This window comes from Actinoplanes sp. NPDC048988, assembly GCF_043197815.1.
GTDB lineage: Bacteria > Actinomycetota > Actinomycetes > Mycobacteriales > Micromonosporaceae > Actinoplanes.
The window spans coordinates 75,590-131,985 of record NZ_JBICTW010000016.1; the positions used below are offsets into that span (position 1 = coordinate 75,590).

At 70.9% G+C, this 56,396-nt stretch carries 51 protein-coding genes; 22 read left to right on the forward strand and 29 right to left on the reverse strand.

The features are described 5' to 3' along the window. Positions 1–195: 195 nt before the first annotated feature. On the reverse strand, positions 196–801 hold the full coding sequence (locus tag ACGFJ7_RS36150) for a hypothetical protein (protein WP_360253830.1): 606 nt from the start codon (positions 799–801) through the stop codon (positions 196–198). 185 nt (positions 802–986) lie between these two features. Here ACGFJ7_RS36150 and ACGFJ7_RS36155 point away from each other — a divergent pair, with 185 nt between their 5' ends. The 3 genes from ACGFJ7_RS36155 to ACGFJ7_RS36165 all read left to right on the forward strand — a co-directional run bounded on the left by ACGFJ7_RS36155 (position 987) and on the right by ACGFJ7_RS36165 (position 7,085). Next, on the forward strand, positions 987–2,756 hold the full coding sequence (locus ACGFJ7_RS36155; protein WP_360253832.1) for a glycoside hydrolase family 6 protein: 1,770 nt from the start codon (positions 987–989) through the stop codon (positions 2,754–2,756). A 101-nt stretch (positions 2,757–2,857) separates the two neighbouring features. Next, positions 2,858–3,610 carry a protein phosphatase 2C domain-containing protein gene (locus ACGFJ7_RS36160; RefSeq protein WP_360253834.1) on the forward strand — a complete coding sequence of 251 codons (753 nt, stop codon included), beginning with the start codon at positions 2,858–2,860 and terminating at the stop codon, positions 3,608–3,610. Between the two features lie 184 nt (positions 3,611–3,794). Next, positions 3,795–7,085 (forward strand): NACHT domain-containing protein, encoded by a 3,291-nt coding sequence (locus ACGFJ7_RS36165; protein ID WP_392646429.1) that lies wholly within the window; start codon positions 3,795–3,797, stop codon positions 7,083–7,085. A 20-nt stretch (positions 7,086–7,105) separates the two neighbouring features. Here ACGFJ7_RS36165 and ACGFJ7_RS36170 read toward each other — a convergent pair whose 3' ends face one another. Beyond that, a complete protein-coding gene (locus ACGFJ7_RS36170; RefSeq protein WP_392646431.1) occupies positions 7,106–8,074 on the reverse strand; it encodes an endonuclease/exonuclease/phosphatase family protein in 969 nt (322 codons plus the stop codon). An 89-nt stretch (positions 8,075–8,163) separates the two neighbouring features. Next, positions 8,164–10,653: a LamG-like jellyroll fold domain-containing protein gene (locus ACGFJ7_RS36175; protein WP_392646432.1), complete on the reverse strand. Its 2,490-nt coding sequence runs from the start codon at positions 10,651–10,653 to the stop codon at positions 8,164–8,166. Positions 10,654–10,838: 185 nt separating this feature from the next. Here ACGFJ7_RS36175 and ACGFJ7_RS36180 point away from each other — a divergent pair, with 185 nt between their 5' ends. After that, positions 10,839–12,350, forward strand: a complete 1,512-nt coding sequence (locus ACGFJ7_RS36180) for a diguanylate cyclase domain-containing protein (RefSeq protein ID WP_392646434.1) — start codon at positions 10,839–10,841, stop codon at positions 12,348–12,350. 124 nt (positions 12,351–12,474) lie between these two features. Here the strand turns inward: ACGFJ7_RS36180 and ACGFJ7_RS36185 are convergent, their stop codons facing one another. From ACGFJ7_RS36185 to ACGFJ7_RS36195, 3 genes are all read right to left on the reverse strand, one after another. Continuing rightward, on the reverse strand, positions 12,475–13,098 hold the full coding sequence (locus ACGFJ7_RS36185; protein ID WP_360253844.1) for a hypothetical protein: 624 nt from the start codon (positions 13,096–13,098) through the stop codon (positions 12,475–12,477). A 63-nt stretch (positions 13,099–13,161) separates the two neighbouring features. Next, on the reverse strand, positions 13,162–15,300 hold the full coding sequence (locus ACGFJ7_RS36190) for an FUSC family protein (RefSeq protein WP_392646436.1): 2,139 nt from the start codon (positions 15,298–15,300) through the stop codon (positions 13,162–13,164). 10 nt (positions 15,301–15,310) lie between these two features. Then, on the reverse strand, positions 15,311–16,453 hold the full coding sequence (locus tag ACGFJ7_RS36195; protein WP_360253848.1) for an acyl-CoA dehydrogenase family protein: 1,143 nt from the start codon (positions 16,451–16,453) through the stop codon (positions 15,311–15,313). Between the two features lie 45 nt (positions 16,454–16,498). Between ACGFJ7_RS36195 and ACGFJ7_RS36200 the strand changes: the two genes are divergently transcribed. The 3 genes from ACGFJ7_RS36200 (at position 16,499) to ACGFJ7_RS36210 (ending at position 21,489) form a co-directional block, all read left to right on the forward strand. Beyond that, positions 16,499–19,438, forward strand: a complete 2,940-nt coding sequence (locus tag ACGFJ7_RS36200; protein ID WP_360253850.1) for a glycine--tRNA ligase — start codon at positions 16,499–16,501, stop codon at positions 19,436–19,438. Positions 19,439–19,609: 171 nt separating this feature from the next. Next, positions 19,610–20,578: a GNAT family N-acetyltransferase gene (locus ACGFJ7_RS36205; RefSeq protein WP_392646438.1), complete on the forward strand. Its 969-nt coding sequence runs from the start codon at positions 19,610–19,612 to the stop codon at positions 20,576–20,578. A gap of 68 nt (positions 20,579–20,646) precedes the next feature. Further along, positions 20,647–21,489: a helix-turn-helix domain-containing protein gene (locus ACGFJ7_RS36210; protein WP_392646440.1), complete on the forward strand. Its 843-nt coding sequence runs from the start codon at positions 20,647–20,649 to the stop codon at positions 21,487–21,489. On the opposite strand, the gene ACGFJ7_RS36215 is transcribed toward ACGFJ7_RS36210, so the two are convergent. The 3 genes from ACGFJ7_RS36215 to ACGFJ7_RS36225 all read right to left on the reverse strand — a co-directional run bounded on the left by ACGFJ7_RS36215 (position 21,480) and on the right by ACGFJ7_RS36225 (position 22,317). After that, positions 21,480–21,620: a hypothetical protein gene (locus tag ACGFJ7_RS36215; protein ID WP_360253857.1), complete on the reverse strand. Its 141-nt coding sequence runs from the start codon at positions 21,618–21,620 to the stop codon at positions 21,480–21,482. The genes ACGFJ7_RS36210 and ACGFJ7_RS36215 overlap by 10 nt on opposite strands. A gap of 112 nt (positions 21,621–21,732) precedes the next feature. Continuing rightward, a complete protein-coding gene (locus tag ACGFJ7_RS36220) occupies positions 21,733–21,906 on the reverse strand; it encodes a hypothetical protein (RefSeq protein ID WP_392646442.1) in 174 nt (57 codons plus the stop codon). A gap of 78 nt (positions 21,907–21,984) precedes the next feature. Further along, the gene (locus ACGFJ7_RS36225) at positions 21,985–22,317 is read right to left on the reverse strand and encodes an FAD-binding protein (protein ID WP_360253861.1); all 333 of its coding nucleotides are present in this window, start codon (positions 22,315–22,317) and stop codon (positions 21,985–21,987) included. A 187-nt stretch (positions 22,318–22,504) separates the two neighbouring features. On the opposite strand from ACGFJ7_RS36225, the gene ACGFJ7_RS36230 reads away from it, so the two are divergent. From ACGFJ7_RS36230 to ACGFJ7_RS36240, 3 genes are all read left to right on the forward strand, one after another. After that, positions 22,505–23,083 carry a TetR family transcriptional regulator gene (locus ACGFJ7_RS36230; protein WP_360253863.1) on the forward strand — a complete coding sequence of 193 codons (579 nt, stop codon included), beginning with the start codon at positions 22,505–22,507 and terminating at the stop codon, positions 23,081–23,083. 239 nt (positions 23,084–23,322) lie between these two features. Next, positions 23,323–23,523, forward strand: a complete 201-nt coding sequence (locus ACGFJ7_RS36235) for a hypothetical protein (RefSeq protein WP_360253865.1) — start codon at positions 23,323–23,325, stop codon at positions 23,521–23,523. A gap of 22 nt (positions 23,524–23,545) precedes the next feature. Continuing rightward, positions 23,546–24,256 (forward strand): helix-turn-helix domain-containing protein, encoded by a 711-nt coding sequence (locus ACGFJ7_RS36240; protein ID WP_360253867.1) that lies wholly within the window; start codon positions 23,546–23,548, stop codon positions 24,254–24,256. Here the strand turns inward: ACGFJ7_RS36240 and ACGFJ7_RS36245 are convergent. Next, the gene (locus tag ACGFJ7_RS36245; RefSeq protein WP_392646445.1) at positions 24,238–24,813 is read right to left on the reverse strand and encodes a dihydrofolate reductase family protein; all 576 of its coding nucleotides are present in this window, start codon (positions 24,811–24,813) and stop codon (positions 24,238–24,240) included. The two genes, ACGFJ7_RS36240 and ACGFJ7_RS36245, sit on opposite strands and share 19 nt — an antisense overlap. Positions 24,814–24,919: 106 nt before the next feature. On the opposite strand from ACGFJ7_RS36245, the gene ACGFJ7_RS36250 reads away from it, so the two are divergent. Continuing rightward, entirely contained in the window at positions 24,920–25,513 is a 594-nt protein-coding gene (locus tag ACGFJ7_RS36250; RefSeq protein ID WP_392646447.1) for a dihydrofolate reductase family protein, read from the forward strand. On the opposite strand, the gene ACGFJ7_RS36255 is transcribed toward ACGFJ7_RS36250, so the two are convergent. Continuing rightward, positions 25,503–25,799, reverse strand: coding sequence for a hypothetical protein (locus ACGFJ7_RS36255; protein WP_360253873.1), 297 nt, complete (start codon positions 25,797–25,799; stop codon positions 25,503–25,505). The genes ACGFJ7_RS36250 and ACGFJ7_RS36255 overlap by 11 nt on opposite strands. Beyond that, a complete protein-coding gene (locus ACGFJ7_RS36260) occupies positions 25,799–26,485 on the reverse strand; it encodes a class I SAM-dependent methyltransferase (RefSeq protein ID WP_360253875.1) in 687 nt (228 codons plus the stop codon). The genes ACGFJ7_RS36255 and ACGFJ7_RS36260 overlap by 1 nt, the downstream gene beginning before the upstream one ends. A gap of 270 nt (positions 26,486–26,755) precedes the next feature. On the opposite strand from ACGFJ7_RS36260, the gene ACGFJ7_RS36265 reads away from it, so the two are divergent. Then, positions 26,756–27,829, forward strand: a complete 1,074-nt coding sequence (locus ACGFJ7_RS36265; protein WP_392646565.1) for a glycerophosphodiester phosphodiesterase — start codon at positions 26,756–26,758, stop codon at positions 27,827–27,829. A 287-nt stretch (positions 27,830–28,116) separates the two neighbouring features. On the opposite strand, the gene ACGFJ7_RS36270 is transcribed toward ACGFJ7_RS36265, so the two are convergent. From ACGFJ7_RS36270 to ACGFJ7_RS36305, 8 genes are all read right to left on the reverse strand, one after another. Further along, positions 28,117–28,335: a hypothetical protein gene (locus ACGFJ7_RS36270; RefSeq protein WP_360253879.1), complete on the reverse strand. Its 219-nt coding sequence runs from the start codon at positions 28,333–28,335 to the stop codon at positions 28,117–28,119. Positions 28,336–28,415: 80 nt separating this feature from the next. After that, positions 28,416–28,727, reverse strand: coding sequence for a DUF3349 domain-containing protein (locus ACGFJ7_RS36275; protein WP_360253881.1), 312 nt, complete (start codon positions 28,725–28,727; stop codon positions 28,416–28,418). Next, complete coding sequence (locus ACGFJ7_RS36280) at positions 28,727–29,023, reverse strand: hypothetical protein (protein ID WP_360253883.1); 297 nt, start codon at positions 29,021–29,023, stop codon at positions 28,727–28,729. The genes ACGFJ7_RS36275 and ACGFJ7_RS36280 overlap by 1 nt, the downstream gene beginning before the upstream one ends. Before the next feature lie 3 nt (positions 29,024–29,026). Continuing rightward, positions 29,027–30,250: an inorganic phosphate transporter gene (locus tag ACGFJ7_RS36285; protein WP_360253885.1), complete on the reverse strand. Its 1,224-nt coding sequence runs from the start codon at positions 30,248–30,250 to the stop codon at positions 29,027–29,029. 157 nt (positions 30,251–30,407) lie between these two features. Then, the gene (locus ACGFJ7_RS36290) at positions 30,408–32,486 is read right to left on the reverse strand and encodes a PQQ-dependent sugar dehydrogenase (protein WP_360253887.1); all 2,079 of its coding nucleotides are present in this window, start codon (positions 32,484–32,486) and stop codon (positions 30,408–30,410) included. Next, the gene (locus ACGFJ7_RS36295) at positions 32,486–33,397 is read right to left on the reverse strand and encodes a sugar phosphate isomerase/epimerase (protein WP_360253889.1); all 912 of its coding nucleotides are present in this window, start codon (positions 33,395–33,397) and stop codon (positions 32,486–32,488) included. Before ACGFJ7_RS36295 ends, ACGFJ7_RS36290 begins: the two co-directional genes overlap by 1 nt. A gap of 115 nt (positions 33,398–33,512) precedes the next feature. Next, positions 33,513–34,811, reverse strand: coding sequence for an aminotransferase class III-fold pyridoxal phosphate-dependent enzyme (locus ACGFJ7_RS36300; protein ID WP_360253891.1), 1,299 nt, complete (start codon positions 34,809–34,811; stop codon positions 33,513–33,515). 67 nt (positions 34,812–34,878) lie between these two features. Beyond that, positions 34,879–36,216: an aminotransferase class I/II-fold pyridoxal phosphate-dependent enzyme gene (locus tag ACGFJ7_RS36305; RefSeq protein WP_360253893.1), complete on the reverse strand. Its 1,338-nt coding sequence runs from the start codon at positions 36,214–36,216 to the stop codon at positions 34,879–34,881. Positions 36,217–36,557: 341 nt separating this feature from the next. Between ACGFJ7_RS36305 and ACGFJ7_RS36310 the strand changes: the two genes are divergently transcribed. The 7 genes from ACGFJ7_RS36310 to ACGFJ7_RS36340 all read left to right on the forward strand — a co-directional run bounded on the left by ACGFJ7_RS36310 (position 36,558) and on the right by ACGFJ7_RS36340 (position 43,472). After that, positions 36,558–37,397: a nitrilase-related carbon-nitrogen hydrolase gene (locus ACGFJ7_RS36310; protein ID WP_360253895.1), complete on the forward strand. Its 840-nt coding sequence runs from the start codon at positions 36,558–36,560 to the stop codon at positions 37,395–37,397. Further along, complete coding sequence (hydA, locus tag ACGFJ7_RS36315; protein WP_360253897.1) at positions 37,394–38,794, forward strand: dihydropyrimidinase; 1,401 nt, start codon at positions 37,394–37,396, stop codon at positions 38,792–38,794. The genes ACGFJ7_RS36310 and hydA overlap by 4 nt, the downstream gene beginning before the upstream one ends. Positions 38,795–38,805: 11 nt before the next feature. Continuing rightward, positions 38,806–39,801 (forward strand): TIGR03842 family LLM class F420-dependent oxidoreductase, encoded by a 996-nt coding sequence (locus tag ACGFJ7_RS36320; RefSeq protein ID WP_360253899.1) that lies wholly within the window; start codon positions 38,806–38,808, stop codon positions 39,799–39,801. Further along, the gene (locus ACGFJ7_RS36325) at positions 39,798–40,640 is read left to right on the forward strand and encodes an ABC transporter permease subunit (RefSeq protein ID WP_360253901.1); all 843 of its coding nucleotides are present in this window, start codon (positions 39,798–39,800) and stop codon (positions 40,638–40,640) included. Before ACGFJ7_RS36320 ends, ACGFJ7_RS36325 begins: the two co-directional genes overlap by 4 nt. A gap of 8 nt (positions 40,641–40,648) precedes the next feature. Continuing rightward, positions 40,649–41,416, forward strand: a complete 768-nt coding sequence (locus tag ACGFJ7_RS36330) for an ABC transporter ATP-binding protein (protein ID WP_360253902.1) — start codon at positions 40,649–40,651, stop codon at positions 41,414–41,416. Then, on the forward strand, positions 41,413–42,177 hold the full coding sequence (locus ACGFJ7_RS36335; protein WP_360253904.1) for an ABC transporter permease: 765 nt from the start codon (positions 41,413–41,415) through the stop codon (positions 42,175–42,177). The genes ACGFJ7_RS36330 and ACGFJ7_RS36335 overlap by 4 nt, the downstream gene beginning before the upstream one ends. 152 nt (positions 42,178–42,329) lie before the next feature. Further along, positions 42,330–43,472, forward strand: coding sequence for an ABC transporter substrate-binding protein (locus ACGFJ7_RS36340; RefSeq protein ID WP_360253906.1), 1,143 nt, complete (start codon positions 42,330–42,332; stop codon positions 43,470–43,472). Between the two features lie 5 nt (positions 43,473–43,477). On the opposite strand, the gene ACGFJ7_RS36345 is transcribed toward ACGFJ7_RS36340, so the two are convergent. From ACGFJ7_RS36345 to ACGFJ7_RS36360, 4 genes are read right to left on the reverse strand one after another with little or no spacing between them, the layout of a single operon-like run. Next, positions 43,478–44,260, reverse strand: a complete 783-nt coding sequence (locus ACGFJ7_RS36345; protein ID WP_360253908.1) for a hypothetical protein — start codon at positions 44,258–44,260, stop codon at positions 43,478–43,480. After that, a complete protein-coding gene (locus ACGFJ7_RS36350) occupies positions 44,257–45,120 on the reverse strand; it encodes a hypothetical protein (protein WP_392646454.1) in 864 nt (287 codons plus the stop codon). Before ACGFJ7_RS36350 ends, ACGFJ7_RS36345 begins: the two co-directional genes overlap by 4 nt. After that, complete coding sequence (locus ACGFJ7_RS36355) at positions 45,117–45,608, reverse strand: hypothetical protein (RefSeq protein WP_392646456.1); 492 nt, start codon at positions 45,606–45,608, stop codon at positions 45,117–45,119. Before ACGFJ7_RS36355 ends, ACGFJ7_RS36350 begins: the two co-directional genes overlap by 4 nt. 22 nt (positions 45,609–45,630) lie before the next feature. Continuing rightward, the gene (locus ACGFJ7_RS36360) at positions 45,631–47,901 is read right to left on the reverse strand and encodes a putative bifunctional diguanylate cyclase/phosphodiesterase (RefSeq protein ID WP_392646458.1); all 2,271 of its coding nucleotides are present in this window, start codon (positions 47,899–47,901) and stop codon (positions 45,631–45,633) included. Positions 47,902–47,989: 88 nt separating this feature from the next. Here ACGFJ7_RS36360 and ACGFJ7_RS36365 point away from each other — a divergent pair, with 88 nt between their 5' ends. Then, a complete protein-coding gene (locus ACGFJ7_RS36365; protein WP_392646460.1) occupies positions 47,990–48,367 on the forward strand; it encodes an Hpt domain-containing protein in 378 nt (125 codons plus the stop codon). Here ACGFJ7_RS36365 and ACGFJ7_RS36370 read toward each other — a convergent pair. From ACGFJ7_RS36370 to ACGFJ7_RS36385, 4 genes are read right to left on the reverse strand one after another with little or no spacing between them, the layout of a single operon-like run. Beyond that, entirely contained in the window at positions 48,364–49,542 is a 1,179-nt protein-coding gene (locus tag ACGFJ7_RS36370) for a response regulator (RefSeq protein ID WP_360253918.1), read from the reverse strand. The two genes, ACGFJ7_RS36365 and ACGFJ7_RS36370, sit on opposite strands and share 4 nt — an antisense overlap. Before the next feature lie 32 nt (positions 49,543–49,574). Continuing rightward, positions 49,575–51,173, reverse strand: a complete 1,599-nt coding sequence (locus tag ACGFJ7_RS36375; RefSeq protein WP_392646462.1) for an ATP-binding protein — start codon at positions 51,171–51,173, stop codon at positions 49,575–49,577. Next, positions 51,174–51,596 (reverse strand): response regulator, encoded by a 423-nt coding sequence (locus ACGFJ7_RS36380; protein WP_360253922.1) that lies wholly within the window; start codon positions 51,594–51,596, stop codon positions 51,174–51,176. Positions 51,597–51,622: 26 nt separating this feature from the next. After that, the gene (locus tag ACGFJ7_RS36385; protein WP_392646464.1) at positions 51,623–52,432 is read right to left on the reverse strand and encodes an SAM-dependent methyltransferase; all 810 of its coding nucleotides are present in this window, start codon (positions 52,430–52,432) and stop codon (positions 51,623–51,625) included. A 39-nt stretch (positions 52,433–52,471) separates the two neighbouring features. On the opposite strand from ACGFJ7_RS36385, the gene ACGFJ7_RS36390 reads away from it, so the two are divergent. Continuing rightward, entirely contained in the window at positions 52,472–54,430 is a 1,959-nt protein-coding gene (locus tag ACGFJ7_RS36390; RefSeq protein WP_360253926.1) for a PAS domain S-box protein, read from the forward strand. On the opposite strand, the gene ACGFJ7_RS36395 is transcribed toward ACGFJ7_RS36390, so the two are convergent. Beyond that, a complete protein-coding gene (locus tag ACGFJ7_RS36395) occupies positions 54,427–54,930 on the reverse strand; it encodes a GNAT family N-acetyltransferase (protein WP_360253928.1) in 504 nt (167 codons plus the stop codon). The genes ACGFJ7_RS36390 and ACGFJ7_RS36395 overlap by 4 nt on opposite strands. A 117-nt stretch (positions 54,931–55,047) precedes the next feature. Between ACGFJ7_RS36395 and ACGFJ7_RS36400 the strand changes: the two genes are divergently transcribed. After that, positions 55,048–56,058 (forward strand): LacI family DNA-binding transcriptional regulator, encoded by a 1,011-nt coding sequence (locus tag ACGFJ7_RS36400; RefSeq protein WP_360253930.1) that lies wholly within the window; start codon positions 55,048–55,050, stop codon positions 56,056–56,058. The last annotated feature ends 338 nt before the right edge of the window (positions 56,059–56,396 follow it).

The window sequence follows — 56,396 nt, forward strand, 5'->3', positions numbered from 1 at the left end:
CGGCGCTGGCCTCTCCGCCGGCGCTGGCCTCTCCGCCGGCGCTGGCCTCTCCGCCGGCGCTGGCCTCTCCGCCGGCGCTGGCCTCTCCGCCGGCGCTGGCCTCTCCGCCGGCGCTGCGCCTCTCCGCCGGCGGCTGGCGCTGCCCTCTCCGCCGGCGGCTGGCGCTCCACGACCTCCGTCCGGCGGCCGGCGCTTCTAGAACTGCTGGACCACGGTCTGGCGGCGGGCTTCCTGGACATCGGCCATCAGCTCGTCCCAGACCGGGTCGGCGCGCAGCGGAGCCACGCCGGCCGGCCCACCCACGCGGGCGTGCGAGTACTCCCACCACGCCGCGACCCGTACCGGCCAGAGACCCACCTCGACCGCCCCCGCGATGAAGCAGCGGTGGGCCAGCAGCGTCGCGGCCAGCGTCTCGGGGTCGAGGTCGAGCGTCCGGTCGTCGACGGCTTTGCCGAGGGCCCGCACGTCGCGGTGCATCTCCGAGTACGCGATCAGCCCCGGCATCGCGGGCAGGCGCCGGTGGGCGCCCGGCTCGACCAGGTCGTCGGCGTAGGCCGGGTTGAACACCATGTCGTCCACCGTCACGATCAGCGGCAGCGACTTGCGCCCCCGGCGCACGTCGAGCTGAACCGCCGGAGCCCGGGTGGGCACGAACACCGACTGCGCGTCGAGGACCTCGTCGGGATCGAGCTGGGCCGTGTCCCCGATAGCCGGAATGTGCACGGTGAGCAGACCGCGACGCACTGCTACTTCGGCGTTCGGGACCTCGCCCAGCGCCTCGACGATCTCGAAAACCTGCACGCACCCGTTATACGCCATGGGGGCCACGACCAGCCGCACCGGCCGCTGTTAACACATCATTTCCGATCTATAACTTGGACATTGCGGTGGGAGCGCTCCCATGCCATGCTGTCGGAACAGCCGGGAGCGATGCCCCTCGATGCCTGACCCGGCTCATCCCCGCCACCGTCTCGAGGAGCCACCACATGAGACCTGTCCTTATCCGCGGCCTGACCGCGGCCGCCGCGGCAACGCTCGTCTCCGGTCTCGGCGTCGCCGTCGCGTCCAGCGCGAGCGCGGCCGCCGGTTGCCGGGTCGACTACACCGCCAACAGTTGGAGCACGGGCTTCACCGGCGCGGTGACCGTGACCAACCTCGGCGACCCGATCTCCGGCGGCTGGCGCGTCACCTGGGCTTTCCCGGGCAACCAGCAGATCACCCAGGGCTGGAGCGCGACCATCTCGCAGTCCGGGCAGAACGTCACGGCGGCCAATCCTTCCTGGTCGACCACGATCGGCACCAACGCGAGCGTCAACTTCGGCTTCAACGCCAACTACTCGGGTACGAACGCCAACCCGGCCAGCTTCTCGCTCAACGGCACGGTCTGCACGGGCGTGACCGGCCCGACGTCCCCGCCGCCCACGACCACCCCGCCGACCACCCCGCCCCCGACCACGCCGCCCCCGACGACTCCGCCGCCGACCACCCCGCCGCCGGACGGCACCAAGGTCGACAACCCGTACGCCGGGGTCAAGGGCTACGTGAACCCGGAGTGGCGGGCCAAGGCCGAGGCCGAGCCCGGCGGCACCCGCGTCTCGAACAACCCGACAGCGGTCTGGCTCGACCGGATCGCCGCGATCGAGGGCACCGACGACAGCAGCTCCAACGGCTCGATGGGCGTTCGTGACCACCTCGACGCCGCTCTCGCCCAGGGCGCCGGCTACATCCAGTTCGTCATCTACAACCTCCCCGGTCGCGACTGCGCCGCTCTCGCCTCCAACGGCGAGCTCGCCCCGAACGAGCTGCCGCGCTACAAGGCCGAGTACATCGACCCGATCGCCGCGATCGAGGCCGACGCCAAGTACAAGAACCTCCGCATCATCAACATCGTCGAGATCGACTCCCTGCCGAACCTGGTCACCAACACCTCCGGTCAGGCCGGCGGCACGGCGACCTGCGACACCATGAAGGCCAACGGCGGCTACGTGCAGGGCGTCGGTTACGCCCTGAACAAGCTCGGCGCGCTGAGCAACACCTACAACTACGTCGACGCCGCCCACCACGGCTGGATCGGCTGGGACTCCAACTTCGGCCCCACCGCCGACATCATGCTCGAGGCCGCCCGCGCCTCCGGCAGCGTCAACAACGTCACCGGCTTCATCACCAACACGGCCAACTACTCGGCCCTGCGTGAGCCGTTCGTGCAGCCCACCACCACGGTCAACGGCCAGAACGTCCGCCAGTCCAAGTGGATCGACTGGAACCAGTACACCGACGAGCTGACCTTCGCCCAGGCCTTCCGCACCAAGCTGGTCTCGATCGGCTTCAACTCCAACATCGGCATGCTGATCGACACCTCCCGCAACGGCTGGGGCGGCTCGCAGCGTCCCACGGCGGCCAGCACCTCGACCGACGTGAACACCTTCGTCAACCAGTCGCGCATCGACCGCCGGATCCACCTCGGCAACTGGTGCAACCAGTCCGGCGCCGGCCTGGGCGAGCGCCCGACCGCGGCCCCGGCCACCGGTATCGACGCCTACGTCTGGGTCAAGCCGCCGGGCGAGTCGGACGGCTCCAGCACCCTCATCCCGAACGACGAGGGCAAGGGCTTCGACCGGATGTGCGACCCGACCTACACGGGTAACGCCCGCAACGGCAACAACCCGAGCGGCGCCCTGCCCAACGCCCCCATCTCCGGCGCGTGGTTCTCCGCGCAGTTCCGCGAGCTGATGGCGAACGCCTACCCGGCGCTGTGAGTGACGGGTAACTGAGACCGCCGGGCCCCGCTCTAACCCACGAGGAGCGGGGCCCGGTGTTTTCCGCACGCTTGGGCGGCGGAGTCCGATAAGAAAGAACGGTGGAAATCACCAAGGTCGCCTGGACCGTCACCGGCCGCCGCCTCACCGCGGCGGCCGGCTCCGTTGTCGGCAACCGATACACCGAGAACTACGACGTCCTGCACCTGGACCCCGGCGACCCGCTGGCGGTCGTCGCGGACGGCATGGGCGACGGCCCCGGCAGCACGGTAGCCGGCAACACCGCCGTCGAGGTCTTCGTTCGCTCGCTGCGCGAGCCGGCCCTCTCCCCCGAGCCGACCGCCCTGCGGGACGCGGTCTCCCAGGCCTCCGAGGCCGTACGGCGGGCCGGCAGCAACCTGCCACAGTTGACCGGCACCACGTTGACCGCCTTCGCGGCGGTGGACGCCGACGGCTGGATCGTGCAGCTCGGCGACTCCCGCGCCTACCGCCTGCGCGACGGCCTGCTCGACCTGCTCACCACCGACCACACGATCGCCTGGGTCGGGGTGCTGCACGGCTGGTTCGCGGCCGACTCGGAGGAGGCCGCGGCCGCCCGATACCGGCTGACCCGCTACGCCGGTCACCCCGACGCCCCCGAGCCCGACCTGCTCAACGTGACTCTGCGCCCCGGCGACGTCTACCTGCTCTGCACCGACGGCGTCTCCGACCAGCTCACCTACGAGCGCCTGACCCGCGTCCTGGCCACCGACGACCCGGCCGCCGCCGTGGCCACCATCCTCGACGACACCCTTACCGCGGGCGGCGCCGACAACGCCACAGCCGCCGTGATCCGCGTGGAACGGACGGTCTAGGTTCCGCATCGTCTTCTCCTTCGGCCGGTGTTCGTTTTCCTCGCCGCGTCTTCGGCTCGCCGAGCTTCCCACCGTCGGCCGTGCCCGTCGTCAGCCCTGGGTTGGTCAGACCTCGGGTGGACGCGCGCCTGACCCGCGTCGACCATGATGGACGCCTCGGATACCTCAGCGAGGGAGTTCACGAATGGCCAGGACGCTCAGCTACGCCGACGCCGCGCGGCTGCTCGGCGGTGGTGACAGCAAGCTGGTCACGGCCCTCGACAATGTCGCCGGCGGCCTGCTGCTGGCCGCGGTGCCCGCCTTCCCCGCGGTGCTCGGCCTGTTCGACGCCAAGGCCGAGTTCGCGCGCCTCGGAAAGGAACTGGTGCGCGACGCCGCCGAGAAACGCAGCGGCCTGTCCCGTCACAGCCGCACCCGGCGGATCGAGGCCGCCCACTCGGTTCTCGTGGTGACCGCCTTCTTCGAGGAGATGGCCGGCGCCGACCTTCCCTTCCGCTTCGCCGACCTCGAGCTGACCCGCGCCGAGCAGGAGTCGCTGGCCGCCGGCGGCTCCGGCGCGGCCGCGCAGGTGCTGGCCGGTGACGGCCTGGCCTACCCGGTGCCGCTGCCCTCGCCCCACGAGCCCGACGAGGATTTTCATCGACGGCTCAAGACGTATTACCGCGAGCTCGCGGTGTCGACGCTGAGCTTCGTCCAGGGCCTCGCGGCCGTCGACCGCCTGCCCACCCATGCCCAGGAGCGCGCGGCCGAGGTGCTCGAGGAGCTGCCGGAAAAGGCCGTCGAGCGCTACGACGGCCTCCTCCGGCAGTTGGCGGCCGACTTCCCCGAGGTCGCGCTCTGGTCGGCCCGGCGTCATCACGCCGTGGTGGGGCAGCTCGCCTCCGCCATGTCCGGCATGCAGCGCCTGCTCACCGACATCTCGACCGGCCGTCTGCCCGACGACCGCCGCGCCGCGGTGGCGAACGCCTACCGCGCGGCTCTCGACCGTCCGATCGTCGAGTCGTCCGATGCCCCGCCCGGGTTGCGCATCCCGACGCTGGCCGAGGCCTACGTGCAGCCCCGGTTCCGGGTGGCCCGGGTCCGACCCGGTGTCCCGCCCAGCGACGAGCGGTGGTGGTCCTCCCAGGCCGTCCGCGCCGACCTGGACGAGTTCCTGTCGGGCCACCTGACCTCCCCCGAGGCCGTCGTCGCCCCGCTGCTGGTCCTGGGACAGCCCGGCTCCGGCAAGTCGGTGCTGACCAAGGTCATGGCCGCCCGGCTGCCGGCCGCCGACTTCCTGCCGATCCGCGTCGTGCTGCGCGAGGTGCCGGCCGACGCCGATTTGCAGGACCAGATCGAGTACGCCATCCGGGCCGCCACCGGTGAGCGCGTCGAGTGGCCCGCCCTGGTCCGCTCCGGCCCCGACACCCTGCCGGTGGTGATCCTGGACGGTTTCGACGAACTGCTGCAGGCCACCGGCGTCAGCCAGACCGACTACCTGGTCCGGATCGCTCGCTTCCAACAGCGGGAGGCCGACCAGGGCCGGCCCCTGGCGGTGCTGGTCACGAGCCGCACCAGCGTGGCCGACCGCGCCCGCGCCCCCGAGGACACTGTCGCGCTGCGCCTCGAACCCTTCGACGAGGACCGCGTACGGGCCTGGCTTGACGTCTGGAACGCCGCCAACGCCGGCTGGCTGCACACCCGCGACCTGGCGCCCCTGCCCGCGCCCACGGTCCTGCGCCACGAGGGCTTGGCCGGTCAGCCTCTGCTGTTGCTGATGCTCGCCCTCTACGACGCGGACGGCAACGCTCTTCAGCGCCTGACCGGCGACCTGGGCCAGGGCGAGCTGTACAGCCGTCTGCTCCGCAACTTCGCCACCCGCGAGATCACGAAGCACCACCCCGACCTGGACGACCGCGGCCTGGCCCGGGCCGTCGACGAGGAACTGCACCGGCTGGCGATCGTCGGCTTGGCCATGTTCAACCGGGGCACCCAGTGGATCAGCGAGCCCGAGCTGGAGTCCGACCTGGCCGCCCTGCTCGTCTCGTCCTCCCCGGCGAGCCGCTCCGACATGCGCGCTCCCCTGACCTCCGCCGAGAAGGCCCTGGGCCGCTTCTTCTTCATCCACCACTCCAAGGCGTCCCGGGACGGCGCCGACCTCAGAACCTACGAGTTCCTGCACGCCACCTTCGGCGAATACCTGGTCGCCTGGATCGTCTGGCGCGCCCTGCGGGAGATCGCGGCCCGCGAGGCCGTATCCGAGTTCTCGCTGAGCGCCGCCCCCGCCGACGACGACCGGCTGCACGCCCTGCTGTCCTTCGCGCCCCTGTCCAACCGTCTGCCGGTCCTCACGTTCCTCGTCGAGAACACCGTCGCGGTCTCGCCGGACGAACGGGCCCGCCTCGCCGAACTCACGATCCGGCTCTTCCGGGCGGCGCACCTTCCCCGCGTCGGCCGGACCTACGAGGCTTACCAGCCACGCCACCAAACGGTGCCGGCCCGGCATGCCGCCTACAGCGCCAACCTGGTCCTGCTGACCGCCTGCCTGGTCGACGATCTCAGCGCCCGCGATCTGCTCGGCTCGAGCGCCGACCCGGTCGGCGCCTGGCATCAGGAAGCGCTGCTGTGGCGTTCCCAGCTCAGCAGCGACGAGTGGTCAGGCATCGCTGACGTCCTCTTGCTGCACAGGACGTGGGAGGGGGAGCAGCGGAGTTTCCGGCTCTCAGTGACGGGCGATCCGTCTCCTCGGCCGGTCGACCCGGCGTGGACGTATGGCCTGCCGTACACCGACGGCCGGCGGGATACCTACGCGCAGCACGGCGCCGGTCAGCTCATCCGCAAGGCCAACCTCCAGTGCGGAAACCTGGACGACGTGCTGATGCACACTGTGCAGCCGTTGCTCGGGCGGCTGGGCCAGTCGGTGAACGCCTTCCTGGGGTCGCCGGACCTGGGATACGTCTCCGCCGCCCATCTGCTGCTCACCGCCTGGTTGCTGCCGTTGGGCGAGGCGACGGAAGACGACCGGCTCAAGGTCTACCCAGCTTGCGTCGAGGCGATAAGAGCCCTCGGATCGGATGAGGAGCAGGACGCGGCCCGGCTCATCTTCGATCGTCTCGCGACTGATTCCGGCGCGACCCTGGCTGTCGTCGCCGAGGTTCTGCGCCGGTGCATCAAGATGCAGCTTTTCCTGTCAGTCCCGACTGTCGAGGCGCTCGCTCGCTGCGTCCTCCCCTATCTCGAATCGACCACCCGATATGAGGCGGATGATCTGGCGAACCTCGCCAAAGACGTGAACCTCATGCTGGATTTCCCCGCCAGCGATGACTCGGAACTGATCGCTCGCGTGTGGGTCACGGTCGCCGAGTTGGGGATCGCCACTGCCTACAAGGCAGCTCATGCCGGCTGGGACGCGTATCCGGAATTGACGCGACGGTGGCGGAACGCAGCCCCGTGGGCGGATCAGCCGGAACCGCTCGAGGATGCCGGGGCTGCGTGAAAGGAAGGCATGAGGAGGGCCTAGAACTCGAAGGTCGCAACCACCGGGGCGTGGTCGGACTCCGGGAACTTGATGTCGGTGGCGAAGGACTGGGACTCGTCGTGGAGGAGTTCGTTGTGGATTTCCGAGCCTCGGTAGTGGGCGAGCATGGTGCGGGTGACCAGCATGTGGTCGAGCATGTCGCCGCGGCCCTGGTGGAAGAGGGTGTAGCGGGAGGACTCGGGGACCGTGGCCTCGATGGGTACCAGCACGCGGCCGGCCAGGGCGCCGTTGCCGGTGTCCTCCACCTGGCCGCGGATGGCCAGGACCGGTACCTCGTCGGGGGTGGCGTTGAAGTCGCCGGCCACGACGATGCGGGCCTCGGGGTCGGCGTCCAGGAGCTGGTCGACCAGGCGGCGGACCTCCAGGGCCTGGGCCATGCGCTTCATCGACGAGATGAAGCTGCCCTCGGCCCAGCTGTCGGCGCTGCGCCAGGTGTAGGCGTCGATGGTCTGGCCGGGGATGTCGGAGGGGATCTTGCTTTTGAGGTGGACGTTGATGACGTGCAGGGGGGTGCCGCCGACGTTGAGCTCCACGTGCAGGATGGGGCGCTCGACGTTGATCTCGATGGGGTACTGGTCGGGCGGGTTGGCCGTCAGGCGGCGGTAGGTGGGTGCTTTGACCAGTTCGTTGCGGAGCTGGTGGCGGGCCAGGACCGGGAGGTGGGTGGCTACGACGAGGTTGCGCTCGTTGTAGACGCCGTCGTCCTTGGGTTTCGTGCTCACCAGTTCGGCGCCCTCGAGGTTCGTGCCGGCCAGCAGCTCGCGCAGGGCGTGCAGGTCGCGGGGCTGGCCGGGGCGTTCCTGGCCGTGGACCTCTTGGAAGCAGGCTATGTCGGCGCGCAGCCGCTTGATCTGCGGGCGCATGAGGGCGATGCGGTCGGCGAGCGACGGGCGGACGCCGGCCGGGGTCTCGTCGAAGTTCTCCAGGTTGAACGTCGCGATGCGCATGTGCCGAATGTAGGACTTGAGCTGGGAAAACACTGTCCTAGATCCAGCAGCATGGAGGCGGGTCGATGGACCCGCCCCCATGCGCCGGGTCAGTTGCCGGAGGCGTACAGGTCGGCGATCTCGGCGGGTGACAGAGCGCGGTCGTACAGATGGACCTGATCGACCGTGCCGTCCAGGTTATCGACCGGGTTGCCGCCGTACTTGCCGCGGCCTATCACGGTGTTGCCGGTCGGCGCGGCCTGCGGCAGGCAGGCGCTGACCGAGCCGGCGAGCGTGCCGTCGACGTACAACCGCAATTCGCCCTTGACCGTGTCCCGGACGCCGACCAGGTGGTACCACTGGCCGACGGTGGGCTTGACCGGGGCCAGCGCGCGGACGCCGGCGAAACTCATCGCGAAGCGCTGGTCGGCGCCGGAGTACTGAAGGAAGAAGTCGCTGTTCTGCGGGCCGTCCTGGCTGACCACCGTCTGGAAGCCGCCGTCCGCCTTGTCGAGCTTCACCCAGGCGGCGGCCGAATAGTCCGAGGCGGTGTTCAGGAGCGGCGAGCCGGCGTCAAGGAACTCCGACGAACCGTTGAGAGCCACACCCTGCCCGTTGTGTCCGTCGACGAAAGAACCGGCGGGTGTCAGACCGCCGTAGGAGCCGTCGAGCGGCCAGAAGGCGATCCCGGTCAGGCCGGGCGTGCCGGCCGGCGGTTGCGGCACCGCGGCGCCGGAGCCGTCGGCCGATTTGATGATCTTCTGATTGATGGCCCTGACCTGGCGCAGGTCCATCTTCGTGACCTGACGGTCGTACGTGAAGAAGCCGTTGAGCTCGCCCTCCACGTCCGAGAGCTGGGTGTAGATGGCCGCGCTGATCCCGCAGTACTGCGCCGAGGTCAGCACGTCCTGCTGGTTGGCCACGTACTTCGCGGTCAGGGTGGCCGAGTCGGGCGTCATCTCGTACGCCTGGCCGTCGCCGAACCACATGTGGTTGGAGGTCTTCAAGCCGTAGCCGCCGTGCTCACCGTCGATCGACACGCGGGTCGCCGACGGCGCCGGGGACGCCGGACCCAGGTACTGATGGAAGTCGATCACGTCGCCGCGGCCGGAGTCGCCCTTGGAGTTGCAGCAGTTGACGCCGCTGTGCGCGTTGACCAGTCGGGACGGGTCCTGCGCCTTGACCGCGTCGGCGATCCGGCCGGTGGCCGCCCGGTCCCACTCGCCCCAGCCCTCGTTGAACGGCACCCAGGCGATGATCGACGTCCAGGACGCGTGTTCGCGGACCATCTCGTGCAGCTCGGCCTCGAACTGGTCGCGCCACTCGGGCGGGATCGGGCCGGTGTTCGCCGCCGGCATGTCCTGCCAGATCAGCAGGCCCAGCTTGTCCGCCCAGTAGTACCAGCGGTCCGGCTCGACCTTGATGTGCTTGCGGACCGCGTTGAAGCCCATCGCCTTGTCCTGCTGAAGATCCCACTTGAGGGCGGCGTCGGTGGGCGCGGTGTGCAGGCCGTCGGGCCAGAAGCCCTGATCGAGGTTCGCCATGTTGAACACGATCTTGCCGTTGACGGTGATGCGGAGCTTGCCGTCGGCGCCCTTGGCGGTGCCGACCGTGCGCAGCCCGAAGTACGAACCCACCGTGTCGACCGTCTTGCCCGCGCTCTGCAGGGTGACCGTCAAGTCGTACAGGAAAGGATTGTCGGGGGTCCACAGCTTGGGTTTGGTGATCGGCAGGGTCAGCTCGGTGCCGGCGGCGCCCGTCGCCGTGCCGACGACGCGGGAGCCGTCGCGCGCCACCGCCTTGACGGTCAGGCCGCTCCCGGTCGCGTTGACCTTGAGGCGCAACGCCGACAAAGACGGCGTCGACACCAGCTCGGTGATGCTCGCGCTCGGGACCGGCTCTATCCAGACCGTGCGCCAGATGCCGGAGCTGCCCTGATAGAAGATGCCGCGGTCGCTCGTACGGCGCTGCTTGCCGATCGGCTGGCCGGTGGCGTCGGTGAGATCCTCGGCCCAGACGATCAGCTCCTGAGGGCCGGTGCCGGTCAGCGCGTCGGTGACATCGGCGTCGAAGCCGTCGTAGCCGCCCCGGTGCGTGGCGACCTGCGTGCCGTTGACGTAGACCTTCGCGTCGTAGTCGACGGCACCGAAGTTGAGGCGCAGGCGGTTGCCCGAGCCGACCTTCCAGTTCGCCGGAACGGTGAAGGTCCGGCGGTACCACATGCGGTCTTCGTGCCGTTGGATGCCGCTGAGGGCGGATTCGATGGGGTACGGCACCAGGACGCGCTCGCCGAGGCTCTGCCCGGTGGGTACGGCCTGATTGACCTCGGCCTTGGCGAACTCCCAGACGCCGTTGAGGTTCTGCCACTTGTCGCGGGTGAGCTGCGGCCGCGGATATTCGGGGAGGGCGTTGGCGGGGCCGACCTGGCTGGTCCATGGGGTGGCCAGCGGCGGAATGCCGGGGTGCCAGGTGGGCGGGGCGCTGGCGGCGCCGGCGCCGGCGGGGGCGGCGCCGGCGGGGGCGGGGGCGGCGCCGGCGGGGGCGGCCAGGCCGAGAGAGGCGGTGATCAGGAGGGCGGCTAGCAGGGCATGTCTCTTCACGCGCGATGGTCCCTTCGGTCGCTCGTGTTACGCCATGAGCCAACACATTTCAACAATGTTTCACAGGTAGCGTCAAGGACTCATGGACGTCGATGTTTGCCCGAAGGGGCAGGGAACCGACGTGCACCCGGCTCGCACTCGACCGGCCCGTCAAGCTCCGGCGCCCGCTGCCGACTCATAAGGGCATGAGCGTGAGCAGTGAAATCCGGCCGTCAGGCCCGGAGACCGTCGACGAGCCGCAGGATGCGCTGCTCTCTGACCTCGTCACGTTCATGACCAAGGACACGCCGTCGGTCCAGCACGTCCTCGAGCTGACCGGGGCCCATCTCGTGCGGGCGGGTGGCCTCACCGCCGCGACGGTGTTCGAGCTCGACTCCGAGACCGGCCTGCTCTACCCGACCGCCCAGCTCGGTGAGCCCGGCAAGCGCGACAACTTCACCGCCGGCAAGGTGTTCCGGCTGGCCGCGGGCGCCGCCCCGAAAGTCACTGGCGAGCAGATGCCGATCCGGCTGCGCATCGGCGGGCAGACCGTCGGCGTGCTCCTGCTCACCGGCGGCAACCTGGAGGCGCTGCGCACCGACGTGCTCGCCGCGCTGGCGCTGCACTTCGCCACCACCCTGCAGGGCCTCGCCGCCGAGAAGCAGCGGCAGTGGGTCTCGCACAACACCACGATCATTCGGCGCCTCTTCGAAGAGGGCATGACCGCGACGAGCGTCGAGGCGGCCGGCCGCATCCTCACCAGCGCGGCCGCCGACGGCTTCCGGACCGAGCACGCCGCGGTCTGCCTCATCGACGCCACCGGCAAGATCAGCTACGTGCACGGGGTCAGCTCGCCGGACGACGAGGCCTTCGCCACCGCCCTCGGCGAGGCCATCGACCAGACGCCGATGTGGCGGGCGATCAAGGACGGGAAGGTGGCGCTCGTCAACGACGCCTCGACGGCCCAGGTCCTGCCGAGCGGGCCGGTACGCCGGATGGAGCTCAAGTCGTACATCGCCATGCCGTTGATGTCGGCCGAAGGGCCGGTCGGCATGATCCTGTGCGGGGACTCGTCGACGCCGCGTGAATGGACGTTCCGGGACCGGATCTTCGCCGAGCAGCTCTCGGTCGAGGGTACCCTGATCGTCGACAGCGCCGGCATGCGCCAGGCCGCCCAGGCCCACGTCGCGCAGCTCAGCCACCAGGCGTTCCACGACTCGCTCACCGGCCTGCCGAACCGGTCGTACCTGATCGACCGGGCCGAGCGGGCGGTCAGCGACGCGGCCTCGCACGGTGGCCAGGTGGCGCTGATGGTGCTCGACCTCAACGGCTTCAAGCAGGTCAACGACACCGAGGGCCACCAGGCCGGCGACGCCCTGCTCCAGCAGGTGGCGAAGCGGCTGCTGGGCGCCGTCCGCGACGACGACGTGGTCTCCCGGCTCGGCGGCGACGAGTTCGCCATCCTGCTCACCCGCGACCCCGACGACGCGGTGGCGTCGGCGGTGGCCGAGCGCATCTGCGACCGGCTGCGCCAGCCGTTCACCATCGACGGCAAGCAGGTGACGGTGGGCGGCAGCGTGGGGATCGCCCTCTACCCGGAGGACGCGACGGACTACGAGGCGCTGATGAAGGGCGCGGACGCGGCGATGTACGAGGCCAAGCGCGACACCAAGCAGTACGGCGGTGGCCAGCGCCGCGCACGCCCGCAGCTCGGCTGAAAAAGGAGCCGCAACGCTCAGCCGACGAGGGCGGCGGCTCTCGGCGGGAAAGGCGGCGCTCAGCCGACGAGGGCGGCGGCTCTGGGCGGGAAAGGCGGCGCTCAGCCGACGAGGGCGGCGGCTCTCAGCTGAAGAGGGCGGCGACCGAGATTCCGACGACGGCGCCGGCGGCCAGGAAACCGGCGCCGAACTTGCGGGTCTCGGGGAACCAGGCGGAGCCGGCCCCGACCAGCAAGTAGAGGGGTACCCAGGCCCAGAACGGGGCGGAGAAGCCGGCCAGCGATGGAAAAGCCGTCATGGAGCCGAGCGAGAACAGGCACGGGCCGGCGCAGCCGAGGGCGATGCCGGCGAGAAGGCCGGCCAGAAGACCACGGTCGATCATTTCGGCGGGTACGCGGGGTGAGGCGACCGTGAGGGTCGGATCGGCGTCGCCGGGCAGGTGGACCAGGGTGATGACGTAGCCGGCGGGGTCGTGGATGACGAGGACGCGGCCGTCGGGGCCGGGGCCGTCCTCGACGCGGCAGCCGGATTCCTCCCAGAAGTGGCGGATCTCGTCGGCGATGGTGCCGGTGGTGTCGCCCAGGTCGGGCAGGTGGCCGCCGCGGAGAATGCGAGGGCCGGGGCCGGGCGGCGGGCGCAGCAGAGCAGCCGGGACCGGGACCAGGCGCAGGCCGGCGTGCGCGTGCAAGGTGGCTTCGAGGCGCTGTTCGACGCCGCGGGTGGCCTCCGCTCGGCTGGGTCCCTTCACCCCGCCGACGATGCCAGCCTTTCGCCCGAGATTTCGTGAAACGGGAGGAGCGGGCCGAGGGGGTCAGGCGGCGCCGTCGGCTACTCGGGAGGCTCGGGCTCGTAGGGTTTCGCCTGGTTCGGGGTGGGGGGCCAAGTCGTCTCGGAGGCCCAGGAGCCAGACTCGCAGGTCGGCTATGACGTAGAGGTCCTGGCCCAGGTCGTTGGGCCAGGGCACGGGGACCGGTGGGGGTACCGGCGGCAGGGCCGCGCCCCGGCGCAGGCTGGACTCGGCCCGGGTGTAGCAGGCGGCCACGTCCTCGGCCGAGGTGGTCAGCTGGGCTTCGCACGGCAGGAGGCCGCCGGCCGGGCAGGAGCGGATCAGGGCCTCCGCGCCCCGGACGGCGTGGTGGCCGGCCAGCAACGTGGCCTGCCAGTCGACCGGGGAGTCCGGGTGGTGTTCGCTCTGGTAGAGCGCGAACGACGCCTCGGCCAGCAGGCTCGCGCCCCGGGCGGCCGGCAGGGCCGAGGCCTGCGGGGAGCCCTGGGCCATCACCGCGACAGTCTCGCGGACGACGTCGGCCGACGCCGCCATGAAGTTCGCCGCCGCCCGGCGCAGTTCGCCCGCGCCGCCGCGGGGCCAGGCGAACAGGCCGATCAGCACTCCGACCACCGCCCCGACCACCACGTCCAGCACCCGTACCTCGGCCAGGCGCCAGTCGACCGGCGTGACCTGGGCGAAGACCAGCGTGATGACCAGCGTGAACAGCGCCTGCGCCCAGCCCAGGCCGAGCAGCGGGCCCGAGGCGAAGCCGGCGATCATCACCAGGGGGAGAGCCACCACGTACACCGTCGGGTCCAGGCCCAGCAGCAGCAGGCCGGCCGCCACCACCGAGCCCCCGATCGTGCCGATCAGGGCCGGCTTCAGCGTCGAACGGGTCTCGGCGGCCGACGCCCGCAGCACCGTCAGGATGGTCAGCAGCACCCAGAAGCCGTGCGACAGGTCGAGACCGCCCGCGACCAGCCGGGCCACCGCCAGCGCGGCGGCCAGGCGCAGCGCGCCCTGGAAGGCCACCGACCGGGGCGTCAGGTTCTCCCTCAGGCGGTGCCACCAGAGGTACGGGGTGCTGCGTCCCGCGTACCAGAACGAGCCCGGCACCAGCGTCGCCGGTTTCTCCCCGGCCGCGATGCGCACCGCGAAGACCAGCGACTTGGTCCACTCCCCCAGGGTCAGTGCCAGGGCGCCCAGCTCGAGCCGTTCCGGGGGCAGGCCGCTCGGGTCGGTCTCGGTGCGGGCCCGGCGGAAGTCGGCCAGCGCCGCGGCCAGCTTGTCCGTGTCGGGCAGCGGTCCCCGGCCGTACAGCCACTCGGCGACCGTGTCCGTGCAGCCGGCCGCCGCCCGCAGCAGCCGGGCCGACGCCGGCAGCGTGACCGCCTGCCGGTCCTCCAGGAAGTAGAGGTCGGCCGCCCGGCCGACCAGCAGGCGGGCGGTGCCGGCGGCCGCGCTGAGCGCCCGGTCCCGCCGCGACGCCGACGCCGGCCGCAGCCCGGGTGGGAGCCGCGAGGGCCGCAGCGCCTCGGCCGCCTCCGTCACCTCAGGCAGCAGCGCCGCCAGCCGCGACCGGCCCGGAGCGCCCGAGGCGGCCGGCGAGCCCGACCATTCGTCGGCCAGGGCGTCGAAGCACGACGAGAGCAGCGCCACCGCGCGGGCCAGCCGCTCCCGGTACGGCGTCGGGGTCGGGTCGGGCCACAGCAGGAGTTCGGCCGCGGCCAGCAGCACCACGGCCATCGTCACGCCGGCCAGCCGCTGCGGGAGCGAGCCGGGATCGTACGGCGGAAAGCACGGCAGGATGTAGAGCAGCTGCATCCCGGCCGCGAGCCCGACCAGGCGGGGCCCGCCGACGCCGACGAAGCTCACCGCGAAGCCCAGCACGAACATGCCGGCCGCGGCCGCCCAGTTGCTCACCGACAGCAGCGTGCCCACGCCGACCAGCGCCCAGGCCACCGGCAGCACGGCGATCAGCGTCGCCGCCCGCTGGCGGGGACTGCCCGGGATCTGCGACAGCGCGCCCAGGGCGACCGTGCCGAACAGCGCGTACGGCGCCATCGCCGGCAGGTCGAGGACGTACCGGCAGAGATAGAACCCGAGGCAGGCGACCAGCGTGACGCGCACCGCGCGCCGGATGGCGAGAAGCCCCGGGTCCCGCCGCCGTAACCATTCCATCCGGGGATTATCAGACGAAGGCGCTCTCCCCCGTGATGGCCCGGCCCACAATCAGCGTGTTGATTTCCCGGGTTCCCTCGTACGAATAGAGGGCTTCGGCGTCGGCGACGAAGCGCCCGATGTCGTAGTCGAGCACGATCCCGTTGCCGGCCAGCAGTTCCCGGGCCCAGCCGACCACCTCGCGCATGCGGGTCGTGCAGTACGCCTTGGCCAGCGCCGAATGCTCGTCGCGGTACTGCCCGGCGTCCTGCAGCTGCGCCAGCCGCACGCACATTCCCAGCGATCCGGTCAAATTGCCCACCATTCGTACGAGCAGGTCTTGCACAAGCTGGAACGAGGCAATCGGCTTGCCGAATTGAGAACGATCTTTGGAATAGGAAAGGGCGATCTCGTACGCCGCCAGCATGACCCCGACCGCCTCCCAGGCGACGCCGCTGCGGGTCTGCCGGAGCACCTTGGCCGTGTCCTTGAAGGAGTTCGCGTTCTCGAGCTTGGACGACGAAGGAACCCGGACGCCTTCCAGGACGATGTCGGCGTTCTGCACCGTACGCAAAGCGATCTTGTTCTCGATCTTCGTGGCGGTGAGGCCGGGCGTCTCCCGTGGCACCACGAAGCCCTTGACCTGGTTGTCCTCCGGATCACGGGCCCACACCACGATCAGGTCGGCGAACGTCGCGTTGCCGATCCAGCGTTTCCGCCCGTCGAGGATCCACGAGTCCCCGTCGCGGCGGGCCGTCGTGCGCAGCCCGGCCGCCACGTCCGAGCCGCCGGTCGGCTCGGTCAGCGCGAACGCCCCGATCTTGTCGAACGACGCCATCGACGGCAGCCAGCGCTCCTGCTGCTCCGGCGAGCCGCACGTGCGGATGCTGCCCATGGCCAGGCCCGCGTGCACGCCGTAGAAGGTGGCCATCGACGCGTCGGCCCGGGCCATCTCCAGGGCGAGCCAGCCGCTGAGCAGGTTCGAGCCCGGCCGGTCGGCGATGTCGAGGTCCGCGTACCTCTTGATCAGATGATGGGGGAACTCCGCGCGGGCCCAATGGTCATTGGCGATCGGCACGACCTCGGCGTCGAGGAAGTCGTGGACGCGCCGCACGACGGCGGCCTCGTCGGTCGAAAGCAGGTCCTGAAAGGCGTAAAGATCACCGTCGAGCATATTTGGCTCACTACCCTCGTGCGGCGCGTCTTAGACTTCCGTCCCATGCTCACCATGCAGGACGCACTGGCCCGGTTGACCGCGTACTGGACCGCTCAGGGATGCCTGACGGTCCAGCCGATGAACACGGAGGTCGGTGCGGGGACGCTGAACCCGGCGACCTTCCTGCGCGTGCTCGGCCCGGAGCCCTGGCGGGTCGTCTACACCGAGCCCTCCGTGCGGCCCGACGACTCGCGGTACGGCGAGAACCCGAACCGCCTGCAGACGCACACCCAGCTCCAGGTGATCCTCAAGCCCGACCCGGGCAACCCGCAGGAGCTCTACCTGGGGAGCCTGGCCGCCATCGGCATCGACGTGAACGCGCACGACGTCCGCTTCGTCGAGGACAACTGGGCCTCCCCCGCGCTCGGCGCCTGGGGCCTGGGCTGGGAGGTCTGGCTCGACGGCCTCGAAATCACCCAGTTCACGTACTTCCAGCAGGCCGGCAACCTCAACCTCGACCCGGTGTCGGTGGAGATCACCTACGGCATCGAGCGCATCATCATGGCGCTTCAGGACAAGACCCACTTCAAGGACATCGAGTACGGCGACGGCATCTCGTACGGCGAGGTCTTCGGCCAGGGCGAGTACGAGATGTCCCGGTACTACCTGGACGACGCCGACGTGGCCGCCAACCGGCAGCTGCTGGAGATCTACGCGGGCGAGGCGCAGCGGCTGATCGACGCCGGTCTTCCGGTGCCCGCTCACACGTACGTGCTGAAGTGCTCGCAGGCTTTCAACGTCCTCGACTCGCGCGGCGCGGTGTCCACCGCCGACCGGGCCGCCGAGTTCGCCCGCATGCGGCGCCTGGCCGGCGAGGTGGCCAAGCTGTGGGTGGCCCGCCGCGACGAGCTGGGTCATCCGCTCGGCCTGGTCGAGGCCCTGCCGCCGGCGGCGCCGTTCTCCACCCCGGCCGAGCGGGCCGAGCCGCGCGCGCTGGTCTTCGAGATCGGCACCGAGGAGCTGCCGCCGTCCGAGGCGCGTGCCGCGCTGGCCTATCTCCAGCGCGCGGTCACCGAGGGCCTGGCCGGCACCCGGCTCGAGCACGACGAGGTCCGGACCTTCGCGACACCGCGGCGGCTGGTCGCGGTGGTCGCCTCGGTCGCGGCCAAAGAGACCGATCATGTACGGACGGTGAAGGGCCCCAAGGTCGGCGCGCCCGAGAAGGCCGTCGAGGGGTTCGCCCGTAGTCAGGGTGTCGCGGTCGGCGCGCTGCTGACGGGCGAGGTCAACGGCGTACAGCACCATGTCGTGGAGAAGCACGAAGCCGGCGGCGCGGCAGCGACCGTGCTGGCCGGCGTGCTCGCGAAGGTCGTCTCCGGCCTGCGCGCGGCCAAGAACATGCGGTGGAACGACCCGCAGCTGTCGTTCAGCCGGCCGATCCGCTGGCTGACCGCGCTGTGGGGCGACGACGTGGTACCGGTGGCGCTCGGCACCCTGGCCGCCGGCCGGCAGACCCGGCTGCTGCGCACCTCGGAGACCCCGGTCGTCGAGATCGCGTCGGCCGAGACCTTCATGGAGACGCTCGCCCTGGCCGGCATCGTGGCCGACCCGGAGGACCGGCACGACCTGATCGTGACCGGCGCCCAGGACCACGTCTACCCGGAGGGCCGCATCGACGTGGCCGGCGAGGCGGCGCTGATCGAGCAGATCAGCTACCTGGTCGAGGCGCCGACGCCGCTGCTGGGCACGTTCGACGAGAGCTACCTGTCGCTGCCCGACGCCGTGCTGACGACCGTGATGCGCAAACACCAGCGGTACCTGCCGGTGCGTGACGCGGAGGGTCAGCTGCTGCCGATGTTCGTGACGGTCGCCAACGGCCCGGTCGACGTGGAGCTGGTGCGGGCCGGCAACGAGGCGGTGCTGCGGGCCCGGTACGAGGACGCGGCGTTCTTCTACCGCGCCGACCGTTCGACCTCCCCGGCCGACATGCGCGAGCGCCTGACCCGGCTCACCTTCACCGACAAGCTCGGCTCGATGGCCGACCGGTCGGGCCGGATCGCGGCGCTGGCCCTGTCCATCGCCGACGGCCTCGGCCTGGGCTCGGCCACCCTGGGCCGCGCGGCCCGCCTGGTCAAGTTCGACCTCGGCTCGCAGCTGGTCACCGAGATGACGTCGCTGGCCGGCGTGATGGCCCAGGACTACGCGCTGCACGCGGGCGAGCCCCGCGACGTGGCGGCCGCCGTCTACGAGGCCGAGCTGCCCCGCAACACCGGCGACGCGCTGCCGGCGTCGATCCCCGGCGCCCTGTTGTCGCTGGCCGACCGCCTCGACCTGGTCACCGGCCTGGCCGCCACGGTGGGCCTGCCGACCGGCAGCAGCGACCCGTTCGCCGTACGCCGGGCGGTCCTGGGCCTGCTCGCCGTGCACCGGGCCCACCCGGCCCTGTCCGGCTTCTCCCTCACGTCGGGCCTGTCGGCCGCGGCCGCGCAGCAGCCGGTGCCGGTGCCGGCCGAGGTGCTGGCGGCGGCCGGCGAGTTCCTGGCCCGCCGCCTGGAGCAGGTGCTGACCGAGGAGGGCGCCCCGGTCGACCGGGTCCGGGCCGCCCTCATCCACTACGACCGCCCGTCGGTGGTGGACGGCCTGCTCACCCAGCTGGACACGCTGGTCGGCAACCCGGACTTCGTGGCGGTGGCCGCGGCCATCCAGCGGGCCCGCCGCATCCTGCCGGCCGACACCGCCGCCGGCTACGACCCGGCGGCCCTGGTCGAGCCGGCCGAGCTGGCCCTGCACGAGGCGGTCTCGGGGGTGAAGACGGACTTCGGCACCGACCTGGCCGCCTTCACGACGGCGGTGGGCCCGCTGGTCGCCCCGCTGGCCCGCTTCTTCGACGAGGTCTTCGTCATGGCCGACGACCCGGCCCTGCGCGCCGCCCGCCTGGGCCTGCTGGCCACGGTCCGCGACCTCGGCGCCGGCCTCCTCGACTGGCCGGAGCTGCGCCTCTGACCGCACCCCCACCCGTGCGCCGCGCGGCCCGTTCACCCTCGCAACCGCGCGCGGCCCGCACTCCTCCGGCCGCGCGCGGCCCGCACCCCTCCGGCCGCGCGGCTCGCGCCCTTCGGCCCCGCGCGGTGAAATGAGGCGACGACTCGGGCGCCAGGGGCTAGCCTCCCCCGAATGCATGAAGCATCGAGCGCACTGACCTGGCGGCCGCTCTCCCCCGGCGACGCGAGGACGTCGGCGGACCTGCTGAACGCCATGGAGGCGGTCGACCGGATCGGCGAGTACTACGACGAGCAGGACACCCTCCAGGAACTGATCGACCCCTACACCGATCTCGAGCGCGGGAGCCTCGCCGCCTTCGACGGCGACGTGATGGCCGGCTTCATGAAGACCCGGTACCAGGCGGCGCCGGAGGGAGTCCACCGGATCGTCATGGACGGCGGGGTGGCCCCGGGCTACCGGCGCCGCGGACTCGGCACCCGGTTCGTGACGGCCGGGGTGGCGGCGGCGAAGGATCTGCACGCGCGGCACCACCCGGCGCTGAAGCTGGCCGTCGACGTTCACAAGCCCGAGAGCATGGCCGGCCTGCCGGAGCTGATGACGGCCCAGGGCTTCACGCCGGTCAGCTACTACCAGCACATGCAGCACCCGCTCGGCGACAACGTCACCGGGACGGCGATCCCGGCCGGGCTGCGCGTCGAGCCCTGGTCGGAGCGGAACGACGAGGACTTCCGGCTGATCCGCAACGAGGCGTTCCAGGACGACCCGCTGCGGGCGCCGATGACCGTGGAGTCCTGGAAGAGCAAGATCACGAACCAGACGTTCCGTCCCACAGTCAGTTTCCTGCTCCGCGACGAGGCGAACGGAACCCCGGCGGGCATGCTGGTGACGATGTCCTGGGACGCCGACACCGCGGCCACCGGCGTCCGCGACGCCCGCTTCATGTTCATCGCGACGCAGCCGGCCTACCGCCGGCGGGGCGTCGCCGCCGCCCTGATCGGGCACGCGCTCCGGGCCGCGGCCGCCGAGGGCTACGACCGGGCGCTCGTCGAGGCGGACTCGGAGAGCCCCGCGCTGAAGGTCTACGAGCGGGCCGGCTTCACCCCGAAGCTGCGCTTCGTGAGCTGGGCCCTCGACGTCTGACCCCACCTGATCGCATCGGGCCGCGCCGGTCGGGCGCGGGCCTTGAGGTCTCCGCCAGAGTTGAACCCGTGATCGCGGCACTGAACCGGCTGGTCTCGCTCGTCGAGGCGGCCGACGAACTCGACGTCGCCGAGACGGCCAAGGAACTCGGGACGACCGAGCACCATCTGCGGCGGATGTTCTCGTCGCTGGCCGGCATGCCGCTCTCGGAGTACGTGCGGCGGCGGCGGATGACCATGGCCGCGGCCGACGTGATCCGGGGCCGGGACGACCTGCTCGGCATCGCCGTGCGCTACGGCTACGGGTCGGCCGAGGCGTTCGGCCGGGCGTTCCGGGCGGTGCACGGCGCCTCGCCCGGTGACGTCCGCCGGAACGGTGGGCCGCTCCGCACGCAGCCGCGACTCACGTTCCGTCTGACCGTCGAAGGAGGCAACCCCATGGAAACTCGCATCGCCGACCGGCCCGCTTTCCGCGTCGCGGGACACGCGGCCCGGGTTCCGCTGATCCACCGTGGCCCGAATCCGCTGATCCAGCAGCACATCGCCGGCCTGCCGGCCGCCGAGCACCAGCGCCTCAAGGAGCTCAGTGACACCGAGCCGGGCGGTCTGCTCCAGGTCTTCGACGACCTGGATTCCGATCGTACGGAGGGCAGCGAGCTCACCTATCTGCACGGAGCCGCCGTCACGGCCGGCACGCCCGTGCCCGCCGATCTGGAGACTCTCGAGGTGGCGGCCGGGGCGTGGGCGGTGTTCCGTACGACCGAAGCGTCTCTGTCTGAGACCTGGGCCGCCACGGCGACCGAGTGGTTCCCGTCGAATCCGTGGCGGTTGCGCCCGGGCCCCGAGATCGTGGTGCTGGTCGATCGGGAGGCCCGGGAGCTGTGGCTACCCGTCGAAGGCGCTCAGGGCTGAGTGGGTGAGAGGTCGGAAAGCACCTCGTTGAGCCCGGCCGACGTCAGGTTGGCGTCCAGCGCCAGGAGCTGGGGCAGGACGCCCCTGGTGTCGTTGGCGTAGAGGCCGGCCAGTTCGGTCGCCAGCGACATCCAGCTCGTGGTGGTGGCGCCGGGCGCCCAGGGCCGTGTGCAGCACGCACACGTCCGTGGTGAGGCCGCCGATCGCCAGGTGCTTTCCCGGGGGTACGGCGCTCGAGAAGGCTCATGACGACGCGTACCTCAAGCCCGGGGTCGGCTCCTCCGGATCCATGTGGATGCGCGAGACCACCCGCGACGGCACCCGGGCGAACGTGTCGATCTCCGGCTTGAGCTCACGCAGCGGGGCCAGAAGCCGCTCGGCCCGCTCGTCGCCGGCCTGGACGGCGCCGTCGATCATCACCCAGTTCCGGCCGCGGAACGGCTCGGGCAGCTCGGGGGCGAAGCCGTGCCCGGCCGCCTGCTCGACGACGGGCGATCAGGTGGTGCCGGCCCGCACGCGGGCCCGGCGGTGGGCCGCGTCGACAGTGACGCCGGTGAGGCGCGAGGTGCGGAGCATGACCGTACGGCCGAGGTCGGGCAGTGGGTGGGCGTTGTGCCCGGTGCCGACCGGCGTGACCCGCAGGCCGGCCCGGCCGGCGGCGCGCAGGACGGCGCTGATCTGGTCGGCGCTCTCCGGGTAGACCACGGCCGCCGGCCGCAGGTCGGCCTCGAGCGACCAGGTGCCGCGCGCCCGGTCGTATCCGTCATCCCCCGGCAGGAAGACCGTTCCGGCGGCGGTCAGCAGAGATGTCGCCCTGTTGTCGTTCACGATTTCTCCCCTTCCATTTATCTGTCCGGTCGAACGCGGCGGATTCGGAAGAGAATTGTTTGCGGGCAACACCGTCGGGGCGGTTCACCGTCGTGTGTATTGGCACAAAAATAGCGGTCACGCCATTTCGGCAGCCGCTCGCCCATCAGGAAAACACCCCCTACTGTCCGGGTGTACAGTAGGGGGTATGTCACACCCCTCACCCCGGCGGACCCGCGATCCGATCCGCAAACAGGCGGCGATCCTCGCGGCGGCCCGGGCCGTGTTCGCCGAGCGCGGCTACGAGAACGCCACCATCCGCGAGATCGCCCGCCGCGCCGGTGTCACCCACGGCCTGGTCGTGCTGCACTTCTCCACCAAGGAGCAGCTGTTCGTCGCCGCCACCACGCCCGACCCGGAGTCCCTGTTCCAGGGTGTCCTCGACGACGACGTCGCCAAGCTGCCGGAACGCATCGCCGCCTCCTTCGTGCACCGGATGGAGACCTCCGAGGGCGCCGACCCGGTCATCGCCCTCATCCGCAGCGCGGCCGGCGACCAGCAGGCGGCCAAGGCCCTGTTGCGGACCCTCCAGCAGACGGCCGTCGACGGCTACGCGCGGGTGCTCGACCGGCCTGATCTGGACGCCCGTGTCAACATGATGGGCGCCCATCTCATCGGCGTCGCCTTCAGCCGTTATGTGCTGGCCGACGGCCCGGTCGCGACCATGTCCGCCGACGACCTCATCACCCGGCTGACCGCGACGATCCGTACCATTCTGTTCGATTAGCCTTTCCGCCGGCGCACCATTTCCGCGATCCAGATCGGCGCGTACGGCGACGTGCAGTCCGGCGAGGTCGGATAGTGCATGAGGATTTTCCGGCGCTCATGGGCCGGCATATCAGCAGGACGACCAGCCGCGCGGCGGTGTCTCCGGTCGCCCCCACGCGGACGACCATCATGCTCTAAGGGGTCATCTTTGCCTTAAACCCCCGGTTGGGGTACGCCGGTTGGGTACCGTCCGTCTTCGTGGACGACCCGGAGGACGACTCGGCCTGGCCCTTCGAGGGCACCGGCGCGGACGCGCCGCGGGAGAGCCGCTTCGCGATCTGGCGCTGGATCCTCGGCATCTTCGTCATCGTCCTGCTGATCTGCGGCGGCACCGTGCTGGCCCTCAACGCCTGGCTCGGCCACCAACTGGACAAGACCCGCGTCTCCCTCGGCGATTAGCGCGGCGGCGTATTCTTCGCGCGTGGGGCTGCGGTTCGCGACACGAGGGTCGGATTCGGCATGGGTCGACGCCGTGTGGACGTGCGGCAGCGAGCGGGTCGACTCCATGACGGCCGTTGCCGGGGTGCGGTGGGGGCTGGTGTTCTGGGAGCGGGACGGGCGGTCGTACGCGAGTGTCACCGGGCCCGAGACGCGGACCAGCACGGCGCCGGTGCCGGAAGGGGCCAGCTTCACCGGCATCGAATTCGCTGTGGGCACGTCGTTGCGGATCGCGCCGGCACCGTCGCTGGTCGACAGCGGCATCGAGCTTCCCGACACCTCGCGCCGGACGTTCCGGCTCGACGGGGCGCGCTGGGAGACGCCCGGGGTGGATGACGCCGAAGCCCTGGTGGCGCGGCTCGTGCGGGGCGGGACCGTGGTGCGCGATCCGCTGGTCGCCGAGGTGCTGCGCGGGGGCCGCCCGGAGGTGTCGGGCCGGACCGTCGAACGGCGGTTCCGGGCCGCGACCGGGCTGACGCGGGGTGCGGTACGGCAGATCGAGCGGGCCCGGACGGCGGCGGAGCTGCTGGCGGCCGGCGGGACGGCCGGGGACGTGGTGGCCAAGCTGGACTACTTCGACGAGCCGCACCTGGCCCGGGCGCTGCGGTCGTACGTCGGGCGCACCGTCAAGCAGCTGCGGGGCGGCGACGGCGGCGCGATCGGGCTCGACCTTCCTCAGCGCTCGACGTCGTAGACGAGTTTCAGAATTCCGTTCTTGTACGCCTCGGACTCGCGCAGGCTGAGCATGTGCTTGTCGCGGTCGGCCCGGCCGAACAGGCTCTTGCCGGCGCCGAGCAGCACCGGGAAGACGAGCAGGTTGTACTGGTCGATCAGGCCCGCGTCGGACAGCCGCCGGGCGAGTTCGGCGCTGCCGTGGATGAAGATGGCGCCGCCCTCGCCCCGCTTGAGCTCGGCCACGTCCTCGGTGGAACGCAGGATCGTGATCGGCCCCCACCCGTCGACGAGAGCGTCGTCGGTCAGGGTGGAGGAGACCACGTACTTGGGAAGGTCTTTGTAGCCGGCGTGGTCCTCCGAGCCCGGCCAGACCGGCGCGAACGCCTCGTAGCTGCGCCGCCCGAACATCAGGGCGGCCGTGTCGGCGAGCTCCTCCCCCTTCAGCGACCAGGCTTCGGGCACGAACTCGATGTCCTTGAACACCCAGCCGCCGCTGCGGTGCCCTTCGGACGGCCCACCGGGCGAGTCCACGACCCCGTCGAGCGACATGAAACCGGTGTAGACCAGACTGCGCATCGTTCTGTCTCCTCCTGCCGAGAGCGGGCTGCCGAAAACGACGCTAGAGCCTGACCGCCCCGCCGTCTTGGACGGAAACGACAGTGTCGGACTACGGTCTGAAGGCATGGCCTACATCACCTGTGACCTGGCGATTTCTGTCGACGGATACAGCTCGGGCGTAAATCAGCGGTTGGCGAGACCGTTCGGCGACGGTCCGGTCGACGAGCTGACCAAGTGGATGTTCGCGACGCCCGGCGAGAACGAGGAGGAGATCGCCGGGATCGTCGCGGCCGACGCGTTCATCATGGGGCGCAACATGTTCAGCCCCGGGCGGGGCGACTGGGACCCGGAGTGGACGGGCTGGTGGGACGACCCGCCGTACCACAAACCGGTCTTCGTCCTGACCCACCACGAGCGGGACGACCTGCCGATGGCGGGGGGCACGACGTTCCACTTCGTCACCGGCGGTGTCGACGAGGCCCTGAAGCGGGCGATCGAGGCGTCCGGGGACGGCACGATCGCCGTCGCCGGCGGCGCCACCACTGTCAACCAGTTCCTCCGGGCCGGGCTGATCGACGAGCTGCGCCTGCACATCGCGCCGGTGACCGTCGGGGCCGGGGCGCGCCTGTTCGACGGCGTGCCGCCGCTGAACCTGGAGCGGATCTCTTCACGCGCGGCGTCGCTGGTCACCCATGTCACGTACACAATCAAGCGCTGACAGCGTGGGCCGATAGCCGAAGCGCGGCCGTGGCGGCGCTGGAGCCGTAGACCCGGTCCAGGGTTCGCGGGAGCGGCCAGCCCCGCTCCGCGAAGGCGGCGGCGACCTCGGGGGCGCGCGCGGCGATCAGGCCCGCGGCGTCGTCGAGCAGGGCGCCGCAGCCGGTGCGGCGGAAGGGGTGGCGGCCGGCGACGACGAAAATGCCGGTCGCCTCGGCCGTCACGGCCGCCCGGGCCACCGCCGCCCCGACGAGCCCGGACGTGCCGGTCACCGCGACGAGAGGCATCAGGGGCCCGGGGTGCGGGCCAGGACGAGGCGGCAGCCGGGGGTGATCAGGTCGGTGGAGACGACGGTGAAGCCGGCGGTGGTCAGGTCGGCGCGCAGGGCCGGGAGTGGTGTGGTGCGGTAGTACATGACGAACGGGGGACGCCACACCGCGTTCCGTACGCGCATGGCCAGGTCGAAGCCGAGCGTGGCCACCCCGGCCACCGAGGCCACGGGTGGGGTGTCGCCGATCGGGAAGGCGAACAGGCCGCCCGGGCGCAGCGCTCGGCGCACACCCGCGAAGACCGCCGGGCGCTCCGACGGGAGGAAGTGGCCCAGCGCGCCGAAGCTGACGGCCAGGTCGAAGTCGCCCGCGAAGGGCAGGGAGCGCACGTCGGCCCGGACCAGGGTGGCCGCCGGGTGGGCGCGATGGGCCTCGGCCAGCATCCCGGCGCTGAAGTCGACGCCGGTGACCCGGGCGCAGCCCACCGATTCCAGGACCGACAGGCCGGCGCCGGTGCCGCAGCAGACGTCGAGGCCCGCCTCGAACGGGCCGGTCAGCGCCGCCGCCGTCGCTTCGAGGACGCCCGACGGCGTACGGAACGGGGTGTGGTCGAATTTCGGCGCGAGGAGGTCGTAGCCGCGCTCGACCGAGGACATCGCCTGGACGAACAGTTCGCGGAGCGACGGTCCCTGTGGCGAGAACATCGCCCGAGCGTACCTACCGGCCGAGCATCAGGCGCGGCAACGTCTCGGCGCCGCGAACCCCTTCGGTGCGAAGAGTCAGCGCGACCGTCTAACTCTGGGTGAACCCGGGATTAACGCGCCGCCCTTTTCGCGCAGTTTCCGTGATCGCTACGTCACTGTTCCCTGTATGTCGATCGCGTCGCTTCGACTCTGCGAGGGACCAGCCGGCGACGGTCGCCGGCGCCGAGTCCCGTGGAGGACCCCGTGCCCGACCGACGTCAGGTGCTGCGCATGAGCGCTGTCGCCGCCGCGGCTCCCGCCCTCACCGGAGCCGCCGCCACCATCGCCACCCCGGCGCAGGCGCACGGCCGTACGAGAACCGAGGTCTTCGGACATCGCGGCGCCTCCGGCTACCGGCCCGAGCACACGCTCGCGTCGTACGAGCTCGCGGCCCGGATGGGCGCCGACTACATCGAGCCCGACCTGGTCTCGACGAAGGACCACGTGCTGGTCTGCCGGCACGAGCCGGAGATCAGCGGCACCACCGACGTGGCGTCACGCCCCGAGTTCGCCGACCGTAAGCGGACCGTGGTCCTCGACGGGGTCAGCGTCACCGGCTGGTGGACCAACGACTTCACCCTGGCCGAGCTGAAGACGCTGCGCGCGATCGAGCGCCTGCCCGCCGTGCGCCAGGAGAACACCCTCTACGACAAGCTGTTCGAGGTGCCGACCTTCACCGAGGTGCTGGCGCTGCGGGCGAAGCTGTCCAAGGAACTCGGCCGCGACATCGGCGTCATCCCGGAGACGAAGCACCCCACCTTCTTCCGCCGGCTCGGCCTCGAGCTCGAGACGCCGCTGGTGCGCGCCCTCGACCGGGCCCGCCTCAACCGGCGCGGCGCGAAGGTGTGGATCCAGTCGTTCGAGGCGGTCAACCTCAAGGACCTCAACCACAAGTACCGCGTACAGGTCAACCTGGTCTTCCTGACCTCCGCCGCCGGTTCGCCGTTCAACGACAGCAGGACGTACGCGCAATACCTCACCCCGGCCGGCCTGAAGGAGCTCTCGTCCTTCGTGGACGGCATCGGCCCCGACAAGAGCCAGGTCATCCCGCGCAACGCCGACGGCACGCTGGGCACGCCGTCGAGCCTGGTCAGGGACGCCCACGCGGCCGGCCTCAAGGTCATCCCGTACACGTTCCGGGCCGAGAACCAGTTCCTCCCGGCCGACTACCGCGTCGGCACCGACCCGAACGCCTACGGCCGGGCCATCGACGAGCAGATCACCTTCCTGAAGACCGGCATCGACGGCCTCTTCACCGACCAGCCCGACATCGGCGTGCTCTCCCGCACGCTCGCTTTCGACTGAGTTCTCACCGGATGACCGGGCCGGCGCTCACCTGAGCGCCGGCTCTGTCACCTCAGAGGCTGAACGGCACTGCGACCGAACGACGAAAGCGCTGCTCACCTCGTCCGGCGTCACGAACGACAGCATCCTCGAGGCGCTGACCGGCCTGCTGGGCAAGCCGATCGCCGAGGCGAACGCGCCGTTCATCCCGACCGCCCACGTGCCGTTCCCGGGCGGCCCCCAGACGGTGTGGACGGCGATCCACGGCCCGCTGGCCGGCCTGGGCTGGAAATCGCATGCCGACTGAGCTATCCGCCGCCCGGACCATCTCCGCGCCGCGACACCAGCAGCACGATTGCCGTGACGAAGAGGCCCCCGGAGCCGCCGAGCACCGTGAAGTGAAGCCACGGGCCGCCGAAGTTGTCGTATGGGTCGTCGAGGAAGCGCGCGGCGAAAACGCACATCGACGACACGGCCATCGACCACAGCACCGTTCGGTTGTGCCACCAGGGACGCTCGGCAGCCACCCGTCCTCCACGTTCACGAAGCTGCCGGCGGCGCGCGGCCCGGAACTGTCCCGGGCCGCGCGCCGCCGGTTGCGGCGGAACTATTCGCGGGGTGGGTCGGCCAGGGGCCAGCCGCCGGCGGCCAGGTGGGCGGAGACGCGGACGATGTCTTCCGGGGTGGCGGCCTGGAGGACCTCGTCGTTGATCATTGCCTCGATGTCGGTGGCGGTGATCGGGTCGCCGCCGGTGGTCTCGGACTGGGCGGCCAGGTCGGCGGCGATCTTGCGGACCTCGTCCTCGGTCAGGCTCCGGCGCAGCAGGCCCAGCAGGGCCACGTAGTCCTGCCTCGGCACGCCGGCCGGATATCCGGCCCGCAGCCAGTCGATGGCTCGGGTGAGAAAGGAGTCGGTCATTACTTGTCCACGATGGTGGGGAAGATGTGGTCGAAGCTGATCGTCTTGCCGAAGCCGCTGGCCACGATGAACGTGATGCCCAGCAGCACGCCCAGGATGACGATCGTGAACAGCACGTAGCCGAGCACCGTGCCCGCCGGGTTCGGGCGGGCGTGCGAGTCCTCCGCGTCGCCGCCTGCGCCCCAGGCCAGGGAGCGGATACCGAGCGCGAACAGGGCCGGCAGCCCGGCGCCGAGCACGAGACCGGCGGCCAGGACCTTCCAGGCGCCTTCGAGGGCGAATCCCAGGTTGCTCATCGATCAGACCCCCGTCTTGGCCGGCTCACGGGTGTCTTCCCCGGAAGTCGCGTCCCATTCGTCGTTCACGTTGTTGTGGTCGATCGGTGTCTGCTTCGAGCGCAGGTACATGGCGCCGGCCGCGGCCAGCAGAAGCGCGAAGATCACGATGGCGCCGGTGAGGCCGCCGATCACGTCGCTGATCCACCACATCAGGGCGCCCACGATGGCGGCCGAGGGCAGCGTGATCATCCAGGCCGCGACCATGCGACCGGCTACGCGCCAGCGGACCTGGGCGCCGGGCTTGCCCACGCCGGAGCCGAGGATGGAGCCGGTGGCCACGTGCGTCGTGGAGAGCGCGAAGCCGAGGTGGCTGGAGGCGAGGATGACCGCGGCCGAGGAGGATTCGGCGGCCATGCCCTGGGGCGGGGCGATCTCGACCAGACCCTTTCCGAGGGTACGGATGATGCGCCATCCGCCGAGGTAGGTGCCGAGGGCGATGGCGATCGCGCAGGAGGCCTTCACCCAGAACGGGATGCTCTTGGTGTCCGTCCAGTCACCGGCGGCGATCAGGGCCAGGGTGATGATGCCCATCGTCTTCTGGGCGTCGTTGGTGCCGTGCGCCAGCGAGACGAGGGAGGCGCTGCCGATCTGGCCCCAGCGGAAGCCGTTGTCGGTGAACCGCTGGGCGACCCCGACGGTGATCTTGTAGATGAACCAGGTGCCGACGGCGGCCACGACGCCCGCGATGACCGGGGAGAGCACGGCCGGCAGGAGCACCTTGCCGACGACCCCGTCGAGCTTGGTGCCGTTGCCGTTCCAGTTGACGCCGGCCCAGCCGAGGCCGGCGATGGTGGCGCCGATCAGGCCGCCGAACAGCGCGTGGGAGGAGCTGGAGGGCAGGCCGAGCAGCCAGGTGAGCAGGTTCCAGATGATGCCGCCGATCAGGCCGGCCAGGATGATCAGCAGGAGTGCTTCGCCGCCGTTGGCGGTGAGCGATTCCTTCGGCGTACCGTCCGAATTCTGGATCTTGACAACGGCGTTGCTGACGGTGAGCGCGACCTCGACGGAGAGGAAGGCACCGATCAGGTTGAGGATGCCCGAGAGGGCAACGGCGACCTTCGGCCGCAACGCTTTGGTGGCGATGGACGTGGCCATCGCGTTGGCGGTGTCGTGGAACCCGTTGGTGAAGTCGAACCCGAGAGCGGTGACCACCACCAGCACCAGAATGACCGTTGACTCTGTCACGAAGCCAGATTCACCCGAGCAACGCGCGCGCGGAAGGTTCAGGTGATCAGCATCTAAATGTTGCGCCCTCGTTAACCTGACGTCCATCTAGGGTTTCGCGCGCACACACGTTTCACCCGGCCGAGCCATACAGCTCGGCCGGGTGAATGGCAACTTGTCAGGGTGTGGGCTGGAGCACGACGGTCGCCGTGCCGGTCTGAGCCGGGTCGCCGGTGTCGGTGTACGACGCCACGAAGACCGCTGTCAGGTTGGAGGCGCCGGCGTGACCGGCGTCCAGGAACGTGGTGATCGAGCCGGTGCAGCCGGACGCCGTGGACAGCGGGTGCCCGTGCTGGTCGTGGCCGAGAACGTAGGTCACCGTGACCCGGGCGCAGTCGACCGGCTGGTCGTCGGTCACCTGGACCTGGAAGTTCACCGTGTCACCGAAGTGGAAGGGCTGCCCGGCCTGCGGGCTGGTGAACGAGACCTTCGGGGCCGCCGTGCCGACCGGCAGGATCACCTCGGCCGAGGAGGACCGGCCGGTGCTGTCGGTGACCTTGAGGGTCGGGCGGTAGTTGCCGTTCGCCGTGAAGGTGAACGTCGGGTTCGGCGACCGCGAGTCGACCCGGTTGTCGTTGTCCAGGTACCACTCGTAGCGCAGGGCGTCGCCGTCCGGGTCGGCCGTGCCGGCACTGGAGAACTGGACCGTCAGCGGCGACTGGCCCGAGGTGGGCGTCGCGGCGACCTTGGCGATCGGGGTGCGGTTGCCGCGCACGTAATCGAACCGGGACAACTGGGCGTCCGGGTTCTCGGCGAAGTAGCCGTCGCCGTACTCGAGGACGTAGAGCGCGCCGTCCGGGCCGAACTCGAGGTCCATCGGGTTGTCGAAGACCAGCTCGGGCAGGACCGACTCGATCTTCGTGACCTGGTTGCGGCGGTCGAGGGTGAGCGCCTTGACCCAGTCGCGGGTCCACTCGGCGAACAGCGGCTTGCCGTCGAACGCGGCCGGCCACTTGATCGGCGACCGGGACCACTTGTCGTAGTCGTAGGCCGGGCCGCCCATCGGGCCGATGCCACCGGTGCCGAGCTCGGGGAACTGGGCCGAGGCGCCGTACGAGTAAGCGATCTCCGCCTTCTCGACCGGCGGCAGGTTGCGCAGTCCGGTGTTGTTGGGCGACTCGTTGACCGGCGCCGCGCAGTTGAACGGGGCCCCGGAGACGCCGGTGGCGAAGTCGTAGTCGACGTACGGCTTGTCGGCGTCGGCGCAGTACGGCCAGCCGTAGTTGGCCGGCTTGTCGATCGCCAGCCAGCGGCCGTGCCCGGCCGGGCCCCGGGCCGGGTTCGCGTTCTGCGCGTCCGGCGAGTAGTCACCGACGTAGATCACGTCGGTCTTGGGGTCGATGGTGAAGCGGAACGGGTTCCGCAGGCCCATCGCGTAGATCTCCGGCTTGGTCTTCGCCGTGCCCGGCTTGAAGAGGTTGCCCTTGGGGATCGTGTAGCCGCCGCTCTTGCCGACCTTGATCCGGAGCACCTTGCCGCGCAGGTCGTTGGTGTTGGCCGCGCTGCGCTGGGCGTCGAAGACCGGGTTGCGGTTGGCCCGCTCGTCGATCGGCGCGTAGCCGTCGGAGGAGAACGGGTTGGAGTCGTCACCGGTCGACAGGTACAGGTTGCCCTTGCTGTCGAAGTCGATCTTGCCGCCGACGTGGCAGCACTGGCCGCGGTCGACCGGCACCTGCAGGATCTTCTGCTCGGTGTCGAGACGCAGCGTGCTGCCCTGCAGCTTGAAGCGCGAGAGCTGCAGGTGGCCCTTGAACCTGGCGAAGTCGGCCGCGGTGCCCTCGTTCGGCGCGTCGCCCTCGTTGACCTGGGGCGTCGTCGGGTCGTCCTTCGGCGTGTTCAGCACGGGCGAGTAGTAGACGTACACCCACTTGTTGTGCTTGAAGTCGGGGTCGATCGCGATGCCCTGCACGCCCTCCTCGTCGTGGAGGTAGACCGGGATCTTCGCGGCGAGCACGTTGCGGCCGGTGGCCGGCTCGTGGATGCGTACCTCTCCGGTCCGGGCCGTGTGCAGCACCCGCCGGTCCGGCAGGACGGCGATGGCGATCGGCTCGCCCGGGAAGTCGTTGAGGGTCACCTTCTGGAAGTCCGACGAAGGTGGCAGCGGCTGGGCCGGCGGCGAGGGGTGGGCCACGGCGGCGCCGGGCGCCACCAGGACGGCGGCGCTGATCGCGCCGAGGACGGACAACTTACGAATCATCAGAACCTCAATCCGGCGAGGTAGTCGTAACCGCGTTCGGCGGTCACGAGGGCCTGCTCGGGCGTACGCGGCGGGGAGCCGGCGTCGTCGCGCTCGACGATGTATTCGATGAGTCCCGCTTCCTTCGAGTGGTCGAAGATGCGGCCGAAGTCGATGAGCCCGTCGCCGGGGTCGGCGAAGCTCGCGTTCACGTCGAGATCCTTGACGTGAACCTGCTTGATGCGGCCGCGGTTCTGTTTGATCAGGTCGACCGGGTCGTGCGCGCCCCGGAAGGCCCAGAACAGGTCGACCTCGAAGTGCACCAGGCGCGGGTCGGTCTCCCGGAACAGGATGTCCATGCCGGTCAGGCTGGTCCCGTTCTGCCGGAAGAACTCGGCGTGGTGGTTGTGGTAGCCGAACTGGAGCCCGGCCTTGCGGGCGAGCGCGCCCGCCTTGTTCAGGTCGGCCGCGAACGCCCGGTAGACGGCGGCGTCGCGGATCGGGCCGTTGGCGCCCTGACCGAAGAACGGGTGGACGATGAACTTGTTGCCGACGATGGCCGCGTCCTCGAGAGCACGCTTCCAGGTGTCGGCGTTCCACGGCTGCGGGATGCCGACGTGGCCCGAGGTGGCCCGGATGCCGGCCTTGTCGAGCGCGGCCCGGAACTGCGCGGCCGTGCGGTTGACGAAGCCGGCGTGCTCGACCCTCTTGTAGCCGATCTCGGCGAGCTCGGCGAGGCTCGCGTCGAGGTCGATCGCGAGCTGGTTGCGCAGCGTGTAGAGCTGCACGCTGATCTGGTCACGCGGGACTCGGCTGAGGTGGCCCCCGTGGGAGCCGCCTGCCTGGGCGGCTCCGGGAACGGCGATGGTCGCGGCGGCGCCGGCCGCCGCTGCGGCGCCGAGGAGTTGACGACGGTTCAGTGAATGCGGCATTGCGGTCTCCCTATCGAACGACGTCGCTCGATAGGTTACCGATCTGTTTCGTCGAAAGTGAAGCTAAGTTTCTTCAGATCAAGCAAAAGTTCTCGCTGTCCGGACAAAACATCGTTTAGATGCGGCTGTCAGCGTCGACAAGTGACAGCGCATCGACGAGGATGCGCAGACCCTCCCGCGCCTCGGCCTCGGTGAGGGTCAGCGCCGGCCCCATCCGCAGCACGTTGCCGTACAGACCGCCCTTGCCCACCAGCAGCCCACCGGCCCGGCACTCGTCGAAGACGCGCAGCGTGGCCGCCGGGTCCGGCTCGGTCGTTCCCGGATGGACGATCTCGACGCCGATCATCAGGCCCTTGCCGCGCACCTCCCCCACGATCGGCAGGTCCAGCGCGCGCAGACCGTCGAGCAGGATCGCGCCGACCCGGGCCGCGTTCCCCTGGAGGTCGTGGTCGAGGACGTAGTCCAGGACGGCGTTGCCGGCCGCCGCCGAGACCGGGTTGCCGCCGAAGGTGGAGAAGCTGATGGCCGGCACCGCGTTCATCACCTCGGCCCGGCCCACGACACCGCCGAGCGCGAACCCGTTGCCGATGCCCTTGGCGAACGTGATCAGGTCGGGCGTGACGCCGTGCGCCTGATAACCCCAGAAATGCTCACCGGTGCGGCCCCACCCGGTCTGCACCTCGTCGGCGATGAGCAGGATCCCGGTCTCGGAGAGGACTTTCTGGTACGCGCCGAGCAGGCCGTCCGGGCCGGCCACGAACCCGCCGACACCCTGCACCGGCTCGGCGATCAGCGCCGCCACATCGCCCGCGGTGACAGTGGCCAGAACCTCGCGCAGGTCGTCGACGGCGGCGTCGAGGATCGCGTCGCCGTCCAGGCCGGCCATCCGCCCGCGCAGCCGGTCGCCGGAGGCCAGCCACGAGACGTTGAGCGGGGTGAGCGCGCTCGACGACCAGCTGCGGTGCCCGGTGACCGCCATGGTGGCGAAGGTCCGGCCGTGGTAGCTGTTCTTGATGGCCAGGATCTGGTTGGAGCGGCGCAGGTTGGTCGCCATGAGCAGCGCGGTCTCGTTGGCCTCGGTCCCCGAGTTGGTGAAGAAGACCCGGGCGTCGGGGATGCCGGACAGCCGCGCGATCTTCTCGGCCAGCTCGACCTGCTGCCGGATGAGATACAGAGTCGAGGTGTGTACGACCCCGGTGGCGAGCTGGCGCTGAACCGCCTCGTTGATCTCGGGAACGTCGTAGCCGACCATCGTGGTCAGCACCCCGCCGAAGAAGTCCAGATAGGAGCGGCCGTCGCTCCCGGTGACGCGCCGCCCCGACCCGCTGACGATCTCGAGGGCGTCGTCGCCGTAGTAGGTCGGCATCCAGCTCGGCAGCACAGCCTTGTGGCGGGCCAGCAGATCATCGGTCATGGTCGCTCCTTAGCGGGGTGAATCGGATGAATCCCAGATGCGAGACGGGTGGAGGGGTGGGGCACGGCTACCGCCAGCCGCGGGGGTGCGGGCGGGCTCGGGGGCCGCTGCCCCGGGTGTCGAGCAGGGCGGCGGCGGCCAGGGCGTCGGCGAGGGCCTCGACGTCGGTGGAGACCAGCCCGGCGGTGACGCGGACGTGGTCGGAGGGCAGCGGGGTCACACAGAAGGGGGCGCCGGGGGCTACGGCGATGCCGTGTGCCGCGAGGGCGACCATGGCCATCTGCTGGTCGTCGACGGCCATCCAGAGGTTGATGCCGTCGTCGGCGGTGGCCGTCACCCCGCGGGCGTGCAGGGCCGCGAGCAGAGCCGAACGCCGGGCCGCGTAGACCTCGCGGGCGTCGGAGACCTGGGCGGCCGCGGCCGGGTCGGTGAGCAGGTCGAGCAGGACGGCCTGGAGCAGCCGCGAGGACCAGCCGGGGCCGAGCAGGCGGCGGTCGGCCACGGCCGAGATCACCTGGGCCGGGCCGCCCACCGCGGCCAGGCGCAGGTCGGGGCCGTGCGACTTGGAGAAGCCGGCGATGTGCACGGTCCGCGGCGTGCCCAGGCTGACCGGCGGCGCCGAGGCGATGTCGCCGGCATGATCGTCCTCGACCACGAGCACGCCGGGATAAGAGCCGATGATCTTCGCGAGTGAGGCGGCCCGGATCGCGGTCATGCTCACGCCGGTCGGATTGTGCGCCCTCGGCTGCAGGAACACGGCGACGACCGGGTACGACGCGAGCGAGGCCGCCAGGCCCTCGGGCGACATGCCGGATTTGTCGACCGGCACTCCGATCACTGTCGCACCGACAGTCTGCAACAGGTCGAGCAGCGGCGGAAAGGCCGGATTCTCGACGACCACGTGATCCCCGAAGCGCACCGCCACGCCTATCAGCCGGTCGATCGCGTCCAGAGCACCGTCCACAACGGTCAGGGCGTCCGGCGCGAAGGGCCAGCGAGCGCGCAGCACCTCCTCGAGCCTCGGCAGCACCGGCGCGTCGAGGTAGCTCGACGTCAGCCGCCCGTCCCCGATGCGTTTCAGCGCGTCCGTGAGATCCGGCAACAGGTCGTGGTCGGGCACACCGGTCGACAGATCGTGGGCGACCGCGCCCACCGCGCTTATCTGCGAGTAGCGCAGACGCTGCCGCGACGAAGCGGTCGCGACGAACGTCCCCGACCGCCCGCGCGTCCGGAGAACACCGGCTCGCGTCAGGCTTCGCCACGCCTCGCTCACGGTCGTCGGGCTCACCTGAAGCGAGCGCGCGACGTCTCGTACGGTCGGCAGGCGCGCGCCCGCCGGCAGCGTCCCCGCCGTGATCATCCGGCTGATGGCCGCAGCGATTCCCCGGGCGCTGCGATCGTCCACAGCGTCCACTATTGGCCCGATCAAATTACCTCTCAGAAACATTCCGTTACGTACGGGCAATTGTTCGCATGAATCTGTGTCGTTAGTGTCCTACGGCATCAGGGAGCTCAAAGCAAGCCGCAATCGCCGCCGGTGACAGGGCATGCGATTTCTCGACGGCCGCCGGGTTTGCGGACGTTGGGAAATCGCCTGGCCTGTCACCGGTTACAAGGCGATTGCCGCGGAGCGAAGCGGAGCCAGGAGGGCTAGCGCAGGGGCTATGACGGGGAGTAGACACACGATCACAGGCCTGTTGCGGCCGTGTGAACGCTTATAAAGATCAATTGAGAGGGGCAGCAGTCATGTCCGACGTCGTTCGCGCCGCCCTCGTCCAGACCACCTGGACGGGCGACAAGGAATCGATGATCAAGGCCCACGAGGACTATGCCCGCGACGCCGCAGCACAGGGCGCCAAGGTGATCTGCTTCCAGGAGCTCTTCTACGGGCCGTACTTCTGCCAGGTGCAGGACGCCGCCTACTACGAGTACGCCGAGTCGATCCCCGGCCCGACCACCGAGCGCTTCCAGGCCCTCGCCGCCGAGCTGGGCCTGGTGATGGTCCTGCCCATGTACGAGAAAGAGCAGGAAGGCGTCCTGTACAACACCGCCGCCGTCGTCGACGCCGACGGCTCGTACCTCGGCAAGTACCGCAAGCACCACATCCCGCAGGTGAACGGATTCTGGGAGAAGTTCTACTTCCGGCCCGGCAACCTCGGCTACCCCGTCTTCGACACCGCGGTCGGCAAGGTCGGCGTCTACATCTGCTACGACCGGCACTTCCCCGAGGGCTGGCGCGAGCTGGGCCTGGGCGGCGCGCAGATCGTCTTCAACCCCTCGGCCACCAGCCGCGGCCTGTCGAGCTACCTGTGGCAGCTGGAGCAGCCGGCCAGCGCGGTCGCCAACGAATACTTCATCGGCGCCATCAACCGGGTCGGCATCGAGGAGCTCGGCGACGACGACTTCTACGGGCAGAGCTACTTCGTCGACCCCGAGGGCAAGTTCGTGGGCGAGGTCGGTGACACCCACAACCCCGAATTGATCGTACGGGACCTCGACCTCAGCCTGATCAAGACGGTTCGCGAGCGCTGGCAGTTCTACCGCGACCGCCGCCCGGAGAGCTACACCCGGACGGTGGCCTCGTGAGCATCCTCATCAAGGGCGGGACCGTCGTCGGCACGACCGGCCCGTACGCCGCCGACGTGTTGATCGACGGCGAGACGATCGCCGCGATCTTCGCTCCCGGCCGCGCGCCCGAGGGTCCGGAGATCATCGACGCCACCGGGAAGTACGTCATCCCGGGCGCGATCGACGCGCACACCCACATGCAGATGCCGTTCGGCGGCACCGAGGCCAGCGACACCTTCGACACCGGCACCAGGGCGGCCGCCATCGGCGGTACCACCACGATCATCGACTTCGCCATTCAGCGGTACGGCGAGGTCGTGCAGGACGGACTGGCCGCGTGGCACGCCAAGACGGCGGACACCTGCCACATCGACTACGGCTTCCACATGATCGTGGGCGGGGTCGACGACGAGTCGCTCAAGGCCATGGACCAGCTCGTCACCAGCGAGGGCATCACCAGCTTCAAGCTGTTCATGGCGTACCCGGGCGTCTTCTACTCCGACGACGGGCAGATCCTGCGGGCCATGCAGAAGGCCCGCGACAACGGCGCCCTGATCATGATGCACGCCGAGAACGGGCCGGCCATCGACGTCCTCGTCAAGCAGGCGCTGGAACGCGGCCAGACCGACCCGATCTACCACGGCATCACCCGGCCCCAGGAGCTCGAGGCCGAGGCCACCAGCCGGGCCATCTGGCTGGCCAGCGTGGCCGCCGACTGCCCGCTGTACATCGTGCACCTGAGCGCCTCGAAGGCCCTGGAACAGGTGCGGGCCGCCCGCGACCTGGGCCGCAACGTGTTCGCCGAGACGTGCCCGCAGTATCTCTATCTGACACTGGAGGATCAGCTCGGCGCGCCCGGCTTCGACGGCGCCAAGTGGGTCTGCTCCACTCCCCTGCGCAGCAAGCACGAGAGCCACCGGGCCGACCTGTGGCAGGGCCTGCGCACCAACGACCTGTCCGTGGTCTCGACCGACCACTGCCCCTTCTGCATGAAGGACCAGAAGGAGATGGGCCTGGGCGACTTCTCCAAGATCCCGAACGGGATCGGCAGCGTCGAGCACCGGGTCGACCTGCTCTACCAGGGCGTGGTCGACGGGAAGCTGTCGCTGGCCCGCTGGGTCGAGACGATCGCCACCACCCCGGCCCGGATGTTCGGCATGTACCCGCGCAAGGGCGTCATCGCGCCCGGCTCGGACGCCGACATCGTGCTGTACGACCCGAACGGGCGTACCCGGATCAGCGTCGAGACGCACCACATGAACATGGACTACTCGGCCTGGGAGGGCTGGGAGATCGACGGCCGGGTCGACACCGTCCTGTCCCGCGGCGAGGTCATCTCCCGCGATGGCGAGTACACGGGCCGCGCCGGCCGTGGCAAGTACGTTCCCCGCGCGCTCTCCGACTACCTGGTCTGAACGGAGCCCGCATGGACATCGGAGTGGTACTCCAGAACAACCCGCCGGCCATGCAGGTGGTCGAGCTGGCCAAGCAGGCCGAGGCGGCCGGCTTCAGTCACGTGTGGACGTTCGACTCGCACGTGCTGTGGCAGGAGCCGTTCGTCGTCTACTCGAAGATCCTCGACGAGACCGAGCGGGTGATCGTCGGCCCGATGGTCACCAATCCGGGCACCCGCGACTGGACGGTCCTGGCGTCGCTGTTCGCCACCCTCAACGAGATGTACGGCAACCGCACGATCTGCGGCATCGGCCGGGGCGACTCCGCCCTGCGGGTGCTCGGCGCGACGCCGCAGTCGCTCGGGCAGCTGCGCGAGGCGGTGCAGGTGATCCGCGGCCTGGCCAACGGCGAGAAGGTGACGCTGCGCGGCAAACAGCAGCAGCTCGCGTGGGCGCCGGACAGCCGGCTGGACGTGTGGGTCGCCGCGTACGGCCCGAAAGCCCTGGCCCTGACCGGCGAGGTCGGCGACGGCTACATCCTGCAGCTGGCCGACCCGGACATCGCGGCCTGGATGATCGGCGCCGTGCGGCGGGCGGCCGAGGCGGCCGGCCGCGATCCGATGGCCATCAAATTCTGCGTGGCGGCACCGGCGTACGTCGGGAACGATCTCGGCCATCAGCGGGAACAGACCCGGTGGTTCGGCGGCATGGTCGGCAACCACGTGGCCGACATCGTGGCCCGCTACGGCTCGGACGGCACGGTCCCGCAGGTCCTGACCGACTACATCAAGGGCCGCGAGGGCTACGACTACGCCGAGCACGGGCGGGCCGGCAACACGCACACCACGTTCGTGCCCGACGAGATCGTCGACCGGTTCTGCCTGCTGGGCCCGGTCGAGCAGCACCTCAAGCGCCTCGAGGAGCTGCGCGCGCTCGGCGTCGACCAGTTCGCCGTCTATCTCCAGCACGACGCGAAAGAGGAAACCCTCCGGGCGTACGGCGAGCACATCATCCCGGCGATCTCGTGAGGAAGCTTCTGTACGCCGTCCTCGGGCTCGCCGTCGCCGTCGTGCTGTGGGAGGGCTACAAGGCGGTCGGCAACCCCGACGGGACAGTGCTTTTCGGGGTACGGGTCCTGCCCCGCGCCGACGACCTGTCCATGCCCCACCTGTGGACGGTCCTCGAACGGCTCGGCCGCCCGGAGCTCACGGGCGGCCGGCCGGTCTGGATCGTGGTGGTCCAGGCGTGCCTGTTCACGCTCGGCATCACGGCCGTCGGCTTCGTCGTCGGCGCTGTGGTCGGGCTCCTGCTGGCGGTGGCCATGGAACGGTTCCGGATCGTCGAGCGCGGCCTGCTGCCGTACGTCATCCTCAGCCAGACCGTGCCCCTGGTGGCGCTCGCGCCGCTGGTGGCCGGCTGGGGCGGCACGATCATGCCGGCCTGGGCCGTGGTGTCGGTGATCGCCGCGTACCTGGCCTTCTTCCCGGTGGCCGTCGGGATGCTGCGCGGCCTGCAGTCCCCGTCGGCGAGCGGCGTCGAGCTGATGCGCAGCTACGCCGCCGGCTGGTGGCGCACCCTGGTCAAGCTGCGCTTCCCGTCCTCCCTGCCGTACCTGTTCCCGGCCCTGCGCCTGGCCGGGGCGGCGGCGGTGGTCGGCGCGGTGGTCGGCGAGATCTCCACCGGCACCCGCGGCGGCGTCGGCCGCCTCATCATCGAATACTCGCGCGAGGCCACCTCGGACCCCGCGAAGGTCTACACCGCGATGCTCGGCGCCGCCCTGCTCGGCCTCGTCGTCGCCGGTCTCGTCAGCCTGCTGGAGCTGCCGCTGATGCGGCACCGCCGGCACGTGGAGGTGGTGACGCTATGAGCGCTGTCATGGTTTCGTCCGTCACAAAGGTCTTCAATCAGGGACGCCCGGACGAGGTGGCAGCACTGTCCGACGTGGACCTGACCGTGGGCGACGGGGAGTTCGTGTCGCTCATCGGGCCGTCCGGGTGCGGCAAGAGCACCCTGCTGCGGCTGATCGCCGACCTCATCGAGCCGTCCACCGGCACGGTCACCGTGGCCGGCAAGGGCGCCGGCCAGGCCCGCAAGGAGCAGGCGTACGGGATCGCGTTCCAGCAGGCCGGGCTCTTCGAGTGGCGCACGGTGCTCCGCAACGTCGAACTCCCCCTCGAACTGCGCGGCCTGGGCAAGGCCGAACGCAGGGCGCGGGCCGAGGAGATGCTGGCCCTGGTCGGCCTGGCCGAGTTCGCCGGGCACTATCCGGCCCAGCTCTCCGGCGGCATGCAGCAGCGGGTGGCGATCGCGCGGGCTCTGGCCGTGCAGCCGCCGTTGCTGCTGATGGACGAACCGTTCGGCGCCCTCGACGAGATGACCCGGGAACGCCTGCAGAGTGAGCTGCTGGGCATCTGCGCCAAGACGGGAACGAGCACGGTCTTCGTCACCCACTCCATCTCGGAGGCGGTCTTCCTGTCCGACCGGGTGGTCGTCATGTCGGCCCGCCCCGGCCGCATCACCGCCTCGGTGACCGTCGACCTGCCCAGCCGCGACGACGCCGCCCGCCAGTCACCCCCGTTCTTCGACAAGATCACCGAAGTCCGCCAGGCCCTGCGCGGCGCACCGGTCAGGACCGCCTCATGAAGTGGGTGCGCTCGGTCGTCCCGCCCGTGGCCGTCGGGGTGCTGGCGATCGTGGCCTGGGAGCTCACGGTCTCGCTGGGCCGGGTGGCGCCGTTCATCCTGCCCGCCCCCTCGGCCATCTGGCGCGAGCTGGTCGCCCAGCGGCAGAACGTGTGGGAGGCCGCCCTGGCCAGCGGCGCGAACGCCCTGATCGGCTTGGCCGCCGGCGCCGTCCTGGGCGTGCTGGCGGCCATGGTGGCCAGCCGTTTCACGCCGCTGACCGAGGTCTCCATCCCGTTCGCGGCGGTGCTCAACGCACTGCCGATCATCGCCCTGGCCCCGATCCTCAACAACATGTTCGAGTCGACCAGCAGCATCCCCCGCCGCCTGGTCACGGCGATCATCGTCTTCTTCCCGGTCTTCGTGAACACCCTGCGCGGCCTCCGCGAGGTGGACCCGATCCACCGGGAGCTCATGCACACGTACGCCGCGAGCGGCTGGACCTTCGCCCGCAAGGTCCGCCTGCCGGGAGCACTCCCCTACGTCTTCACGGGCCTGCGCCAGGCGTCCTCGCTGGCCGTCATCGCGGCGGTGGTGGCCGAGTATTTCGGCGGCCTGCAGACCGGCCTGGGCTCGCGGATCACCAGCGCGGCCGCGTTCACCGCGTACCCCCGGGCCTGGGCCTTCGTGGTCGGCGCCTGCCTGCTGGGCCTCGTCTTCTACTTGACCACGCTGCTGCTGGAACGCCTGGCCATGCCTTGGCGAACCCGCCTGATCGCCTGACCCCCCCCCGCCGCCAGACCAGGGCCCGCCCTCCCAAGGGGGCCCCCATCCAACACAGCCATCCTCCCGCATTCACGAAATCTCGGCTGGAGACCTGTGGACAACCGGCACGCGCCCTTTCGAGCACTCTAAGCCCATTTTCGGAGGTATCCATGCGACGAATCCGGATATTTACGGCCGTGGCCGCCGCGACCGCCCTGCTCGCGGCGGGCTGCGGGACGGCCGACGACTCGGCCACGCCCGCCCCCGGCGGCAGCGGCGGCGCCCTGACCCCCATCAAGCTGCAGCTGCAATGGTTCTACCAGGCCCAGTTCGCCGGCTACATCGCCGCCGTCGACCAGGGTTTCTACAAGGAGCAGGGCCTCGACGTGCAACTGCTCGAGGGCGGCGTCGACATCGTCCCCCAGACCGTTCTCGCGCAGGGCAAGGCCGACTACGCCGTCGCCTGGGTGCCCAAGGCGCTCGCCTCCCGCGAGCAGGGCGCCGGGATCACCGACGTCGGGCAGATCTTCGGGCGGTCCGGCACCTATCAGGTCGCCTGGAAGGACTCCGGCATCAAGACCGCGGCCGATCTCAAGGGCAAGAAGGTCGGCAACTGGGGATTCGGCAACGAGTACGAGCTTTTCGCCGGCATGACCAAGGCCGGGCTCGACCCCGGTAAGGACGTCACCCTCGTACAGCAGCAATTCGACATGCAGGCGCTGCTCAAGAAGGAGATCGACGCCGCCCAGGCGATGAGCTACAACGAGTACGCCCAGCTGCTCGAGGCCAAGAACCCGCAGACCGGCAAGCTCTACACCGCCGACGATTTCTCGATCATCGACTGGAAGTCCGAGGGCACCTCGATGCTCCAGGACGCGGTGTGGGCGAACACCGAGAAGCTCAGCGACCCGGCGTACCAGCAGCAGACCGTGAAGTTCCTGACCGCGACCATCAAGGGCTGGGCGTTCTGCCGGGACAACGCCGAGAAGTGCCGGGACCTGGTCGTGGCCAAGGGCTCGAAGCTGGGCAAGAGCCACCAGCTGTGGCAGATGAACGAGACGAACAAGCTGATCTGGCCGGCCACCGGGGGTGTCGGCGTCATCGACGAGGCCGCCTGGAAGCAGACCGTGGACATCTCGATGACCACCAAGAACCAGACCGGTGACACCGTTCTCACCAAGGCGCCGGAGGGGCTGGCGTACACCAACGACTACATCAACCAGGCGATCACCGCGGCCAAGGCGGCCGGCGTGGACGTCAACGGCACGTCGTTCCAGCCGGCCACCGTGACCCTCACGGAAGGCGGCGCCTGAGACAGCTATTCGGTGATCAAGCGGGCCGCCAGGGCGACCGAGGTCAGGTCGCCCTGGCGCAGCTTCTCGGCTGCCGAGTGCTCGCCCAGGTTCTCCAGGCGGTGCGCCGACGAGTCGACCAGTTGGTCGTCGCCGGCCAGCAGCCGCTTGGCGATGCGGGCCTGGGCCGGGCTCAGGTCGGCGTAGGCGCACTGGTCGAGCGCGGTGATGGTCTCGGCGTCGAGCGTGCCGGCGATGGCCCGCTCGGTGACGACCTTGAGCAGCCAGGTCGGCCACCAGCCGTATTTGCCGACGGCCAGGCCCGACCGTACGGCCAGCTCGGGCCGCTGGCCGGCCCGCAGCAGCCGCAGGGCCAGCGCCGAGTCGAACTGTTCGAGCCGCAGCGCGTGCACGAAGACCCGCATCAGGGCCTGGGTGCCGACCACCGGCTCGATCTCCGCCGCCGCGTCGGCGAAACGGCCTTGCAGGGCATGGATCAGCGCGTACGCCTCGGTGGTGCCGGCGTCTCCGGTCGAGCGCTCGTTGAGGCGCTCGACGGTGGCCACCAGCCGATCGGTGCCCTTGGTGGCCCGCTCGGCGAGCTCTTCGCTGGCCGGCTTGTTGAGGTGGCGTACCACCACCTCGGCCGCGATCTCGGCCTCCCGGCGCAGCAGCGGCGAGGCGATCTTCGGCGTGATCACGTCGGAGAGCCCCTCCGCCGCGGTCGCGGCGTCGAAACGCTCCGAGACCTCTTGGAACTGCCCCCACCACGAGGCGGGATGTCCGACGGTCACTACCCCCGTGCTCACGATCGTCCCTCCGTGTAGCTCGCCGGACTCAACATCCCGGCCTTCACCAATGTGCGGCTGAGCGGACGGGTCAGCTCGGCCAGGCGTACGCACGCGTCGGTTCCGATCGCGTCGTACGCCGGCTGGGCCAGCCGGTCGGTCACCGCTTCCACTTCCGCGCGCAGCTCGCGGCCCGCGTCGGTAAGCACGCCACTGTCTTCGGCAATCAAACCTCTGATCTTTAGGGCCTCGGCCGCGCCGGCCCAGTGATCCCGGCCCCAGCCGCGGCTCAGGCGCAGGAACCGCTCGTCCATGTCGCCCGAGGCGACGTGCAGCACCAGCGCCTCGAGTCCCCCTATCCCGGCGGCCAGCAGCGCCGCCACGTGGCCGTCACCGCGAAACTCGCGCAGCAGCGTCTGCGCGTGCCACAGCACGAGGTGCGGCTCGTCGGGCCAGGGGAGGCCGAGATGGGCGGCGAACAAGGGCCGGCCCTGCGGCCACGCGGCCGCCGCTTCGGCCGCCCGCCGGGTCAGGGTGGCCGCCTCGGCCACTTCCGGTGAGGCGAGGGTCGCGGCGCCGAGGCCGCGGGTGAGGGCGGCGCCGGCCGCTTCGAGCCGGGCCCGCGCCATCGCGGCCGGGTCCGTCTTCTCCCAGACCGCCGGAAGGGCGCGGGCGACGAGGGTGGGATTGAAGTTGTAGAAGGTGGCGGTGATGACGTCGGGGCCGACCCGCCCGAACCCGGCGCCGCGGGAGGCGAAATAGCCGTCGGTCGGGCCGACACCGAGTTCGGCGTAGCGCGCGGGGGCTTCCGGGACGAAATAGATCATCGAGTGGAGGGGCTCGGTGACGCGCCAGGCCCGCCGCTGCGGCGACTCGCTCATTCGTCGGCCCCCAGACCGGGCAGCGACGCCGGCGCCGCCGACTCGATCGGCGCGTCCGAGTGCCGTGGCGGCGGCAGCACGGCCTCGGTGGACCAGGTGCCGGACTTGCGGACGGCCGGTCGGGTCACCATGTGCACCGGCAGCGGTGGCGGGGTGAACGGTCCCGCTCCCCAGCGCACCCAGATCGCCTCCCGCCCGGCCGCCGCCTCGGCGAGCAGCTTTTCCACCGTGCGGGGCCGGTCCAGCCGGTCGACCTCGATCGCGATCGGCGCCGCCGACGGCCGGGCGCAGGCCACGTCGAGCACCGAGTGGCCCTTCAGCGGTGGCGGCAGCGGAAAGACGCTGGGCGCCCGCCGGTAGACCCGCCAGCCCAGGGACGAGCCCCAGTCCGCGATCTCCTCGATGATCCGAGCCGTGGCCTGGTCGTTGCTCAGGTCGGTGAAGCGCAGATCGGCGAGCCGAGCTTCCAACGAGTGCGCGGTGTCCATCGCCGTACATTAAGCCCTCCCCTCATGCCGCCTTGGCCAGCTCCACCCGGCCGGACAGCAGCCGCGTCATCTCCTCGGCCGGCATCGGGCGGGCCAGGTGGTAGCCCTGGCCGAGCGTGTAGCCCAGGCGCTGGAGCCGGTCGGCCTGCTCCTGGTTCTCGATGCCCTCGGCCACCGTGTCCAGGCCGAGCGCACCGGCCAGCTGGACGACGGCGCGGGCCACCGCCTGCCGGGCCTCCGCCTCCGGTGTTCCCATCTCGTCGAGCTCGATGCCGTCGACGAACGACTTGTCGAGCTTGACGATCGAGGCCGGGAACGAGCGCAGCAGGCTCAGCGACGACTCGCCGGTGCCGAAATCATCGAGCGCCAGCCGTACGCCCATCTCGTGCAGCTCGCGCAGTGTGCGGGACACCTGCGGGCCGCGCAGTACGGCCGACTCGGTCAATTCCAGCACCAGCCGGTCGGCCGGCAGGCCGGAATCGGCCAGCGCCGCCCGCACGTCGGTCACGAAATCCGGGTCGTGCAGCTGCCGCACGGACACGTTGGGGCCGAGCTTGCGCATGCAGTCGGGGCCGAACTCGGCCAGCCAGGCGGCGGCCTGCCGGCAGGATTCGCGCAGCACGAAGCGGCCCAGCGGCACGATCAGCCCGGTGCCCTCGGCGGCCGGGATGAACTCGCCCGGCGGCACCAGGCCGCGGGTGGGGTGCTGCCAGCGCACCAGCGGCTCGACGCCGACGACGCGGCCCGTGGCCAGCTCCATCAGCGGCTGGTAGTGCACGCGGAACTCGCCCGCGTCGAGGGCGCGGCGCAGCTCGCCGCCGATCCGGGCGTGCGCGAGCACCGGCTGTTCCATGCCGTCGTGGTATCGCACCGCGTTGCCCTTGCCGCGCTGTTTGGCGGCGTACATGGCGACGTCGGCGTGCCGCAGCAGCGGGTCGAGACCGGCACCCGCGCCGGCGGTGGCGATCCCGATGCTGGCGTGCACCAGCAGGCGGTGGTCGCTGAGCGGCTGGGCGAACTCGTCGAGCACGCGCCGGGCCACGGTCTCGCCGTCGGCGCCGGGTACCAGCAGCACGGCGAACTCGTCGCCGGCGAGCCGGACCGGCAGGCCGTCGGGGCCGACGGCGGCGCTGAGCGCGGCGGCCACGGCGATCAGAAGCTGGTCGCCCACGTCGTGGCCGAGCGAGTCGTTCACCGTCTTGAAGTCGTCGAGGTCCACCAGGAGCACGGTGGTGTCCCGCTGCTGGAGGGCCTCGGCCGCCCGCGTACGGAAAAGTCCTCTGTTTCCGAGCCCGGTCAGGCCGTCGTGGGTGGCCTCGTGGCGCAGGCGGTCCTCGGAGACGCGCTGGGCTCGCAGCAGGCGGCCGTTATCGCGCAGCGCCATCATCTGGCGCACGGCGACCAGGCCGGTGAGCGGCACGGTGGCCACCACGACCACGTTCGCGGTCCAGCCGTGCCCGTGCCACAGCAGGGAGAGCAGGGAGGCGTCGGCGGCGGCCAGGGCCAGGTAGGGCAGCAGGGTGCCGGAGCGGCGCGCGGGAGCGCCGGTGGCGATCGACTGACGGTACGCGGCGGTTGCCACGAAGGCGTGTGTGAGCGGCATGACGATGGCCTGGGCGAGCAGGACGTTCCGGTCGCCGCCGGTCGACAGCAGGGCCACGCCGACGCCGGTCAGCGCGGTCGCGGCGATCAGCCGGATGGCGCTGCGGTCGACCGGGCCGCCGTCGATGTACGAGACCTTGGTGATGCCGCCGAGGCCGAGCAGGAAGGAGATGCCGATCAGCGCGGTGGACTGCGCGCTCCAGCCGTCGGACCCGGTGATCATCGGGGCCAGGCCGAAGGTCCAGAGCAGCGTGCCGACGCCGACGAAGGCGATCGTGCGGTCGATCAGCTGCCGGCGGCGGGCGCCGGGCCCGCCGGCGCCGAGCGGGACCCGCATGACCCCCCACATCGCGGTCAGCATGCCGATGCCGGCCAGGGCGGCGGCGGGCAACGGGATCGCGGGCAGCGTCGGCGCGGTACGGAAGGCGACGACGGCGAGAATGAAATAGCCGGCGCTGAGCACGCTCATACCGGTCAGGATGTGCCACCAGAACCGTCTGGTGACGGGGTCGAGGCTCCGCCCGCGCATCAGGGACAGGATGGCCAGGATGCCGGCGGCGCCGCCGGCGGGCATGAAGAGGTACGCGATCGCGTCCGGGCCGGGACGGGTCAGGAACCAGACCGCGCCCAGCAGGGTGACGGTGACGGCCGCGACGACGTAGCGGACCGGCGTACGCAAGTCGGTGCCCACCCCCGACGAATCGGCGCGGACGACGGAAACCAAAGGACTTTTCAGGACCGGGCACCTCCTCCGGCCGTCAGCCAGCAGGATTGGACACATGGAGCGGAGCCGCCAGGACGAGGTCCGGGACCGGATGCGGGACATCGCCGGCGGCGACCCCGGTACGGCCGAACGCGCGCTGATGAGCCGTCTCATCCGCTCGTTCCTGGCGAAGACGCCGGGCGCGGTGGACCGGCTCGGTGAGCTGCTGCGCGGCGGCGATCCGGCGGAGCTGCGCGATCACGCGCACACGATGAAGGGTTCGGCGGCCAACATCGGCGCCGGCATCCTGGCCGGGATCCTGGCCGAGGTGGAGAACGCCGCGCGGGAGGGCTTCGTGCCCGACCCGGACGTGACGCTCGGCCGCGTGGCCGCCGAACAGGCCCTCGCGTTCGAGGTCCTGGAGCGGTTCGCGGCCGAGCTCGAGAGTTCCTAGCGGGCCCCGGGCTCGGGCAGGAGCATGTCCTCGTCGAAGCGGCGGCCGCCGGGGATGGCGAGCACCGGCTCGACGATCTCGATGGTGCGGGCGAAGTTGGTGAGCCGGTCGAGCAGCAGCTCGGTGACGAGCATGCCGCGGCCGATCAGGACGAGGCCGTTGACGGCGACGATGTCCTCGGCCACCCGCATGTTGACCTCGAGGTCGACCACGCGCAGGCCGCGGACCTTCTCGGCCACGTGCACGACGCCCTTGAGCTGGCGCAGCGCGGCGAGCACGGGCATCGCGCTGTCCTCGCGGCACTCGAGGACGGCGATGGCGCTGTCCACCTCGAGCCCGCGGCTCTCCAGCGTCTCGTAGTCGATGGCGGTGCGGACGACGGCGACCGCGGCCTCGACCAGCGGGCTGGGGTTGCGGGGCGGCTTCACGCTCAGCCCCAGAACGATCTGGATCACGTCCTCGAGCATCGGGATGTTCTTGAGCAGCTGCACCGCGACCTCGGGCATGTGGTCGATCATGACCTGCTCCTCGGCGGTGCAGGGCATGCCCTTGTCGAGCTTGGCCAGCACGCTGGGCGGCAGGGTGACCGCGCCGAGCTGCGAGGCCATCGCGGCGACCTCGATCTCCCACAGCGTGCCGAGCTGCATCTGCTGGCAGAGCTCGCCGACCAGCGTACGGATGCGGCCGCCGCGGGCGAAGGCGAGCGGGCTGGCCAGCTCGAGACAGCCGAACAGCGCCTCCAGGCTGCTCTTGAGGGTCTTGTCGAGCAGCTGGCGGTCGGCGGTCGAGCGGCCGTGCAGCTCCACCGCCTCCCGTACGGTCGAGCGCAGCTCCTCGGTCTTGACCGGCTTGGCGAGATAGCGGTAGACACCGCCGTCGTTGATCGCGGCGATGGCCGAGTTGAGGTCGCTCTGCGCGGTGTGCAGCACGCGGGTGGTGTCGGGATATTCGACCTGGACGCGGCGCAGCAGTTCGACGCCGTCCATCTCCGGCATGCGCAGGTCGCTGATGACCGCGGCGACCGGCCCGTTCTCGGCGAGCAGGCGCAGCGCCTCGGCGCCGCTGTCGGCGATCAGAACCTGGTGGTCGCGGCGCAACTGCAGGGCCAGCGTCTCGAGGATGGTGGACTCGTCGTCCACGAGCAGCACTGTGGGGCGCGCCTGCGTGTCAGTCATACCGCCACTATCGGCATCACCGGGATGAGGCTTTAGGGTCTGCGGGTGGGCAGGCGGACGTGGACCGTGGTGCCGTGCGGCAGATGGCCGGTGAGGCTGATGGTGCCGCCGTGCAGGCCGACGATCGCGCGGGCCAGGCTCAGGCCCAGGCCCTTGCCGGCGATGCCCTTGTGGCGGACGTTGCTGGCGCGGTAGAAGCGGTCGAAGACGCGCTCGCGCTCCTCGGCCGGGGTGCCGATGCCGTTGTCGGTCACGGTCAGCTCGACCGAGGCGCCGTGCTCGCGCAGGCCGACGTGCACGTCGCCGCCGCGCGGGCTGTAGTTGACGGCGTTGGCCAGCAGGTCGTCGACGACCTGGCGGAGCCGGCGGGCGTCGCCGTCGAGCAGGAGCGGCGCGGTCCGGTCGGCGTCGAGGCGCACCCCGTTGGCGGCCGCGGCCGGGGTGGCGGCGGCGATCGCCGTGGCCACGACGGCGGCCAGGTCGACCGGTCCGATCGTGAGGTCGATGTGCCCGGAGTCGAGGCCGGCCAGGTCGAGCAGGGTGTCGACGACGCCGCGCAGCGCGGTGGCGTTGCGCTGGACCGCGTCCACCATCGCGCGGCTTTCCTCGTCGAGCCCGGCCGCCGCCTCGGCGAGCATCGACGAGCTGGCCACGATCGTGGTCAGCGGGGTACGCATCTCGTGACTCACCAGCGCGATGAAGTCGTCCTTGGCCCGGGTGAGCTGGGACGCCAGCGCCTCGGCCCGGCGCAGCGCCAGGTAGACGCCGATCTGGGCGGCCACCCCGTCGAGCAGCACGGCCAGCAGGTCCTCGTGCGGCTCGGGCATCGAGGCATAGCAGGTGAGCACGCCGAGCACGGTGCTGCCGTCGCGCACCGGCACCGACAGCACCGACCGGATGCCGTGCCGCAGGCAGGCGGCGGCCCGCGACCGTTCGAGCGAGCTGCTCAGGGTGACCGTGTGGGCGATGTCGGGCACCCAGAGCGGCTTGCCGGTGACCCAGACCCGGCCGGTGATGCCGGATCCGCGGATCGGCGCGAAGCCGAGCACCGCCTCGAGCCCGCTGCCGGGGGCGCACCACCGGCCGCCGAAGGCCAGCTCGCTGTCGTCCTCGCCGTTGAGCCAGAGTTCGGCGGCGGGCCAGCCGAGCGCCTCGCCGAGGGCGGCGAGCACGCCCGGCGCCGCCTCGACGATCGACCCGGCCGACTGCAGAGCCTGCTCGACGGCCCGGTGGCAGGCCCGGAACCGCTCGGCTCGGCGCAGCGCGGTCACCTCGCGGGCTATCGCGACCGCGCCCAGATGCCCGCCGCCGGCGCCGGGGATGGGCCGGGCGGTGACGGCGACGACCCGTTCCCGGCGGCCGGGCACGCGCACGATCATGTCGGTGTCGACGACCTCGCCGCGGACCGCCCGCTGCACCGGGGCCTCGTCCCAGGTGATCGGGTTGCCGCCGGCGTCGAACAGGACGCCGTCGGCGCGCTGGGGATAGTCCCGTGCGGCGGTCTGCTCGCTCAGGCTCATCAACTCGCGGACCGGCCGGTTGACCAGGACCACCTCGCCGTCGGCGTCACAGGCGATCACGCCGACAGTCAGGCTCTCCAGCAGCGCGTCGAGGAAGGCGTCGCGGTCCACCTAGGCCGAGACCGGCCAGCGGGCGGGGCAGGCGGCGTCGGCGCCCTGATGGCCGTGCGGGCCCAGGTCGGCCAGGTCGCCGATCACCTCGCGCAACTTGTCGTTGGGGCAGGGCTTGAGCAGTACGGCGCAGGCACCGGCGGCGATCGGGGCGTTGTCGCCGGGATGCAAGTGCCCGCTGAGCATGACTACCGGCGTCTTCCCAATGTCGGCGTGTTCGCGGATGGCCCGGGTCAGTTCGAGGCCGTCCATCCGAGGCATGCCCAGGTCGGTCAGCACCACGTCGGGCCGGTCGGCGATCGCCATCTCCAGCGCCCGCGCTCCGTCGGGCGCGTGGCTCACCGTGTGCCCGGCGCGTTTGAGCAGCCTGGTCAGGATGAGGGCGATGTCCTCGTCGTCCTCCGCGATAAGCACGCTTGCCATCTCCCCAGCATGCGGCAATAAGTCCGTCATGTACCGATTTTGCGGGACATCCCAACGATGAAGGCTCGCTGAGCGACCTCGTCCAGGTCCTCCTCGGCCATCCACTCGCCGACCAGGGTGACGCCGGGCGACAGCAGCGCCCAGTCACCGAAGAACGCGCGGACGTCCGCCTGGTCTCGCATCACCATGGGAGCGGTGGTGTTGTTGTAGATCCGCCGGACCCGTTCGGTCCGCTCGGACGAGCCCTTACGGGATCCGTGGGTCAGGGCCAGCACGCTGCCGGGCGCGAGCGCCCGGCGATAGTCGTCCAGCGCCCGGGCCAGGCGCTCGGTGTCCGGGATGAAGTGGGCGACCGCGACCAGCAGCAGGCCGACCGGGCGGTCCAGATCGATCAGGTCGCGGACCACCGGGGAGCCGAGCACCAGGCCGGGGTCGGTGAGATCGGCCAGGACCATTCCGGCGTGCGGGTCGTCCTCGGTGACGCAACATCCGTGCAGATAGGCCGAGGCCTCGACGTCCACGCCAACCACCGGCGCGTGCGGGTCGAGCTCCCGTACCACCTCGCGGGCGTCGCCGGGCGAGGGAATGCCACAGCCGAGGTCGAGGAACTGCCCGACGCCCGCCTCGTGGGCCCGGGTGACGGCCCGGCGCAGGAACCGCCGGTTGAGCCGGACGATCGCCGGCAGCTCGGGCATCGCGGTCAGCGCGGCCGCCGCGGCCTCCCGGTCGGCGGCGAAGTTGTGCCGGCCGCCCAGGAAGTAGTTGTACATCCGGGACACGCTGGGCCGCTGCATGTCGACCTCCGGCACGGCCTGAGCGTCGGCCTCACCGATCATGATGCGAGCCTAGAACCGAATCGTTAACGTAGACGTCATATGGTCCGATCGCGCGGTAATTCCGGGTTGTCCGAGCAGGCCGACCTGCTCCGGGCCATCGTGGGCTCGGCCCACGACGCGATCTACACCGTCGGGCGCGACTACACCATCCTCTCCTGGAACCCGGCCGCCCAGGCACTGCTCGGCTACTCCCCCGAGGAAATCGTCGGGCGCGACCTCGACCTGCTCGTGGCGCCCGACCGGCGGGCCGATCAGCGGGAGATGTTCGCCCTGATCTCGGCCGGCGCCCGGATGGAACGATTCCGTACCCGCCGGCGGCACCGCGACGGCCGCTGGATCCCGGTCACCCTGAGCGTGTCGCCGTTGGCCGGCGACGACGGCGACCTGCTCGGCTTCACCGTGATGGCCCGCGCCACCAGCGCCCGGGAACGGCTCGAGTCCAGCCTTCAGGCGCTGCTGGAAGCCGCGCCGGACGCGTTCGTCGGCGTCGGCGACGACGGCCGGATCACCCTGTCCAACACCCAGGCCGAACTGCTGTTCGGCCTCACCCGCAACGAGCTGATCGGCCGCGACGTGAGCCGGCTGCTCACGCCGTCGCTGCCGGACGACCCGGCCCCGCGCCGGGACGCCGACGAGTCCCCGGCCGAGCTGCTGGCCCCCGGAACCCCGCCCACACCGACCCTGGCCCACCGCGTCGACGGCAGCACCGTGCCCGTCGAGGTGTCGATGAGCGTGCTGCCGACCGAGAACGGCCGGATGCGGTGCGCGGTGATCCGCGACATCACCGACCGGATCCGCGCCGACGACCGGTACCGGCAGCTCCAGGCCGAAGCCGAGCGGGCCCGGATGGAGGCACAGCTCCAGCGCGCGCAGCGCCTCGAGGGTCTGGGCCAGCTGGCCGGCGGGGTCGCGCACGACTTCAACAACCTCATCGCGGTGATCGCCAACTACGCCACCTTCATCGCCGAGGCGGCCACCGACGCCGGGCTCACCGAGATCACCGGCGACGCCGAGCAGATCTCCAAGGCCGCCCAGCGCGGGGCCGACCTCACCCACCAGCTGCTCGCCTTCGCCCGCCGCGAGGTGGTACGGCCGCGGCCGCTCGACATCAACGAGGTGGTCACCGACATCGAGCAGATGCTGCGGCGCTCGATCGGCGAGCACATCGCCCTGACCGTACGGCTGGCCCCGGACCTGCCGTCGGTGACCGCCGACCCCGGCCAGCTCGACCAGGTGCTGGTCAACCTCGCGGTGAACGCCCGCGACGCCATGCCGCGCGGCGGCGAGCTGACCCTGGAGACCGAGGTGCTCCACGTCGACGACGACTACGCGTCGGGCCGCCCGCACCTGCGCACCGGCCGGTACGTCCGGCTGCGGGTCAGCGACACCGGCACCGGCATGCCGCCCGAGGTGATCGAGCGCGCGTTCGAGCCGTTCTACACGACCAAGCCCGCCGGCAAGGGCACCGGCCTCGGCCTGGCCACGGTGTACGGCATCGTCACCGCGGCCGGCGGTGACCTCAACGTCTACTCCGAACCCGGCATGGGCACCACCTTCACCATCCTGCTGCCCACCACCGACGCCGCCCCGGCCGAGGCCGAGCCCCCGGCCGAACCGCCGGCCGACGACTACCGCCGGGGCACGATCCTGGCCGTCGAGGACGAACCCGCCCTGCGCGACGTGCTGCGCCGCATCCTGTCCGGCGCCGGCCACCACGTGCTGGTCGCGCCCGACGGCCCGGCCGCGCTGACCCTGGCCGCCGAGTACGAGGGCCCGATCGACGTCCTGCTGACCGACGTGGTCATGCCCCACATGCTCGGCAAGGACCTGGCCGAGCGTTTCGCCGAGACCCGCCCCGGCACCGCCGTGCTCTTCATGTCCGGCTACGCCCGCCCGGTCCTCGCCTCCCAGGGCACCCTCGACCCCGACGTCACCCTGGTCGAGAAGCCGTTCAGCAAGAACCAGCTCCTGACCGCGTTACGGCAGTGCCTCGACTAGCCTCGCCGATCGAAACTCTGGTACATCAAATGCAGCCCCACCCGGCCCTGGGTGGGGTGGGCGAAAGCGCCGGGCACGGTGCCCAGGATGGCGAAACCCAAGCGCTGGTACAGGGAGACGGCGGCGTGGTTCGACGCGACGACCGCGTTGAACTGCATTCCGTCGTACGGCTGGGAACGCGCCCAGAAGAGCGCGTCGCGGCAGAGAAGCGTGCCCACCCCGCGGCCTCGCGCCCCGGCGGCGACCATGAAGCTGGCGGTGGCGATGTGCGAACCCGGGCCGGGCCGGTTCGGGCCCATCTTGGCGGTGCCCAGGACCCGGCCGGACGGCTCGTCGACGGCGACCACGGTGCGGCCGGGCAGGCCCTCGATCCAGATGGCGCGGGCCGTTTGTTCGGACATCGTCGGGTCGTACGGGAAAGTGTCGGCGGCCGTCACCACCTGGTGGATGATCGACCAGACCGCGGGCCAATCGTGATCTTCGAAGTCTCGGACGCGCACGCGCCGACGGTAACGGTGCCACCATCGCGGCGCGACCGCATTAGGGCAGGCTGCGCGGGCCAGGTACTTTGTGTCGGGCGCGACCACCTTTTCGCGCGCGGAGGAAGGTGCCAGGCGATGACGACCGAGCGGAACAGGGCGACGGGGCGGCCGACGCTGGAAGAGGTCGCCGCGCGGGCCGGCGTGGGCCGCGGAACGGTGTCACGCGTGGTCAACGGGTCGGCGCAGGTGAGCCCGCGCGCCCGGCAGGCCGTCGAGGAAGCCATCCAGGAACTGGGGTACGTGCCCAACCGGGCCGCCCGGACGCTGGTGACCCAGCGGACCGACTCGATCGCGCTGGTCATCTTCGAGTCCGGGGAGCGGTTCTTCGCCGAGCCCTTCTTCGGCCGCATCGTGCAGGCGACCTCCTCGGTGCTGGTGGCGCGCAACCTCCAGATGGTTCTGATGATCGCGCAGGCGCCGGAGGAGCGGCGGCGGCTCGAGGGCTACCTGACCCGCCAGCACGTGGACGGGGCGCTGCTGCTGTCGCTGCACGGCGACGACCCGCTGCCGGCGGTGCTCGAGGAGCGGGGGGTGGCCACGGTCCGGGCGGGCCGGCCCACGTACGCGGACCGGGGCTCCTATGTCGACGCCGACAACCGGGGCGGCGCGCGGGAGGCGGTGTCGTACCTGTGGTCGCGGGGCCGCCGCCGGATAGCGGCGATCACCGGCCCGCTCGACATGGCGGCCGGCATCGGCCGCCTCGAGGGCTACCGCGACGTGGTGGGCGACGGCCCGGTGGCCTTCGGCGACTTCAGCGAGGAAAGCGGCGCCGCGGCGATGTACCGGCTGCTGGAGCAGTACCCCGACCTGGACGCGGTCTTCGCCGCCTCGGACATGATGGCGGCCGGCGCCCTGCGCGTGCTGCGCCAGCACGGCCGCCGCGTCCCCGAGGACGTCGCGGTGATCGGCTTCGACGACTCGGTGATCACCCGCCACACCGAGCCCTCCCTGACCAGCGTCGACCAGCCCATAGCCGAAATGGGCCGCGAAATGGTCCGCCTCCTGCTGGCCAAAATAGACGGCGACGAGCCCGCCGAAACCCAGGTGGTCCTCCCCACCCGCCTGGTCATCCGCGGCTCAGCCTGACCCCCGCCCACGGCCCGCCCTTCCCTCGCGCACGTGCCCGAGAGGCCACGGCCCGGCTTTCCCTCCGCCAAGAGCCTGACCTGCCACGGCCCGGCCTTCCCCTCCGTCAAGTGCCTGACCTGCCACGGCCCGGCCGATCCACGCCGCCACGGCCCGCCCTTCTCCGCGAGCAGGACGGGACGCGGCCCGACTTTCCCCCGCACGCGGGACCGGGCTGCCCGACGTTCCCCGCAAGCGGAATCGGAGGCGGCCCGTCGTTCCCCCGCAAGCGGGACCAGGCGCGGCCCGACGTTCCCCACGAGCGGAATCGGAGGCCGCCCGACGTTCCTCCGCGAGCG

Coding starts and splice junctions, on each gene's coding strand:
- ACGFJ7_RS36155 (WP_360253832.1), top strand. CDS start 987: ATGAGACCTGTCCTTATCCGCGGCCTGACCGCGGCCGCCGCGGCAACG.
- ACGFJ7_RS36165 (WP_392646429.1), top strand. CDS start 3,795: ATGGCCAGGACGCTCAGCTACGCCGACGCCGCGCGGCTGCTCGGCGGT.
- ACGFJ7_RS36170 (WP_392646431.1), bottom strand. CDS start 8,074: ATGCGCATCGCGACGTTCAACCTGGAGAACTTCGACGAGACCCCGGCC.
- ACGFJ7_RS36180 (WP_392646434.1), top strand. CDS start 10,839: ATGAGCGTGAGCAGTGAAATCCGGCCGTCAGGCCCGGAGACCGTCGAC.
- ACGFJ7_RS36190 (WP_392646436.1), bottom strand. CDS start 15,300: ATGGAATGGTTACGGCGGCGGGACCCGGGGCTTCTCGCCATCCGGCGC.
- ACGFJ7_RS36195 (WP_360253848.1), bottom strand. CDS start 16,453: ATGCTCGACGGTGATCTTTACGCCTTTCAGGACCTGCTTTCGACCGAC.
- ACGFJ7_RS36200 (WP_360253850.1), top strand. CDS start 16,499: ATGCTCACCATGCAGGACGCACTGGCCCGGTTGACCGCGTACTGGACC.
- ACGFJ7_RS36205 (WP_392646438.1), top strand. CDS start 19,610: ATGCATGAAGCATCGAGCGCACTGACCTGGCGGCCGCTCTCCCCCGGC.
- ACGFJ7_RS36215 (WP_360253857.1), bottom strand. CDS start 21,620: ATGTCGCTGGCGACCGAACTGGCCGGCCTCTACGCCAACGACACCAGG.
- ACGFJ7_RS36220 (WP_392646442.1), bottom strand. CDS start 21,906: ATGATCGACGGCGCCGTCCAGGCCGGCGACGAGCGGGCCGAGCGGCTT.
- ACGFJ7_RS36230 (WP_360253863.1), top strand. CDS start 22,505: ATGTCACACCCCTCACCCCGGCGGACCCGCGATCCGATCCGCAAACAG.
- ACGFJ7_RS36245 (WP_392646445.1), bottom strand. CDS start 24,813: ATGCGCAGTCTGGTCTACACCGGTTTCATGTCGCTCGACGGGGTCGTG.
- ACGFJ7_RS36250 (WP_392646447.1), top strand. CDS start 24,920: ATGGCCTACATCACCTGTGACCTGGCGATTTCTGTCGACGGATACAGC.
- ACGFJ7_RS36255 (WP_360253873.1), bottom strand. CDS start 25,799: ATGCCTCTCGTCGCGGTGACCGGCACGTCCGGGCTCGTCGGGGCGGCG.
- ACGFJ7_RS36260 (WP_360253875.1), bottom strand. CDS start 26,485: ATGTTCTCGCCACAGGGACCGTCGCTCCGCGAACTGTTCGTCCAGGCG.
- ACGFJ7_RS36265 (WP_392646565.1), top strand. CDS start 26,756: ATGAGCGCTGTCGCCGCCGCGGCTCCCGCCCTCACCGGAGCCGCCGCC.
- ACGFJ7_RS36275 (WP_360253881.1), bottom strand. CDS start 28,727: ATGACCGACTCCTTTCTCACCCGAGCCATCGACTGGCTGCGGGCCGGA.
- ACGFJ7_RS36280 (WP_360253883.1), bottom strand. CDS start 29,023: ATGAGCAACCTGGGATTCGCCCTCGAAGGCGCCTGGAAGGTCCTGGCC.
- ACGFJ7_RS36290 (WP_360253887.1), bottom strand. CDS start 32,486: ATGATTCGTAAGTTGTCCGTCCTCGGCGCGATCAGCGCCGCCGTCCTG.
- ACGFJ7_RS36295 (WP_360253889.1), bottom strand. CDS start 33,397: ATGCCGCATTCACTGAACCGTCGTCAACTCCTCGGCGCCGCAGCGGCG.
- ACGFJ7_RS36300 (WP_360253891.1), bottom strand. CDS start 34,811: ATGACCGATGATCTGCTGGCCCGCCACAAGGCTGTGCTGCCGAGCTGG.
- ACGFJ7_RS36310 (WP_360253895.1), top strand. CDS start 36,558: ATGTCCGACGTCGTTCGCGCCGCCCTCGTCCAGACCACCTGGACGGGC.
- ACGFJ7_RS36320 (WP_360253899.1), top strand. CDS start 38,806: ATGGACATCGGAGTGGTACTCCAGAACAACCCGCCGGCCATGCAGGTG.
- ACGFJ7_RS36330 (WP_360253902.1), top strand. CDS start 40,649: ATGGTTTCGTCCGTCACAAAGGTCTTCAATCAGGGACGCCCGGACGAG.
- ACGFJ7_RS36335 (WP_360253904.1), top strand. CDS start 41,413: ATGAAGTGGGTGCGCTCGGTCGTCCCGCCCGTGGCCGTCGGGGTGCTG.
- ACGFJ7_RS36340 (WP_360253906.1), top strand. CDS start 42,330: ATGCGACGAATCCGGATATTTACGGCCGTGGCCGCCGCGACCGCCCTG.
- ACGFJ7_RS36350 (WP_392646454.1), bottom strand. CDS start 45,120: ATGAGCGAGTCGCCGCAGCGGCGGGCCTGGCGCGTCACCGAGCCCCTC.
- ACGFJ7_RS36355 (WP_392646456.1), bottom strand. CDS start 45,608: ATGGACACCGCGCACTCGTTGGAAGCTCGGCTCGCCGATCTGCGCTTC.
- ACGFJ7_RS36365 (WP_392646460.1), top strand. CDS start 47,990: ATGGAGCGGAGCCGCCAGGACGAGGTCCGGGACCGGATGCGGGACATC.
- ACGFJ7_RS36370 (WP_360253918.1), bottom strand. CDS start 49,542: ATGACTGACACGCAGGCGCGCCCCACAGTGCTGCTCGTGGACGACGAG.
- ACGFJ7_RS36380 (WP_360253922.1), bottom strand. CDS start 51,596: ATGGCAAGCGTGCTTATCGCGGAGGACGACGAGGACATCGCCCTCATC.
- ACGFJ7_RS36385 (WP_392646464.1), bottom strand. CDS start 52,432: ATGATCGGTGAGGCCGACGCTCAGGCCGTGCCGGAGGTCGACATGCAG.
- ACGFJ7_RS36390 (WP_360253926.1), top strand. CDS start 52,472: ATGGTCCGATCGCGCGGTAATTCCGGGTTGTCCGAGCAGGCCGACCTG.
- ACGFJ7_RS36400 (WP_360253930.1), top strand. CDS start 55,048: ATGACGACCGAGCGGAACAGGGCGACGGGGCGGCCGACGCTGGAAGAG.